Raw genomic sequence first — 49,505 nt, 5'->3', positions numbered from 1 at the left:
GAAGGCTTACATATTTTTTTCTTGGTTTGGTTGTGTTTGCGTCCACTGTATGGTTTTGAAATAACAAAACGCCGCTTATATGAATTTTCATATAGCTTAGGTTAGTTATTGAATATTTTGACTTACGTGAGTCTGTTTTAGGTTTACGGTGGTTATAGCAAGAGGGAAACGCCCGGTTCCATCCCGAACCCGGAAGCTAAGACTCTTTGCGCCGATGGTACTGCACTGGGGACGGTGTGGGAGAGTAGGTCGCCGCCGGTTTTTATTGGGATACTTGAATAGCCTTGGAGCATAGTTCCAAGGCTATTTTTGTTTTAAGTAGCTTACTACAGTCTAAGTAAGGCCTTTTCTGCAATCAATGGGGAATAGGATCTATCCTGATGTAAGGGAAAACGCACCTCAATTTCTATCAGGCTCTGCACAAGATAAACTATGACCTATAAAATAGGGAACGGTATTTTCAGTGGAACTTTCTCCACGCCAAATTCATAGAGGAGTATTCTTGTCAGAATCATCGCGCAGCGAATCCAACTATAACCGTGAATCAAACCACCGATCAGGTGGGTTCAATAAGCGTAATGACCGTAACTCCTCATATAGCCGTGACCGCGGTGGCAATAAATTTGGAGAAAAGTCATTCGGCGATTGTAACCGCAAGGAAGGTGAAGATTCCCGCGCTTCACGCAATTCAGGCGGCTACCGCCGTAACGATCGTAATGAGGGTGGTAAGTTCCGCGATGGTCGCCGCGATAACCGCGGAGGATTTGGAGGACGCCGTAACGATCGTAATGAGGGCGGTCGTGGTGGGTTCCGTCGGGATAGTGAGCATCGTGATGATCGTGGTGGTTTTGGTGGTCGCCGCGATAACCGTGAAGACCGGGGCGGCTACCGCAACGAACGTGGACAATCAGATCGATTCCGCTCTAATGATCGCGATAACCGAGGGCATCAGAATCGTGATCGCGATGGTTATCGTTCAGATTCCCGCAATGAGCGTCGCGGTTCAGAGAACAAGCGTTTTAACAACAACGAGAGTCGTTTCTCAGACGGACATCAGCGCGGAGGACAGCAGCGTCGCGATGCTCGCGACAGCGCAGCTCCCAAAGCCGGTTACCGCCCCTCGAAAGGTCAAGGACCTGAAATCGACACCGATGTAACCGGTCGCGAACTCGATGGCTCAGTATTGCGCCAGCTTCGCGCGTTGGAAAAGGATAACGCCGACGTCGTCGGTCAGCACCTCGTGATGGCAGGCCGCTACCTCGACATCGACCCCAAATTCGCTCTAGAGCATGCTCAAGCTGCAACTCGCCGCGCAGGCCGCATCGCAGCGGTACGCGAAGCCGCCGGCATCGCCGCCTATGTAGCAGAAGATTTTGAACTTGCTCTGCGTGAGCTCCGTACTCATCGTCGTATCTCCGGCTCAGATGAGCATCTAGCGGTGCTGATTGACACCGAACGCGCGCTGGGACATATCGAAAAAGCTCTTGAACTGGCAGAGGAATCGAAGCAGCTAGAACTTAAGCCCGCTGAGCGAGTAGAAACCGCCATTGTGGTCTCCGGTATCAAACACGACCAGGGCGATTTAGCAGGCGCTATTGAGGCGCTGGAGATTCCCGAGCTCAATAGCGAGCGTGGATTCGACTACAGCCCTCGCCTCTTTGAAGCTTACGGTGCGCTTCTTGAAGAAGACGGGCGAGAAAAAGAAGCCACTCGCTGGTACCGACTCGCAATCGTTACTGAAGCTGCGTTGGGACAGGGCGAATTCGCAGAACCCGAAATCTTCGATATCTTCGGCGAGCCCGAGCTCTTTGAAGACGAGGAAGAACCTTCGGTTTCTCTCACTGACATCGAAATTAAGACGGAAGAGTCTGAAATCGATGAAAAGGAAGACGACGACTTCGTTGATGAAGATGAGCAGGATGAAGACGCACTGAGCTCCGCTGAAACCACAGTGAGCGAAGAACAAGCTTCCGAAGAGAACCTGCAGTCTTTCGACGAGGAATCAAAAACCGAGACCGAACGAAAAGAAAACCACGAGGACTAATAATGCTGTTAGACCGGCACGATTGCATACTTTCTGACCTGGACGGCGTAGTCTACGCTGGCCCCTTCGCTCTTGAAGGGGCTCCGGAGGCTCTTAACCGAGCGCAGGATATGGGCGTGCCGGTCGCATTCGTTACCAATAATGCCTCCCGAAGTGTGAGCACCGTTGCCGAGCACCTGGTGAAGCTTGGTGTCAAAACGGATAGCGAGCACGTGGTCAGCTCTGCTCAAGCGGCAGCTGAAATGCTTAAAGACCAAGTGGCACCCGGTGCAAAAGTTCTTATCTGCGGTGCGCAAGCTCTCGCAGACTGTGTGAAAGATGCCGGGTTTGAACCGGTCTGGAAACAGAATGATTCACCGTCCGCCGTCGTGCAGGGGTTTAACCCTGAATTAAGGTGGGCCGACCTTGCCGAAGCAGCCTTTACTCTCTCTGACCCGGATATTGTGTGGGTAGCGAGTAACACTGACTTGACGATTCCTAAAGAACGAGGAATTGCACCGGGTAACGGGACGCTGGTGAATGCTGTAGCCACTGCAACGGGGAGAACTCCTCTGGTTGCTGGAAAACCTGAGTCAGCTATTTTCACCACCGGAGCGAAAAACCTCAAGAGCTCTCAGGCTCTGGTGGTAGGAGACCGTCTAGATACCGATATCCAAGGCGGAAACCGGGCCCAGATGGCGACGGCATGCGTACTTACCGGTGTTGATACCGTCGAGTCTGTTTTGGCTGCAATACCTCTGGAACGGCCAACCTACCTACTGAAGAATTTGGGTGAACTTTTCGAAGACTATCCCGATATCGAAGTTTCTATTGAGACCAATGGGGCACAGGCATCTTGTGCTACTCATCGCGCTTTAGTTACTGGAAATAAACTTGCTGTGTCCGGCGATTCAGACCACCTCAACTTTTGGCGAGTTAGCTGCGCAGCTTGGTGGGCAGCTCATCCTCACGTTGACGTTCCCACATCTCCGGAGGAAATCGTTCATGAACAGTAAACCCGAATCTGAAGAAACCTCCCACGATGAGTTGATTGAGTTCGAAAAAGAACTTGAGGCGGTGCTGGCGTTAGATCCTATCGAAAGAATTCAGCGGTATGAAAGTCTCAACGCTCATCTCATTCATGAGATGGAAACGGCGCAAGAACCTGCGGAGCCTGACGAGTGAGCTTACGTTTAGATAAAGCACTGGTTGAACGAGGTCTAGTTTCCTCACGTACCTTAGCTGCTAAGTTGATTGCTGAGCGAAATGTCAAAGTCAACGGCAAGGTTGCGCTCAAAAGTTCGCAACTCGTGGGGGAGAAGGATTTTTGCCAAGTTGCGTATTCAGACCTGACACGATATGTATCGAGAGCCGGTCATAAGCTCGCCGGAGCATTAGAAGCTTTCCCTCAGATTCGGCTTGAAGGTAAACGGTGTTTGGACGCCGGCGCTTCGACAGGCGGTTTTACCCAGGTGTTACTTGAGCGAGGGGCGGCTTCCGTGATGGCAGTTGACGTAGGTCATAATCAGTTGGCGCCCATGCTTCGTGACCATCCCTCGGTGGAAGTTTTTGAGGGACTCAATGTCCGCTACCTGAAGCCAGATATGATTGGCGGAGAAGTAGAGGTGACGGTCTCTGACCTATCGTTTATTTCTCTCACCCTGGTTATGGACGCCTTAGCGAGGTCAACTCAGCACGGGGGTGATTTGCTGCTGATGGTCAAACCTCAATTTGAAGTGGGAAAACACTTTATTGGAGCAGGTGGCGTGGTCAATAATCCCCAGGCACACCAGATGGCTTTAGATAAAGTGTATGCAGCCGCAGAGCAGACCGGTTTAGAGGTTTCGGGGCAACAACAAAGCCCGCTACCAGGGCAAGATGGAAACCTCGAATTCTTTTTGTGGTGTAAGAAAGCATAGATTAATCAACGCCTTAAATTCGAATACTTATTCGAATTTAAGGCGTTTTTAGTTCACAAGAGCTCATTAGTGGAATAGTCTAGATACGTGACTTTTTTCCAAACCGCTCATGACTCTTTCACTCGAAAAATTCTGGTGTTTGCGCATACCGGCCGTGATGACGCCCGCCGCGCCGCCCGTCTTGCCTGTACCCAACTTTACGGTGCAGGCCTGAGCCCGGTGATGGAACGTTCTGATCTCGAATCGCTTCTGGAGGGGTGGCAAGAACCGGTTCCGGTTGAAGTGATGCGTGAGTCGGTGGCTCTCAACGAAGTCGAGCTCGGCGTTGTGCTCGGCGGAGACGGCTCAATTTTGCGCGCTGCCGAGATGATTCGACACACCGAAATTCCGCTGGTCGGAGTCAATCTGGGACATGTGGGGTTCCTCGCTGAATCGGAAGAGTCAGATTTAGAGGAGACTGTCTCCCGTATCGTGCAAAGCGACTACGAAGTTGAAGAACGCATGGCGCTCGACGTGCAAGTTTGGCACGGGCGTAAGAAAATTGGGGCGACCTGGGCTCTGAACGAAGCCAGCGTGGAAAAAGGCAACCGCGCCAAAATGATTGAAGTTGCTATTGACGTCGATGCCCGCCCCATTAGTACCTTTGGGTGTGACGGGGTGGTCATGGCGACTCCCACCGGATCAACCGCCTACTCGTTCTCCGGCGGTGGTCCTATTGTTTGGCCAGAGGTTGAGGCCATGCTGATTGTTCCCCTCGCCGCTCATGCCCTGTTTTCGCGCCCCCTCGTTACTGCACCGTCGTCGACTATCGCAGTAGAAATCTCTGCAGAATACGGTCAAAACGCGGTGCTGTGGTGCGATGGCCGACGTAACCAAGAAATCCCCGCAGGTTCGCGTATCGAAGTTTCGAAATCGTCTAAACCGGTGAGACTTGCGCGCATTCACCCTGTACCTTTTGCAGAGAGATTAGTCGCAAAATTTGAACTTCCCACCGAAGGGTGGAGGGGGCCAATTCGCCGAACAGATACTACTGCACTTCCCCAGATAACGAAGGATATAAACGAGTGATTGAGGAAATTCACCTTCGCGACCTCGGTGTCATTACCGATGCTCGTTTGCCGTTAGAACCGGGGTTTTCTGTACTGACCGGTGAAACCGGTGCGGGCAAGACCATGGTAGTAACTGCATTGGGAATGTTACTGGGCAATCGTTCCGATGCTAATTCCGTACGGTCGGGAGCAAAAAATGCTCTGGCAGAAGCCGTTATTAAACTGCCACATGACCACCCATCTCTAGCCCTCGCCGAAGACGCAGGAGGCTCGATAGAAGAACTAGATGCAGAATCCAGCGAGCTCCTTCTTGCGCGGACTGTATCTGCAGCAGGGCGTTCCCGCGCGCACGTCGGCGGTTGCTCTGCACCCATCAGTACGCTATCCGATATCGGGCAGCATCTGATTGCTGTTCATGGACAGTCGGATCAGCTTCGCCTCAAATCTTCTGCTGAACAGCGCCATGCTTTGGACTCCTACGCGGGAGAAAAATTAGCGCGGTTAAAAAAGAAATACCGGGTGAACTACGAACGATTCCGTACTGCTGCCGCCGAACTGCGAGAAGTCCGCGAAAATACCCGCGCTCGCGCATTGGAAGCGCAAACATTAGAGGGTGCGTTAGCAGAAATCGATCGTGTGAATCCGCAGGAGGGCGAGGACGAAGCCCTGAAGAGCGAATCCGCCAAGCTCTCTAATGTGGAGGCACTGCGTATCGCCGCGACGACCGCTTCAACGGCTCTTGCGGGAAGCGAGTACGGGGAGGCTGATACCCCCAACGTACTGGCCCTTCTTGATTCCGCTCGTTCAGCGTTGGATCAAGAATCAGCTGCTGATGAAGATATTGAAGCTATTGCTCAGCGAGTGAATGAAGCGTTGATTCACGTGACTGACATCGTCGAAGACATTTCGTCGTACCTATCTAACCTTGATTCAGAAGGACCAGAGCGGCTTGCCGAAGTGGAGACGCGCAGAGCAAAACTGAAATCACTAACCCGTAAATACGGTGCGGATATAGCTGAGGTGTTGGAATGGGCACAAAGCTCGCGGGAACGACTAGAATCGCTTGCCGACGATCCAGCCCGTGCTGAAGCCCTTGAAAATGAGTTGCGGGAGCTTAAGGAGACCTTGACCGAGCAGTCTGACCAGCTCCGCACACTGCGAGAAAAAACGGCGGTGAAACTGGCTCGCGCTGTAACAGAGGAGTTAACAGCTCTGGCGATGCCAAATGCATCCTTGGTCGTGACGGTGGAAGAGACCGAAAAGTTCTCTTCGCACGGTAAAGACGCCGTAACTTTCATGCTCCAGCCTCATCAGCGGGCGGATCCGCGCCCGCTGGGTAAAGGTGCCTCCGGTGGCGAGCTCTCTCGCGTGATGCTGGCTTTAGAGGTGGTGCTCGCTGAAGTCGATCCGGTACCCACCTTCATCTTCGACGAAGTGGATTCAGGCGTCGGCGGTAAAGCAGCTATAGAAATTGGTCGACGTCTTGCCATGCTTGCCCAACATGTGCAGGTATTGGTGGTCACGCATTTGCCTCAGGTGGCAGCGTTTGCAGATCAGCATATTTTGGTGTTGAAAAATGATGATGCCTCACTGTCCCGCGTTGAAGTGCTCTCAGACGAACAGCGCGTGGTGGAACTGGCACGTATGCTGGCGGGGCACGATCAATCTGCATCGGCGCAGGAGCATGCCCGCGAACTACTCGAAATGGGCAAGAAAGCCAAGTAATTTTTAGCGTTCAAAGTAGAGGAAAAATGGAACAGAACCTCAACCCATCGGTGGGCGAAGCTGCACGACTTAACGCGCCGCAAATAGCCGAGAACCAGAAGACTATAGCCGATATTGCGAACCCCCGATACGTGACATCACGATCCACCAAATTTGAGGGGTATGTCTGGGACGTTATCCGAGAGGGGATATCCCTCGAAGAAGGCGCAGAACCCTTTGAACGTGACTTTCTGTTGCATCCCGGTGCCGTCGCAGTAGCTGCTCTCAACGAGAACAATCAAATATTGCTTATAAATCAATACCGGCATCCGGTGCGTGCGAACCTCTGGGAGATCCCTGCTGGTCTGCTAGATATCGACGGCGAAGACCCGCAGATAGCGGCAGCACGAGAACTCGCCGAAGAAACTTTTATCCAGGCAGAACAGTGGGATTCGCTCATGGAATTCTATAATTCACCCGGTGGTATGGGGGAGATGTGCCGGATTTATCTTGCCCGAGGAATTAGTCAAATCCCCCGCGATCAGCAACAAGAGCGCGAACACGAAGAATCAGAAATCGTAATGCGCTGGGTTGATTTGGATGAAGCTGTTTCAGCTGTGCTCTCTGGCCGAATACACAATGCCAGCTCAACGAACGCTATTTTGGCGGTTGCTGCGGCACAAGCACGAAACTTTGAAACGCTCTATTCTGCCCAGGCCCCTCTCGACGCTCACCCATATTTGAGAGATCCTGACTTTCGAGGGGAAATCCGCCCCGCTGAAGGTCGCTAATGCCCCGCGAGCACCAGCGCGTGACTGCTTTAGAATCCGCAATCGAAACCTATCTTCAGTACCTCACCATCGAGCGTGGTTTGGCAAAAAATACGGTGGAGTCCTATCGGAGGGATTTACTCAAATACCAGAGATTTTTAGAAGATTCTGGGATTATTGACCCCACGGTCATTACCAAAAAACACGTGAGAGATTTTGCTACTGAATTAGCTGAAAAACCTGCCAGGAGCACGGGGAAGTCTCTCAGCGCCCGCAGCGTAGCTCGTATCATTGTTGCTATTCGGGGGGCACACAAGTTTTGGCTACGAGAAAAAATAACAGCTCAGGACCCGGCTGCTTCCGTTCACCCGCCTACGCCCGGGGCGCGTTTGCCTAAAGCAATCGCCGTCGAACAGGTAACTCAGCTCTTGGAAGTACCTGATATCAGTACTCCCACGGGTTTACGCGATCGGGCGATTCTTGAATTTCTCTACTCTACAGGTGCTCGCATTTCCGAAGTCATTGGCGTGGATTTGGATGATCTTTCTATTCACACTGCGCTAGGAGACGACGAAGCGGCCGGGCACGACGTCGTGCGTCTTTTTGGCAAAGGTAATAAGGAACGTATGGTTCCCGTCGGTTCGTATGCAGCATGCGCTCTCAACGACTATCTGGTCCGAGCCAGGCCTGGTTTTGCCGCACGCGGCAAGGGGACGGCGGCAGTTTTTCTCAATGCCCGAGGCGGCCGGCTCACGCGGCAGGGCGCTTGGCTCATTCTCAAAAAAGCGGCTGAGAGAGCGAAACTGGAGGCAGAAATCTCTCCTCATACGCTGCGTCATTCGTACGCTACACATTTGCTAGAAGGTGGCGCAGATATCCGTGTAGTCCAAGAATTATTAGGGCATGCGTCGGTGACCACTACTCAGATTTATACCCGCGTTACACCAGAAACCCTACGTGAAGTATTTGCTTCTGCCCATCCCAGGGCTCTCTAAAGAATTTGAGGTGAGCTCGTCCCACAGCAAAAATCCCGATGCTAAACAGCATCGGGATTTTGGGAGACAATCACTAAATTTTTAGCCCTGCCACAATTTGGCGATTCCGCCCAGGGACATAATGCCCAGGTAGACCGTCAAAATCCAGCTCAACCAACCGGCGATAAGTAGCCAGAGAGGGTACTTGTAACCGCGGAGAAGCTTTTTACCCTTGAAGGTGGCAACAATGAGCAGAGCTGCCAGGCCAACGGGAAGAATAAGACCATTGACTGCACCGGCGACGATGAGCAATGTCGCAGGAGTCTTGCCCACCAGCACGAACACCAAGGTAGAGGCAACAATGAACGCGACGGTCAAAGCATTCTTGACGGTGATAGAGGTCTTCTCAGAGGTGATAAATGATACCGAAGTATAAGCTGCACCAATCACCGAAGAAATTGCTGCACCCCACAGAATCAGGCCGAACAGACGGGTTCCAATTTCGCCCGCCGCAATTCCAAACGCCTGAGCAGCGATAGACGATTCTTTAGCAAATTCAGCGCCGCTGGCTACAACGCCCAAGATAGCGAGGAAGAGCATGAAACGCATGAGACCGGTGACGATAACGCCGGTTACAGAGGAGGTTGCGATGTCCTTGACGTACTCGGGACCTTTGACCCCGGCGTCAATCATGCGGTGCGCACCAGCATAAGTGATATAACCACCTACGGTACCGCCCACCAGGGTGGTGATGACGGCGAAGTCAACGGTTTCGGGAAGAACGGTGTTCTTTAGAGCCTCGCCTACTGGAGGATTAGACACGATTGCTACATAAGCGGTAGCGAGAATCATGATGACGCCCAAGACGACCACAATTTTATCCAGCGCTGCCCCTGCTTTTTTGGAGAGGAAGACCAAGATAGCCAAAACAGCTGTGATGATGCCACCGACAGTGGGATCCATGCCCAGCATCGCGTTGAAACCCAGACCGCCACCGGCGACGTTACCAACGTTGAAAACAAAACCGCCGAGCGCCACAAGTATTGCGAGGAAAATACCAAGACCTGGCAGGACGTCATTGCTGAGATCCTGTGCCTTGCGACCGGTTACACCAATGATGCGCCAGACATTGAGCTGCACAGCGATGTCAATCAAAATCGAAATCAGAATCGCAAAAGCGAATGACGCGCCCATCTGATAGGTAAATTGGCCGGTTTGCGTAATGAATCCAGGACCAATTGCACTGGTCGCCATGAGAAAGAGAGCCCCAAGCAGAACCGAACGGCCGCCCTTTTTGATGTTCTCCCGGGAGTCAGCTACCGAAGTAGGTGTGGGTGATAAATCTGCCACAGATATTCCTTATTAAAATGCTCGCCCAGAAGGTCGAGGGAAACGCCAAGATGAAATGTTGTTAACTAAGCCATAGAATGGCTTCAGGTTATTATTGTTCAACAATAAAGCACACTTTCGTGTGTTGTCTATCTCTGTCTTACACGAAAGGAAGAGCGATGACTCGTACAGTTGATCTCAATTCGGATTCAGGTGAAGCGTTCGGTTCATGGTCAATGGGGGATGACGCCGCCATGATGAAGATTGTTTCCAGCGCTAACATTGCCTGCGGCTTTCATGCAGGAGATCCGCAGACGATGCGCTCCACCGTTGAAGCGGCAGCAAAGAATGACGTGTCCATTGGCGCGCACGTCTCCTACCCTGACCTGGTGGGATTCGGTCGCCGCTTTATGGACATGACCCCGGCTGAACTCAGCGCCGCTGTGCTCTATCAAATGGGTGCTCTGGAGGCTGTATGCCGTGCGTCCAATACCCGAATCTCATATGTGAAACCCCACGGCGGACTCTATAACGCAATTGTTCACCACGAAAAACAAGCGGAGGCGGTGGCGCACGCCGTCAAAGAATTCGGATCAGACCTTCCGATTCTGTGCTTGCCCAACAGTGAAATCGAGCGCAAAGCTCTTACTCTCAACGTTCCGGTGGTTCATGAAGTATTCGCTGATCGGGGTTATACCCCCGAGGGTACCCTGGTTTCGCGAACTCAGCCTGGGGCAGTCATCCATGATGTAGACAAAGTTGCGCAACGAGTGTTGCAGATGGCAACAGAAGGAACGGTCGTTGCTAATGACGGCTCAACGGTAACGCTCGATGCTCAAAGTATCTGTGTTCACGGGGATACTCCCGGGGCAGTTGCCATTGCTCAAAAAGTGCGGGAAACGTTGACTGCACATGACGTTGAGATACGTTCCTTTTGCGCTTAATCAACGCAAACACATACGATGAATATTGTTGAACAATCTTTGAGTTCAATATTGAGAACTATCTGTTAGGAGCAATAGGTGACTGCACCTCCAATGCTCAAGCGATTCGGTCTGACCTCCATTCTGGTGGAGTGTGCAGATCTCAGCGCGGCGCTCGCCGTGCATTCCCATCTTCAGCATCAACCGCCAGCTGGGCTGGTTGAGCTCATTCCCGCGGCACAAACCGTGCTGGTGCGTTTTGAGCAAGCGCAACAAGCTCTGACTTTTGCGCGCACTTTTACCGGAGCGGCTAGCACCGATATTCGCAGGGAAGCAAGCCGCGAACAGCTGATTGATGTGGTGTACGATGGCGAGGATTTAGCAGACGTCGCAGAGCACACCGGGCTTTCAATCGAGAAAGTCATTGAGGCTCATACGCAGCAACAATGGTCTGTGGCATTTGCCGGATTTGCTCCAGGCTTTTTTTACTTGCACGCTGAAGAAAACGTTCTAGAAGTTCCCCGACGCGCATCACCCCGTACCGCGGTACCCAGCGGTGCCGTCGGTCTGGCAGGACAGTTCTCCGGTATCTATCCCCGCACTTCTCCCGGTGGCTGGCAACTCATCGGTCATACCAATGCACCCTTGTGGGATCTCTCCCAGAATCCTCCTGCGCTTCTTGAACCGGGTAATACGGTGCGTTTTCGCGCAGTGCGTGAGCACATCGACGTCGCTACGCCCGAATCTACCGTGTCAGAACCCTCAACAGACTCGGTGCTGACCGTGAAAACTGCAGGCGCGCAACTGCTCTTCGAAGATGAAGGTCGTAGCGGACTCACCCACTGGGGTGTTTCACCGGCGGGGTTTGCTGACCCTGTAGCTGCTCACGCTGCCAACCTGTTAGTAGGGAATATGCCCTCGGCGACAGTCCTCGAATCGCTCATGGGCGGATTCGTTGTGGAGGCGCAGCAAGATACGGTAGTAGCCCTTACTGGAGCACGCACCTTTGCTATTGTCACCGAACCTGCCCAGCCCGATCGAGTGGTGCCGCAAGATGCACCCGTTGCGCTCATGGCAGGCCAGACCCTGCGTGTCGGTGTTGCCGAGCAAGGCTTACGCGTTTATCTCGGAATACGCGGCGGGTTCGCGGCGGAGGAAGCTGCAACGAGCTTTTCCACCGACACGATGTCATCCATCGGGCCCTCCCCACTGCAGCCCGGAGATTCCCTTCATGTTGCCGAAAAAACGGGGATTGCCGTCGCACACCCAGTGATTGCCCCGGCACTGCCTAACCCACAAGAAGCTAATCTCATTCGAGTAATTGTGGGGCCGCGTGATGACTGGTTTACCCCCGAATCAATACAGCGATTCTTCCGTACCGAATGGACGGTCAGCCCAGATTCCAATCGCATCGGAATCAGGCTTGCGCCGCAAGAAAGCGGATCTGACGGTACCGATACACAAATCCTAGAACGCGCCAACACCGAAGAACTACCCAGCGAGGGCATGGTTTCGGGGGCGATTCAGGTGCCGCCAAACGGTGAACCGGTCGTCTTCTTAGCCGACCACCCCGTCACCGGTGGTTACCCCGTGATTGCTTGCGTTCACCCCCACGATCTGAGGCTACTTGCTCAAAGCCAGCCCGGAACAACCATTAGATTTACACGCTTCGAGATAGACGGCGAAGCCAACGAACAGGAGAACACCCGTGCGTAAAGTATTGATTGCAAACCGCGGTGAAATTGCAGTACGCGTCATCGGCGCCTGCGCTCAAGAAGGCTACGAAAGCGTTGCCATCTACGCAGATTCGGACGCGCAAGCACTGCACACAGTACTTGCCGACGAAGCTTACGCTCTCGACGGTATTACCCCTGCAGAGACCTACCTCAATGTTGAAAAAATTCTCGATATTGCACAAAAATCTGGTGCTACCGCTGTGCACCCCGGCTATGGCTTTCTCGCAGAGAACGCCAAATTCGCGCAGGCAGTCATCGATGCTGGACTGATTTGGATTGGCCCTTCACCCGAAACAATTACTGCGCTCGGTGACAAAGTTAAAGCTCGCGATATTGCGCTCGCTGTCAACGCTCCCTTGGCTCCTGGAACCGACGGGCCGGTCGAAGGCCCCGCTGAAGCGCGCGAATTTGCTGAAAAGCACGGACTTCCCATCGTCATTAAGGCAGCCCACGGTGGTGGCGGACGCGGCATGCGCGTGGTGCGGGAAATGCACGAAATTGAGAACGCTTTCGAATCGGCTCAACGAGAAGCAGTAGGGGCATTCGGAAATGGCGAATGCTTCGTAGAACGTTTCCTCGACAAGCCCCGCCACGTAGAAACTCAGGTGGCAGCGGACCAGCACGGCGGCGTCGTCGTCCTGGGAACCCGCGACTGCTCCTTGCAGCGCCGCCACCAAAAGCTCATTGAAGAAGCACCGGCACCATTCCTAACGACCGAACAAATTAAGACGCTGGAGAAAGCCTCCAAGGATATCTTTGCTGAAGCCGGCTACACCGGTGTAGGCACCTGCGAATTCTTGATTGCAAACGATGGCACAATTTCCTTCCTCGAAGTAAATACCCGTATTCAGGTAGAGCATCCGGTGACCGAAGAATCGGCAGGTGTCGATCTTGTACGTATGCAGCTTGATATAGCGGCAGGGGAGCCCCTCGCCTATACCGAAATGCCAGAACCCATCATGCACGCCATCGAATTCCGTATTAATGCTGAAGATCCCGGTCGCGGATTCTTGCCCTCAGCGGGAACTATCGATTCGATTAACGTGCCTACCGGACACGGTATCCGCTGGGACTCAGGCGTGCGCGCAGGCACCGTTATCGACGGCAGCTTTGATTCGATGCTGGCTAAACTTATCGTCACCGGAACCACTCGCGAGAGAGCCCTCCGCCGCGCAGTTCATGCGCTCAAGCAGCTAGAAATCAACGGTGTTTCCACTGTCGTTCCATTTGACCGCATGATGGTTGAGCACGAAGCATTCAAATCAGAAGACGGCGAACTGGGAATCTACACCACCTGGATTGAAGACGTATTGGGCGACGATCTGGAGATTGATCCCCACTACGAACAGGGCCTGATTCCCGTGGGCGCTCAGGTTCTGCCCGGCACGGGCGTCACCCGCTTTGCCCTGGAAATAGACGGAACGCCTAAACGAATCGGCATTCCCGACGCTGTATTCGCCGCTATGGGAAATGGTGCTAGCGCCGGTGTTCCCGAACCCGCTGCTGCCACCGGCGTGGTATCGCCGATGGGTGGTGTTCTAATTCGCTTCACGGTAGAAGAAGGCGCTGAGGTATCGCAGGGTGAGCAGATTGCGTTACTGGAAGCTATGAAAACCGAGGTTCCTGTATTCGCCGATGCGAACGGTACAGTGGCGCACTTTGAGGTTGCAGCCGGCGAACGCGTTCAGGCAGGAGATACCCTCCTCAAATTCGCGTAACCTAGAAGAGTGAATCCAGAAACATCTACTCTCTCCACGGTTTCGAGCCTGGCAGAAATAGCTGCTCGCACGCCGTCGGCTCAGCACGCGCACGTTACGAGTTGGACGGTAAACGTTCTGCGGAGTGCAATGAACGACGGCGTGTTGGTGCCGGGAACTAAGCTTTTGGAGCAACACATTTCGGAGATCCTCAATATTTCCCGAAATACACTGCGCCAGGCGTTCATGATTCTGATCGCTCAGAATCTGGTGGAGCAAATTCCTAATCGGGGTGTGTTTGTGAGCGCGCCCGATAAGGAACAGATTAGTGAGATGTTTACTGTTCGGTTGGCTCTAGAGGGGGCTGCTATTGAGCTGGCTCCCTCTGGAGCGCAACCGCATATCAGAGAAATTTTGAAGAAAGCACAGCATAGCCGAGAGCGTGGTTCGGTATCAGGAATGGCCAGTGCCAACCAAGATTTCCATAAAGAGTTAGTGCAACTAGCTGCAAGCCCCCGCCTTGATTCGCTCATGAGCAGTGTGTTGGCGGAGATGCGTTTGCTGTTTTTCTTGATGGAAACGGTCCCCAGCTTTCACGCGCGGTTTGTGGATCTGAATCGGGAACTTTTAGAGCTGGTGGAGCAGGGCCATAAAAAAGAAGCCCAAGCAGCCTTGCGACAGTATCTCAAAATATCGCAGGAGCAATTTACCCAGAAACTACACCACTGATATTGGAACTTCTGGTTAACTGCTCACCGGAAAACCAATAAATCAACCTCATGACAGTAGTGCCCCCGGCGAAGAATTTGCCGGGGGCACTGCCCTTCTTTTGAGAGTTTTGGAACGAGCCTAACGGTCGTCCACCGCAATATGGCGGGTGGGTTCTTGAACGACAGGAATCTGTTTGGTCGGAGATTTCTGCGCTACGGCATTATCTACGTGCTGATCGCCTTCGAGATGGTCATTGCCCATTGTGGATTCATCGAAGGGGTCATTGCCTGCCAAAACGTTCTTGACCTTAGCCATATCCACTTCGTTCACAATCTTGCCCAGTAGAACGGTTGCCACTGCATTGCCGGTGAAGTTGGTTAAGGCGCGAGCCTCAGACATAAAGCGGTCGATACCGACAATCAGACCGACGCCGTCGATAAGGTCCGGACGATGCGACTGCAAGCCTGCTGCGAGGGTTGCAATACCTGCACCGGAAACACCAGCGGCACCCTTTGATGCAATAATCATGAAGAGCAACAGCGAAATCTGCTCGCCAATCTCCAACGGATTACCCATAGCTTCCGCAACGAAGATGGACGCCATCGTGAGATAGATTGCGGTTCCGTCGAGGTTGAACGAGTAACCGGTAGGAACTACCACGCCCACCACAGGCTTAGAAACACCCAGGTGTTCCATCTTTGCAATGAGTCGGGGGAGTGCGGCTTCAGAGGACGATGTGGAGAAAATCAGCAGGTATTCGCGAGCTAGGTACTTCATCAGTTTGAAGATATTGACGCCGGTTACCAGCTTGAGCAAACCACCGAGGATAATAGCGATGAAGAGAATACAGGTGATGTAGAAACCGACCATCAGAATCAGCATCGACCCGATAGCCTTGGCGCCGGTACTGCCCACTACACCTGCAATAGCGCCAAATGCGCCCAAAGGTGCAACCCACATAATCATCATCAGCAAGCGGAAAACAAGTGCTTGCATGTAGGTAATAAACTTGAGAACAGGTTTACCTACTTCACCCATACGCTGTAGCGCAAATCCGACCAACAATGCAACGAAGAGAGTCTGCAGGATGTTCCCTGAGGTCAGCGCCGAAAGCAACGACGTTGGAATGATACCCAGCAAGAAACCAATCGTGCCGTCCCCATGTTCAGACTCAGCAGACACCGGAGGAGTGTAACCGGTGGGTTGATAGTTCAAATCGTGCCCAGGATGAATAAAGTTACCTACTACCAACCCAATCGCCAAAGCAAAGGTAGACATGCAGATAAAGTAAAACAGCGCCATGCCGCCCACTTTGCCCACGGTAGCTGCTTTTGCAACGGAGCCAACTCCGATCACGATAGTGCAGAAAATAATGGGCGCAATCATCATTTTGATGAGAGCTACAAAAGCAGTGCCGATAGGAGCCAAACTCTTGGCGAAACCGGGGAACAATATACCCACGATGCAACCAAGAACTACCGCGACAATCACCGACACATACAGCATATGTGTAGGGTCTTGGTAAAACTTCTTCTTAGAAGCCTGAGGAGTAGCAGTCATATGCCAGAGCCTTTCTTTGACGCGCAATGCGCCGACGGTCCGAGAACGTCAAAGGGGAAGCGCTCGGAGAATGTGTGATGAGATGTGCCTAACAGGCGATAAGAAAAATACTAGGGCATTAACCTGCAGTTCATCGAAAGGTTGAGGGTCCAAATCCGAGTATGACCTGTTATTTCATCATGCGACCATGGAAGAATCACGATTTACTCAGGGTAAATGCATACTGCCCGAGGAAACACCAACTTTGAAATGAGTATCTCCCCGCTTCGTAAGAGGTGAGCATGTGATACTAAATACCGTGATAGATGCACTACTGAAGATTTTGATGGCTGCACCGGCGTTGTTGGGAATGGATCTGATGATGGGCTTTAGCCCCGCCCTCTATAGCATCACCTTTCTGGCTCTCATTAACGATTCCCCCAGGATTCATATTGTGCGATGGATTGTGTTGGGAATCTTTTTAGGTGCGAGTACGCTCATTCTTCTCTTTCGGTTTGTGGATCCCCAAAATCTCATCGGCACGGTACACACGGAGGGCGCTAAATTACTGCTAACCCACAGCATCGATATCTTCGCCGGCGTCGTCCTACTGCTTGCTGGAGTAGTGATGTGGAGTCGCCGCAAACTCCCTCAACGACCTCATCGGGTGAAGGGCTCCCATCTGTACCCTCGCAAAGCTGTGCTGGAAGGTTATTTGAATTCCTCCATTGGAGTGAGCTCTGTGGCAACCATGTATTTAGCAGGTCGTCTCGTATCAAGCGTGAGCCATAGCCCGGTGGAGTGGATATGCGCGTACGCAATCTTCGTTGTTAGTATGGTTGGCCCCTATCTTTTGATAGAAGCAAGCTGGAACAAATATCCCCGATTTGCGCATGTTATGACAGACGGGTTTCACCGCCTCAAGACCGCCAATCTGCGTGGTCTTTACGGGGTGCTATTGGGTGCGGCAGGTTGTGTATTCCTAGGTCTTTCCCTCAGGGGCTTTCTCGCCTGAAACACAATTTGTTCAGAATACGGGTGAAAGCGGTAATCTAGAAGGTAAAGACCAAAGTCAGAAATAGACTCAACTAACCCAAAGGTGAAAAACATTGACCGAAAATGGAGCCGAACAGCTCGGACCAACAGGGCGCCCCTTGCGTGTCTTTCCTGATCCTGCGCCGCTACCTGAACACGGTCCCGCCCGCATTATCTCCATGGTGAACCAGAAGGGCGGGGTGGGTAAAACCACCTCCACTATTAATCTTGGCGCAGCTTTAGCTGAAGTTGGGCGTAAAGTCTTGCTCGTTGATTTTGACCCGCAGGGTGCACTTTCTGCCGGTTTCGGTGCAAATCCACACGAGTTAGATTTGACTATCTATAACGTCATGATGGATCGCAAAGTCGATATTCACGACGTCATTCAGCCCACCGAAGTCGAAAACATCGACTTACTCCCCGCTAACATTGACCTCTCTGCAGCAGAAGTTCAGCTAGTGAACGAAGTAGCTCGCGAACAGGTCTTGGCTTCAGCCTTGCATAAAGTCGAGAACGACTACGATGTCATTCTGATTGACTGCCAGCCTTCGCTAGGTCTGCTTACCGTTAACGCATTGACCGCCAGCCACGGCGTCATCATTCCTCTCATCTGCGAATTCTTTGCCCTCCGTGCAGTGGCACTGTTGGTGGATTCGATTGAAAAGGTGCAGGACCGGCTCAATCCCAAACTTCAAATCGACGGTGTACTTGCGACCATGTTTGATACCCGCACTCTGCATTCCAAAGAGGTGCTGGCGCGAATTATCGACGCGTTTGGCGACAAAGTATTTGACACCGTTATTAAACGCACGGTGAAGTTCCCCGACGCTACCGTCTCGGCAGAACCGATTCTTTCCTACGCCTCAAACCATTCGGGTGCAGAGGCATATCGCCAGCTCGCCCGCGAACTCATTAGTCGAGGGGGAGCACCCTAAAGGCTCCCGCAACGAAAGAATTTCTTGCTCAACCCCGCAATGACCGACGCGCGGTCGCCCACCCGGCACCGCGCGTCGGGTTTGTGCGTGGGCTAAACAACGCCGGGAAGTCTTGAAACTACCCCCCAACACAGGGCAAAATATAAGTAGCTAGTTTACATCTCGACAATAGCTTGAGAAGAGGACGCTGCCGTGAGGGCACCGACAACAATCATCAACCAGCAGGGAAAATCCGCCGAAAATACACCCGGCTTCACCCTGACACTTCAGAACTTCGAAGGTCCCTTTGACCTTCTCCTTTCCCTTATTTCCCGCAGAAAACTCGATATTACCGACGTAGCGCTCGCCGAAGTTACCGATGAATTTTTGCACTATATCAACCAACTTTTTGAGAGCCAGATAGACACCGCTCTTGACCAAGCAAGCGATTTCTTGGTTACTGCCGCTACTCTGCTCGATTTGAAAGCAGCACGGTTACTTCCCCGCGGTCAAGTGGAATCAGAAGAAGACGTGGCTTTGCTGGAGGCTCGTGACCTACTCTTTGCACGGTTGCTTCAGTACCGCGCTTACCGCGATGTAGCCGGTATTCTCGCTGAACGCTATGATTCCGAGGCGCAGCGTTTTCCCCGAGATGTTGCTCTAGAACCCCAATTTGCCCAGGTTTTACCTGAATTGGTTTTTGAGACAAGCCCCGAAGAATTTGCTCAGATAGCGGCGAAAGCATTGAGTGCTTCGCATTTTGAAGATGAACCGCATGAGAATTTGGCGCAGGTTGAGCTAGGGCACCTTCACCAGCCCCTCACTACCATTGCGGACGAAGAAAATTTCATTGTGCAACGCTTGGCAGAAAATTCCCAGGAGTCCTTTTCGAATCTCATTCGCGGATGCGGAGAATTCGAAATAGCCGTTTATCGTTTTCTGGCGGTGTTGGAGCTGATACGCAATGGGGCAGTAGAGGTAACTCAAGCTAACCCCCTGGGCGAAATTTCTGTGAGCGCTGTCGGGGAAAAATCCCCGGTGCCTGAGTTACAGAAGGAGGCAAGTGTATGAGCGATATAACGGGAGTAAACCCCGATTTTACGGACGACGACCTTGCCATCCTCTCGTCGGGCGCATGGAACCCGGAGGGGGACGACGCCCCAGCAGAGACGCCTGAACAGCAGGTAGAGGATTCTCTTCCCGAGATTCCCGAAGCGCCAGATAATCCGTGGGAGCAACCCGAAACCGCCGAATCGTATGCGCAACAGCAGCAGGAAAAACCGCGCACGGAAGTTAAGCGTTCTGAAATTATCTCGCGGGTTGAGTTGATTCCCGGCGGCGTCAAAGCAGCTATTGAAGCAATTTTGGCAGTTGCAGATGCGCCCGTCAGCGTACGCGAGCTGTCCTCGGCTCTGATTGTTTCCGAATATGAAGTGGAAAAAAGCTTAGACGAGCTTTACCGCGAATATAACGGATACGAGGACGGGCAAACGGTTCACGAACCCCGAGGGTTTGAGCTACGCAGAATCTCTGGCGGATGGAAGCTCTACTCGCGACATGACTTCAGCCCATGGGTGCAGCGGTTTGTGGTGGGAGACTCCACGGCAAAACTCCCCAAAACGGCTATGGAAACTCTGACCGTTGTGGCTTATCAACAGCCGGTGACCAGAAGTTATGTGGCAAGTGTTCGCGGAGTAAACGCCGATGCGGCCTTTCGCACCTTGCTCAAACGTGGACTGATTGCAGAGACCGTTCCCGAACCAGAAACCGGTGCTCATCAATACATCACCACCGATGTATTTCTTCAAAAGCTGGGCTTAGGTTCTTTACAAGAACTGCCCGCCTTGGCGCCCTACTTACCTGATATTGACGACATCGAACTAGCAACCGAAACACCCTAAAAGATTCAGCGGAGATCATTTCTCTGCGATGCAGACAGATAGCGCACTCATTGCGCAGAGAACAAGAGAGAAAAAGGGAATACACATGGCAGGAAGAACTGGAAGCGGAGCAGGAAACCACGGACGCGGCGGAGCAGGTCGCGGGTTCGGCAAGAATAACGAATTCCGCGGTGGCAAGCCCGGAGGAAAATCAGGTGGATTCAAGGGTAAGGGTTCCAACAAGGGAGCTAAGCCTGGTGCACCCGGCGGCCCCCGTAAACCGGGTAAGGGTCAGGGGCCTAAGTTTAAATCAGGTAAGCCCTTTGCCGGTGAATTCGGCGAGTTCCGCCCTAACAACCGCAAGAATAGCAACTACGCTGGTCCCCACCGCCCGCGTCGTCCTAAAGCAGACCCCGTAGATCATTACGATTTCTATGACCACGAAGGCGTTCGCCTGCAGAAGCTGATGGCTCAAGCTGGTGTGGCGAGCCGCCGCGTGTGTGAAGAAATGATTGAAGAAGGTCGCGTGACAGTCAACGAGCAGCTAGTCACCGAATTGGGTGTTCGCGTCAACCCTGATGAGGTTTCAGTCCGAGTTGATGGAATCACTATTCAGACCAATGACAAGCTTGTTTACATGGCGTTTAACAAGCCTGCAGGCGTTGTCTCCACTATGGAAGATCCCGACGGTCGCCCCTGCATTAGCGACTTCTTGCGCAAATCTATGAATCAGCGCGTATTTCACGTGGGGCGTCTCGATGTTGAAACAGAAGGTTTGCTTCTTCTCACCAACGACGGCGAACTCGCTAACCGTTTGACCCACCCCTCTTATGAAATTCCTAAGACCTATCTGGTGCAGGTGCGCGGTCCTGTGGAATTGGGTGTGAGCAATCAGCTAAAGAAGGGCGTTCGTTTGGAAGACGGCGTCTCCCGAGTTGACGATTTCCGCCTGGTTGATTCAACTCCCGGTCACGTTTTGATTGAGGTTGTTATTCACTCCGGTAAGAACCGTATTGTTCGCCGCATGTTTGAAGAAGTCGGCTACCCCGTAGAGAAGCTGGTTCGCGTAGAGATGGGGCCGGTTCGTATTGGATCGCAGAAACAGGGCACTATTCGAAACCTTTCTAAGGTTGAGATTGGTGAACTGCTTGCTTCGGTAGATATGTAAGAATCGTTGCGCTTGACAGGGGAGAAACGAATGGAACCGGCAGAAGATCAAAACCTCTCTGCCCTTGCTGGCCCGGTGCTCATTATTGGTACCGGTCTGTTAGGGGCATCGGTAGGTTTGGCTTTGCGCGCCCAGAAGATACCGGTGTATCTCTCTGATGTTTCTCCGACCATAGAAGCAATTGCAGAGGATATTGGTGCGGGTCGCTCCCTCCGCGCGGTAGCTACCGAACGCGGGGTTGCGCCGTCGGATCTTCGGCAACTGCTGGGGAGCGAACCTCAGTTGGTGGTGGTTGCAGCGCCACCGGATGTTTGTGCGCAAATCGTGGTCGAGCAGCTCACCCTCTGGCAACATGCAGTTGTCATTGATATTGCTTCGGTGAAATTGTCGATTCTGCAACAGGTTCAACAATCGGGTGTAGATACTTCCCGTTATCTAGGTACACACCCGATGGCTGGTCGAGAAAAATCTGGCCCTGTTGCAGCGCGCGGGGAGCTCTTCACCTCCCGCCCTTTCGTCGTCTGCAAGCATCCAGACGTTTCGCCCACTGCTGTGCGACTAGCGCAAACAATGGGAATTGAGATGGGATCCACCCTGACCTACCTCGACGCCGCAGAGCACGATCGAGCGGTCGCCCTGATTTCTCATGTGCCCCAGGTGATGAGTTCTCTGATGGCATCGCGCTTGCAAGAAACACCCTTATATGCGCTGGGGCTAGCAGGGCAAGGCCTGCGGGATACCGTTCGAATCGCTGGATCTGACCCCGGATTGTGGATTCAGATTTTAGCGGCAAACTCAGAAAATATAGTGCCCACGTTGCTGGGGGTGCGGGATGATTTGGAGCGGCTCATAACAACTTTAGAAAATCCCACTGCTGCAGGAGCACGCCTAGATATCGCCCAGCTCATGAGCGAAGGCAACGCCGGGGTAGCTAGGATTCCAGGTAAGCACGGTGGGGCTCCCGAAGCTTTCTCGCAACTTACTGTTCTGGTGGACGATACACCGGGGCAGATTGCCCGGCTACTCATCGACATAGGGGAGCTCGGGGTCAACATTGAGGATCTCCGATTAGAACATTCTCCCGGACAACCTGTGGGTATGGCTGAAATTTCGGTCAATCCCAACGAACACGAAAAACTAGTAGAGGATCTCACCAGCGCGGGCTGGAAGGTCGTTCGCTAACAGAAAGGCAAAGATGAATAAGCTCGTTGTAGCAATAGACGGCCCTTCCGGCTCAGGCAAATCTTCGGTGTCTAAGGCGGTTGCACGCCACTTTAACCTGCAGTACCTCGACACCGGGGCAATGTACCGTGCTCTCACCTGGTACTGCCTGGAACAGCAAACTGATCTGACGAATCCCGAGGCAATCATTGCCGCCGCTGAAAAATTTCCCCTGCACCAGGGCACCAGCCCCGATGAGGAGTCAATCGTAGTGGGGGAGACCGACGTTGCAGAAGCAATCCGTGAACCCGGCATCTCGGGTTCGGTTTCTGCCGTAGCATCGGTGCCGCGCGTGCGGGAAATCCTGATTCAGATGCAGCGAGATGCAATCGCTGCCGCCCCCCGCGGAATGGTCGCTGAAGGACGCGACATCACCACCGTCGTCGCTCCCGATGCCGATGCGCGGGTTCTACTCACCGCCTCCGAAGAAGTTCGCATGGCTCGCCGGGGGCTTCAGCTCGGCGGTACCCAGAGCTCATCTGACCTACAAAAACAGGTTGTGCAGCGTGATGCTAAAGATTCCAAGGTCAACAACTTCACTGAGGCAGCCGAGGGCGTTGCTCTGGTTGATTCTTCTGATCTTGATTTTGACCAAACTATTGCAGCGGTGATTGCCGCTGTTGAAAAACAGATCAATAGCTAGTGCCTGCACTAGACTGTTCACAGATACTTAGACCATAGAAAAGAGGTTGCGACGTGGAAGAAAATATCACTCCAGAACGCGACGATTATGAGGATAAATTCCTCGGCGGTGGCTCAGATGACGTCTCCGAACGCCTCGCTGAAATTGATGATGAAACCGCAGAACAGCGCGCCGAAGCTCTCCTAGCAGGGCTCGAAGACTACGAACTCGATGAGGAAGACCAGGAACTTCTAGGTTCTTGGGGTTTTGAAATTAACGAGTCCGATCCCGAAGAAGCCGACCCAGTAGTTGCCATCGTGGGCCGCCCCAACGTTGGTAAATCAACCATCATTAACCGCATTATCGGCCGCCGTGAAGCCGTGGTTGAAGATAAGCCTGGCGTTACCCGTGATCGCGTATCGTATAAGGCTGAGTGGGCTGGCAAAGATTTCACCCTGGTCGACACGGGCGGTTGGGAAGCAGACGCCAAGGGTATCGACGCGCAGGTTGCAGCGCAGGCTGAAATCGCTGTGGCGCACGCCGACGTCGTTCTGCTGGTGGTTGACGCCATTGTAGGTATTTCTAATACCGACGAAGCGATTGTTCGTATGCTCCGCCGCGTCAAGAAGCCTATTCTGTTGGTTGCTAATAAGGTCGACGCCGAGCATCAAGAAGCTGAAGTTCACGCGCTGTGGTCGCTGGGCATGGGGGAGCCATTCCCTGTTTCCGGTGTCCACGGCCGTGGTTTGGCAGATATGCTCGACGCCCTCCTCAAGGTGATGCCCGAGCACTCGCAGTATGCTGAACCTGAAGCACTGGGCGGACCCCGCCGTATTGCACTGGTTGGTCGCCCCAACGTAGGTAAGTCCTCGTTGCTGAACAAACTCGCTGGTGAAGAACGTGCCGTGGTTAATGATCTAGCGGGCACTACCCGCGACCCCGTGGACGAAATCGTCGCATTGGGCGATCGCCCCTGGCGTTTTGTAGATACCGCAGGTATTCGCCGCCGAGTGCACATGGCAAAGGGCGCAGATTTCTACGCTTCACTCCGTACCCAGACCGCTATTGAGCGCTCTGAAGTTTGTGTTGTTTTGCTGGATGTTTCTGAGCCGATTTCTGAGCAGGATGTGCGAATCATTCAGCAGGTTGTTGATTCAGGCCGCGCCCTGGTTCTGGCGTTCAACAAGTGGGATACCCTCGATGAAGAACGCCGCGAACTGCTAGAGCGCGAGATTGACCGTGACCTCGCCCACGTAGCGTGGGCACCGCGCGTCAACATTTCTGCGCGCACTGGATGGCACAAGGACAAGCTGGTTCCCGCACTGGAAACTGCCCTTGAGGCATGGGATTCTCGTATCTCCACCGGTCGCTTTAATGCGTTCTTGGGCGAGATTGTGGCAGCGCATCCGCACCCCTTACGCGGTGGCAAGCAGCCCCGTATCTTGTTTGGCACGCAGGTTTCTTCGCGTCCGCCTAAGTTCGTTCTGTTCACCACCGGTTTCTTGGATCCTGGCTACCGCCGATTCATTGCCCGCCGCCTGCGTGAAACTTTCGACTTCACCGGTACGCCGATTGAAATCTCGATGCGCGTTCGCGAACGCCGGACCCTCGGTGAGCGCCAGGCAGCAAAACCTGGTAAAGCGTCCAAGGGTGGACGCCCGAAGAGTACCCGTCGTTAAATTAAAAACGGCAATTGAATTATTGATAAGGTGGCGGTTTCTCCCTGGGAAGGAACCGCCACCTTCTTAATGGAGCAGAGTTTTCTCGTTGCATATTTTCTATGGGCGGGTAGAAAAGGCTTGCATATTAATTGGTGGTTATGCATGCTTGAAGCAAGTGAAACCTTTCGGAGAAAGTAGCGTTATGATGAACTCTTTAGCTCTGGTTACTGGTGCATCATCCGGTATCGGTCTGAATATTACCAAGGAGTTAGCAGCACGTGGGCATGACATAATTGCTGTCGGTTCTTCGGAACGTGTGCATAAAGTGCAAGAGCATATTGAAGGGGTCAGGATTTACGCCGTTCAAGCCGACCTCACCACCGACGAAGGTCTGGATAAAATTTGGGCCAAGTTTGAGGGGCTAAATCGTCACTTGGATGTGGCAGTGCTCAATGCTGGCAAGAGCCTAGGCGGGGCATTTCACGATACTGACCTAGAAGATGAGCTCTATATGTTGCAGCTCAACGTGATTTCGCAGGTGAAGTTGGCGAAAAAGGTAGTGCACCGCATGGGCAGTCAACGAAGCGGGCGAATCCTGATAACGTCCTCGATGTCTGCGCTGACACCTACTCCGTTTGAATCTATTTACGGTCCCACACGCGCTTTTATGTACAGTTTTGCGCAGGGTCTTCGTGAGGAGATGAAAGATTACGGGGTGTCGGTCACTGCTTTACTACCAGGAGCAACAGCTACCAATTTTCATCACACGGCGCAGATGGATAACACCAAATTTGGTGATAACTCGTGGAAGAATGACCCGGCGGAAGTTGCTCGCCAGGGTGTCGAGGCACTTTTCGCTGGAAAAGATCATGTGATTGGTGGAAACAAAGAAACTCAAATGGACGCGCAGCGCAAAATGACGATGTCTGAAGCGGATAAGGCCAAGGAATTTGCCAAGGATAGCCGCCCTCAGGTATAGATTTTTGAGGTGTGATTGAGACCGCCCTAAAAAGTTTGAATTTTGGGGGTTCTCAATTTTGCGTTCAACCCAAAGCTGGGTATAGTTATACGAGTGCTTGAGGGAAACCTCGAGAACAATCGGGTTGTGGCGCAGCTTGGTAGCGCACTTGACTGGGGGTCAAGGGGTCGCAGGTTCAAATCCTGTCAACCCGACACAGAAAAGCCCCACTGACTAGGCATTACGCTTAGTTGGTGGGGCTTTTGTCGTAGGTTCAAATAACAGCATACCGCCGTTTTGCCGCCACATTCACCCCAAAAGCTCACCAAGGGCACCCGTAAAATCAACCACGCCCTCACGCTCCACATAGTACCGGCGCGTAATCTCAGGCGACGAATGGCCCAGCGCCTTACCCGCCGCCTCCATACCCTCGGCGCGCTCAATCAAAGTAGCCACAGCCTTGCGGTAATCAGAGAATTTCACGTGCGCGTACTCTGCAGGTTTCGCAGAGCGCCACATGCGCCGCATATTCGAATCACTAATATGCGTCCCATTTCTCGTACAAAAGACAGGCGCATTCAGATCTGCGCGTTCACGACGGGCACGCAGCACAGCCTCAACAAATGCGGGCATCTTCAAACCACGCTCAGAGTACAAACTCTTAGGAGTAGGCATGACCATGAGCCCCTGACCTTTGACAGCCGTTAGGGTGCTCGTAATGTAGAGCGTCCCTGTCGCAAAGCTGACATTCTGCCAGGAGAGCGCGAGCACCTCACCAGGACGACAACCGGTTCCAGCGAGTACGTCCACAAAATCTAGAAGTAGCCGGGCGTTGCGCGGTGGACCGGGCGCGCTCTCGGTTCCCCATGCAATGATTCCCTGGCGTATTGCCCGAATGTCCTCTACGGTCAGAGCCTTGACCGTCTTATGCGGTATTGGTGGCGTATCGGTGTATGCGGCGGGGTTATTTTGGAGTGCGCCGTCTTGTACGCACATTTTGAAGATAAGTCCGAGGCAGACTTTCGCGTGCCTTGCCGACGTCGCCCCGCCAATGGTCTCACCGTGTACGGTGCGCGGTTTCGCTACGTCCTGCAGGAACGTGTTCAGTCTGGATGCGGTGGCTTCACCGATGGTTAGCTGACCGATAAGGGGGACGATGTGCAGCCTGGTGGCTTGCTCGTAGGTGCGGTATGTGGAGGGCTTCAGACCTTTGCCGGGTAGGGTTTCAAGCCACATTGCGGCAACCTGGCTGATGGTTGATTGTGCGCTGATGCCGGTGCGGGTGGGGGTGACCCGTGTTTTTGCTTTGGCTTTTAGTTTGGTGATGGCGCGAGCTTTGGTTTTGTCGGTTGCGTAGATCCTTCGTGTTGCGCCGTCTGTGTCGCGTATGCGGGCGTTGGCTTGCCAGCTTCCGTTTGTTAGTTTGGTGGTGTTGATTTCTCCGAGTTGGCCGATGGGGAGGCGTTCGCGTGGCATTGGTTTTCTCCTGGTTTTGGGCGCGTTGTAGTGCGGGAAACTTTTGTGGAAACTTTTGTGCTGAAAAATCGGGTGGCTAGAGTTCGCCGCGTTCGATGAGGATGCGGTCTGTGAGTACGGCGGGGGTGACGTTGTGCTCGTCTGCTACGGTCTGCAGTGGCATGTCTTTGATGCCGTGGGGTATGCGGGGGAGTAGGGCTAGGGCGGTTGCTCTGCGGGCGCGCCGTTCCCTTTTACTGGTGGCGCAGGTGTCACCCCTAGCTATGTGCATGAGTTCGTGGGTGATGGCACAGCGGGCTTCTATGCGGGTGAGGGTGCGGTCTATCCAGATGCATTTGATGCCGTCTGTGTATGCTGCTGCGTGGGTGAGGTGGGTGGGGTGTATTTCGATGTGCGGGGGGATAGGAACCGGCAAGTCGAATGTGTGTTCGAAAAGCATGCGCCCATGTTACCCACCAGTAATCTTTTAATCCAAGTGCGCAGCAATCACCGTTTCAAGGTTAGAGAGCACCGCGCGCACATCCGTAGGCATCGCATCCACACGACGCACAAGCACCCCATCCACCTCTGGATTATAGATACCTGCCTCTTCATAAGCGGAAAGAAGCACAGAGATCTGCGAGCAACCCAAAAAATCAGCCAGCTTCTCCACGGTCGCATCCTTGGGAATACGTGACTCACCACTCACCAAACGGCGAAATGTTTTTTCCGCCACACCATACTCTTGCTCAAGCGACGTCCACGGCTTACCCACCTGCCCACGACGCAACAACATACGCTCAGACAACTTCATTACACTTCTCCTACTTCCTGCGATTCCTCACCAAGTGCATCAAAATATTCTCGACGTCGAACATGACCAACATTCTCCTCATCAGCAGCCAAAGCAACATCGGACCGCTCAGGATGAAAAGATTCAGACTCGACGGTCTTGTTTTCTGCCATGAGCCGCACAATTTCCACGACCGCCTTGCGCTCTGATTGATCTAACTTGTCTGCGTAAGCAGGAAGCTCGAATCTTTCATAGGTTGGCGCGACACCTGCAGCTTTTTCGAGTATGTCCACCGAAACACCAAGCACGGTAGAGAACGCTTTCAGCACCTCGACATCCGGCTTCTCAGGATGATTTCCAGATAGATACCTGGAGACAGTGGGCTGGGAAAGCTTGTAGCCCCGTGCGGTCGCAAGCTGGGCTATTCGGTTGGTTGAATACCCGTTGCGATTATTTTTTTTGAGCGTTTCGGAGAGTGTGGTCATAGCTCTATTCTCTGTGCTTATTCCCTTGAAATACAAGGTGAGTTTGCTTTTTCGTGTCCAATAAATACAAGCCTGTAACTCGCCAGTTTGCAGTGTTTTCAGAAAAAACTTCTAAACCTTACTAGACAAAGTTGTCCAATGCTGTTTATAGTTTAGTTATTCACTTATTCCGAATAAGCGAATAAGCCCACAAGATGGGCGGTGCTGATTGATAACTGAATTTTTATACATACAAAAATCACTACTGAACCCAGGAGGTTCACTATGGAAATTCAGAACCGCGCATTCACTGCGCGAGTAAAGCCGGGCGCCCTGAAGATGGCACTCGAATTTCACCGATTCACCTATCGGAAACTAGAACAGCTTTCGGGTGTATCGAAATCAACAATCGGGAACCTAGCCAACGGCAGGGCAACCACATGCAACCCTGAGACCGCCGCTAAGATCGCTGAAGCATTCGGGGTGAGCACTAATAATCTTTTTATGCTCGAACCTATTCACTATGCAGACGAAATGAATAAGGTGGCGGCGTGATTGTTGCCCTTGACCCACGAACACGGCTGAGTGAGCAGGAAGCCGCCGATTACTTGGGTGTAAGCATCCATCAGCTGCGCAAATGGCGTGTACAGGGCACTGGCCCCAAGTTCACGAAGCCGAATTACCGCACCATCCATTACCGAGTCTCATGGCTTGAGGACTACCTCGCTCAAGAAACACGAGAACCAATCATCTAAGGAGAAGAAAGAATGTCAGTCACATTACCTACTAAGACCGATTCGCTGCAGATCTTCAATTTCGCTGGCTTCCAGTTGCGCGCGCTACTCAAAGACGGCGCACCCTGGTTTGTTCGGAACGATGCCTGCGTAGCACTCGGTTTAGGAAATCCATCCCAGGCAGTTGTCAACTTCGATGAGGAAGATAAGGGGGTCACTACTACTGACACCCTTGGAGGTCGCCAACAGGTAGCCGTCATTTCTGAGGCTGGCCTGTATCAGCTCATTTTTCAGTCTCGCAAGGAAGAGGCTAAGGCTTTCAAGAAGTGGGTTACTTCTGAGGTGCTTCCGCAGATCCGTAAGACCGGTTCGTATGAGAAGCCTAAGACTTTGGAAGAGCGTTCGCTTGAGCTTATTCAAGACCTCACGGCTGAGCTTGAAGCGGCTCGCCCAAAGGTGGAGGTCTTCGACAAGGTTCTTACCCATGACCATACGTTTGGTTTCCGTGAGCTGTGCAAGAACTTGCGTGAGCATTTCCCTATCAATGAAACCGACGTTAAGCGAGTCATGCGAGATAAGGGTCTGCTGTATCAGCGTGGGCTGGTTGCTACGTCGAAAGCTGTAGACCAGGGCTGGGCGGTTCAACGCGCTTCAGGTATCTGGGGCGGTAAAGAAAGGTTTCAGCCACGGTTCACTACTAAGACGCTGGAATGGCTACTTGACGAACTGGCTCCGCTTGAGGATGTGGCGTAATGCGTGATTTGCGGGTGTCTACGAAATGGTCTGGCGCGGTTCGCGCTACAGATTTTCAGCGCAGGGTGCATGTCTCACGCACCGATAAGCGACCCACCACAGACGAGAACCGGCGGGCTTTGAAGTATTGGCTTGCCCACCACAACAAAGTTCTTGCTGCTCAGAAATAGGAATGGCCCTGCCTGAACCATTCAAGAAGTTACCACACAACTTGGAAACCCAGACAGGGCGCACATGGAAAGCATATCTCTGAAATGTCAGAAAGATAATGACTAACCCAAAGAAAGTATATCACATGAAGTACATACTGCAATTTTTCAACACCAAACAGCGTATCGCAATCGTCGCTATTGCGCTGGCAGCCCCCCAAGCTCTCACGGTCTCAGGAAACGGGGCAGCACTACTGCTCCTAGCCCTCGCCGGGTTCATCGCCTGGGAAGAATCAAAGAAAAACAAAGGATAAACATAAGTCATGACTAATCCCCATCCCCATTCCCCTCGCACGTTTGACCTTTTCGAAGAAGCCCGGCACGCCACCGAGCGCCGCACCTTCCAGCATGTCATCGAGACCCTGGAAGCTAAAGCGGAAGCCCTAGAAGAACAAGCGCACGCTATCCGGTCAGTCACCAAAAACCTGATTGACCCCGAATATGACGCCGTATGCCAGGCGGCACCGGACGCCCGAGAGATTGAAGAAATCGCCGCCGACCTACGCGGCACTCTCGCACCCGAAAAGGACGACGCACCCCAATCCCCAGACACCCCAAGGAGTACCAAATGAGATACCGCACCCTACTACGCAAAGGCATCAAAGGCATCACCCCCGGCGACGAAACACACAACCGCATGGTTACCGCCTCCAAAATCTCAGCAACCGCCATCCCCTCACGCTCACCCTACGAGTCCTACTTTTCACTCTGGCACAAGATGGCAGGAACCCTGCCCTGGGGGATTGACTCGGAAGCTGACCAACTCGTCATGGGCAACATGCAAGAACCCATCATCGCGGACTGGTTCGCATACAAACACCCTGAATTCAATGTGCGCGACCCTAAAAGCCGCGTATGGATAGCCCCAGAGCATTCACTCATTGGCGCTACCCCTGACCGAATTATCGAGCAAGGTGGCGACGTCGTGGCCCTACTCGAAATCAAGCATTCCCGCTCAGATGGGTGGGGCAAGCCTGGCACTGAAGAGATCCCTGACCATTACTACGACCAGGTTCAGCTTCAGATGCACTGCACCGGCGTTCATAAGACCTACGTTCAGGCTCTCGTGTACGGGACGCCGAAAGAGTACGTGGTGCAGTACGCGCCAGAGCATGCAGAATCACTTATCAACGGCGCCCTATCCTTCCTCGAAGCCCTGGCTGCAGGGGAGCAGCCAGATATTACCGACCCTGAGCACCTAGCGACCTATGACGCCGTGAGAGCACTCCACGACAACGTAGAGGATAAACAGGTGGAGCTCCCCGCGAATATCGCGGTTGCATACCTCGGGGCGTGTGAGCACCTAGAGACTGCGAAAAAAGAACAAGCAGCGGCTAAAACAATCCTGCTTGATGCCATGGGGGATTCAGCCCTAGCAACCTGTGCCGGTCACCTCATCGCCAAACGCTCTCAAAACAAGAACGGCGTTATCTCACTGAACAATCACAAGTCACGCCCCAAAGCGGCTGCACTTCGTGAAGAAACCAAACCTAAAAACAACCCGTTCCACGTCGTGGAACAGAAAGCAGCATAAACAATGAGCACCGCACTAGCACGCAACGAAAAAGTAAAATCCCTCGTATTCGCAAACCAAGCGCAGCACAAAGCAATGCTGCCACCTGACCAACAGGCACAAGTAACCGGCTGGCTATCCTCAGCCTACGCGGCTCTCTCCAAAGACCCGAACCTCGCACAAGCCGCAATGACCGCGCCTGAAACGTTCATCAATGCCATGAACGACGCCGCGCAACACGGTCTACGCCCCGGCACCACAGAGTATTACCTCACCCCGCGCAAGAACAAGGGACGCATGGAAGTGCTCGGCATCATCGGCTACCAGGGGCACATCGAACAGATGTACCGCTCAGGTAAGGTGCGCTCAGTCATCGTTGAAGCAGTCCACGAAAATGACTCATTCTCATGGAACCCTGGCGAGATGGAAAAGCCATCATTCCTTCCTGCAGGTGGCGGGGACGGCACCAGCTGGTTTTCTGGTAAGAAAGACCGCGGCGACCTGGTAGGCGCATTCGCTTACGCCATCATGGCAGACGGTGGAATCTCCAACGTCGTCATCGTGGACGCGGACCGAATCGCAGCCGCTAAGGACGCATCAGCCGGGTCACACTCCCAGTATTCACCCTGGCAGAAACACCCTAAGAGTATGTACCTGAAGACCGCAGCGCATGACCTCGCAAAGTGGGTGCCCACCTCAGCCGTTGACTTGCGAGAGAAAGCCCAGGCAACCGTAGGAAACCAGGCAGCTGTAGCGAACATGAACCATGCCGGGCAGGTACTCGCAAGCCATTCTGAGCCCGAGCCACAAGAAGTTCTGGAACCGGAATTTGTAGAAGAAATCAAAGCAGAAGAAGGCCCCGAGCAGGGAACCGGTGAACTTGCCGCTGAATCTCAGCTGAACGAGATTCGTAAACGCTACGCAAAGCAAGGGTATGAGAATGATGGGCAGATCGCCTCTGACCTTGAAGCAGCATTCAACCAGCAGGGCTTGAATATGCAGACTCTTACCCGTGAACAGGCTGACCAGGTACTCGCTAACCTAGCCGCCTAAACCCCTCTGCTAAAACCGTGTGCCCCTTCTTAGAACACTAGGGGAGGGGCACACCGTACCCACGGAGGAAGCTCAAATGTTCGCCCCAGAACCAAGCGGTCAAGAGACCCTGAACGCGCTTCAAGAGGGAACTCTGAAAGCTATCACCTACTACGGGCACATCATCAGATACAACCCGAAAAAGAAATACTTCGAATACCAATACCCCGGTGATAAGACCTGGGAATTTACTAACCCTACATGGCTCAGGGAAGCAGCCATAGCCTACGAAAAACGATAGAAAGGAGCGCCCGGTGAAAGACCAGAGGCACTGGATAAAAGTTACTCATGAGTTCCCTAGGCATCCTAAAACGCTGGCTCTTTCCGACGGCGCTTTCAGGTCACTAATCACCGCTTGGTGCTATGCCGCTGAGATGAAAACTGACGGTTTTTTGACAAAAAACTCGATAAAAACTCTCGCAAAACCCTCAAAAATTTCTGAACTTTTAGAAGCTGGTTTTCTCAAAAAAGACGAAAAAACAGGAGGGTACATACTCCACGATTTCACCAAGCACCAGACCGTCAAAGAAGAAACCAGCAAACAGGTGAGCCAGCAGAAAAACGCCGGTTCACAAGGGGGGAAAGCCTCAGCGCACAAACGATGGCACGCCGATAAAGGCATCAAAGACCCCGAATGTGAGCACTGCCAGGCGGCCTAAAACCGCTTACATTTTCGCTTACCAATCCGCTTACAAAAAAGTAAGCGAAAAAGTAACCAAGAAGAAGAAGAAGAAGAACTTAACTTAAGTACTCTGTCTGTCGTTAAGTACTTAAACGCGAACGCACGCGACGACAGGCAGAGGCAGAAAGAGAAAAATCCAATGACCATCAACAGGCCCCTCGCCAACCAGCTCGCTCAACCCATCACCGAATACCTCAAGCACTACCGCCCAGACCTCAAGCTCACCAACCAAATCGTCGCCAACCAAATCGCCAGCTCCGAACACGTCGGATCAACACCCGCCCAAATCATGCAAGCCGCCTGGAAACTCGCAGACCACCTAGCAAACCGAGGCACCAAATGGAAAACCTTCGGGATGCTCCCCTCCGTCATCGAAAGCCTCGCACCCTGGGGCTTCGAATGGGAGAACGACTGGGCAGAACCTTCGGACGTGGTCACCTCATGGGCTGGTGATCGGCGTCCTGCACCTCATGGCGGTAATGGGAATCATTCGCAGGAAGTGGAGGAGTGCCCAGCCCATACGGGTAAGCCGAAAAGTAACTGCCCTGGGTGTCTTGCGGATGTGAAAGCTGGTGATCGGGAGCCGTCGCAAATGAATGTGGTTTTGTGAGTCGAGGGCGTAACATGCCCGTAATAAGTCCAGGTTTGCCCCTGCCGGGCTTTTAGCCCCCTGTGCGGGTAATTGCTCACCTAACACATTTCTAGGCGCTTAGAACGCCACACAACAGTTTCAAAGAAACCGGCACGACACGCCCCCAAAAGCCCACCTAAAAGCCTTGCAAACGGACACACCACGCCCTAAACTAAAACCACCACACAACAAAAACCCGAAAGGAAAAAGCCATGCCCCTGCTCTACCGAGACCCAGGATTCCGGCACTTCGAACCACCAGACACCACCGAATGCGCCAACTGCGCAAACACCGTCCCAGACGACACCATCACCCCATCAACCACAGGTGAACCACTCTGCTACACCTGCGCCACCAACTGGAACAACTAAGGAAAACACCATGACCCGCGAACAAGAAAACTACATCGCAAACAACCGCGAAATCACCCCCGAACCCACCACAACCGGGCAACCCAAAATGAGCAAAAAAATAGCCGTAGCAACCACCCTCGCCCTCGTCGCCGGCCTCGGACTCCACGCCAACACCACAACCCACGACGACCGAACCATCGAAGCCCGCTCCGGCTTCAGCAAAGCTTTTGCCAAGATCCCCGGCCAGAAGCCATACCCCCGCCCCCGCGGCTAAAAAACACCATCACCCGAAAGAGAAGAAAACATCATGACTATCAACCGACGAAACCTCGTCAAGGCGCCGCATGGTCTGCGCCTGCAATCCTGGCCACCGCGACTGTACCGGCTTATGCGGCGTCGCAGACCTGCAACAGTAGCCTCGCCCTGGTGAAACAGGAGTCGGTGGCGGGGGAGTACATCCTCACCGGGTATGTGGAGGGCAACCTTGAGGGCTTGTCCTTGACCGGGCAGTTCCAGAACCTCCCCGACCCAACCAACTGGCAGATCAACGAGCGTGTGGCGGTTTATACCGGCACCCAGGACTACCTTTTCTTCACCGCAACCACCACCGCCACTTCGGTCACTGTGGGCGGGAAATGCGCGGCCACCGTTACAACCGCACGAGAACTCAAAACACGCGAATAACAGGAAGCGAAAAATGGAAGACCAATATCTAATTCTTACCGCAATCTTTACGTCATTCGCCGTCATCTGCGTACTCACATCAACCCGTTAGAGAAAGAGGAAAAGTAAATGAGCAACAACGAATACCCCGAAGAAATCTACATCTGCTGTGAAAACCATGGCTCGCTTGTAGATGAAATCGACTATGGCGGTCGCCAAGTAAAAGTGATGACAGAAAAAGCCTACGATTTTGGCAAGAAACACGCCCTGGCTGACACCGGCGACTGGCATAACCTCACGGGAGCTATCAAGGCTGGTGAGCCTATCGACTTCGAGAAGCTAGACGGTCAGAAAGTGCGAATCACTAATGGTCAATCTTCCGCGGAGTCAAAAATATACCGGAATGAATACTATCTGATAGATAGACCAACCGGGTGGTACTGCATGTTTGGTGATGCTTTCAGGGACGCCTGGAAAGGTTCGGATGGCTGGACTCTTTGGCTTGACGGTGAAATCCCCATGAAGAAACAAACCGCAGAACAGCTACCTTTTGGGACTAGTTTCAAAGATTCTCACGGGCATGAGTACGTTGTTGTGGCTCATGGGAGGGTACAAGCTCTTTACGGGAACTGCAACGTGACGCCGGCGAAAAACATTGTTGTCGCTGAGGTTGTTGGCATGTACGGGCAGAAAGAGAGCGAATAAATGAAACTCACAATTACTGTCAAACACACGGATGAGGGCTGAGATGTTCTAGTCGAAGAAGAGGAAGTGCTAAATGATACAACTTTCACAGAACGTATTGCGGCTCTTTCTTTCGCCCGTAGAGCCGTCGAAAGTGCAGAGAATAAATTAGTGGAGGAAGTAAAGAATGACTGAAAACATCGACGACCTCATTGACCGGCTTCGTGAGCTAGACCAGTCGGCAAGCCCCGCACCGTGGCACATAGAGCCTTATGAAAACATGGTAGTGACTGGGGACGATGAAACAGGGGAGGAAATCGGGGCTACTTATTACGGTCGGAAAAGAAGTAAGAAGCAAAGGGCAAACAGGGAAATGCTGACCGATGCCCGCAACGCTGTCCCTGCTCTGCTCGCTGAGATTGAGCGGCTATATGCTGAACTTGAAACTGCCAGAGAAGAGGCATGGGAGGCGTGCGCGGATAAAGCCTATGAGCTGTATCTATCAGAGGAACAGCGCGACGAGCTAATGCAAGCCAACCCTTACCGTGAGGAATCGGCGTGAGCGTCCGGTGTGAAGCTCACGTAGCTACCCCTAATGGCCACGTTTTCTATACCTCTGACCACCCGATAGCCGACGGCATGACACTCGAAGAGTACCTGCACTACATCAGGTATGAGCGGGCGATCTACACGCCGGGGGAGCACACCACATACACGGTGGAATGGCCCCAGGAAAACATCGTCGTGGAAACCTGCAAGCGTGACGGGATAGTAACGACCCGCCGGTTCTACGACCCCGACCAACCAGAACTCTTCTAAAGGAGAAAAAATAATGAAACTGTCTGATTATCAGGCGCGTGCCCTGGAAACCGCGCTACCCACCGCGCTCACACCCGAATACCTGGCACCCATGATTGTGGGTGAGGTAGGGGAGCTATTCGGCGCTCTAGCTAAGAGTATGCGTGACGGCTGGGATGAGGAACGCACCAAGCAGACTCTCACCAAAGAGCTGGGCGACGTGGCTTGGGGAGTAGCAGTCTGTATGCACGAACTCGGCATAACCGAAGAGCCCCCAGTCGATGAAGAAGCAGAAGGAATCGGCGACAGCGCCGCTTTGGGGATGCTTCTTTCCCTTGCTTCATACCTAGCAAAGTTCCACTACCACTCGGACAAAGCCCAAATGGGTGAGTCACTGATAGCTATGTGGATAGCTTTGCGGGCTTTTGCGTATTCAATCACCGGCTTGTCTTTTGATGAGGTGCTGGAAGCTAACCTTGCGAAACTCGCTGACCGTAAACAGCGCGGCGTAATCGGCGGGAGTGGAGATGAGCGATAGGCATCTCGGTTACGTCAAAGGTGAGTACATCATCAAGAACTCTAAGATGCCAATCAACCTGCTGGACGAAATCAATAAGAAAGAAGAAGAAAACTAATGGCTGAGGTTCATTTCAGGGGGACTATTACTAACGATCCTGCCCTAGCTTTCACGCCACAGGGGACACCCTCGCTGAAGCTGCGTGTGGCTGAGAATCATTCCTTCTACGACAAGGACCGGCAGGAATGGAAGCAGACCGGGACAACCTGGCGCGACCTCACTTTCTGGGGAAAAAAAGCTGAAGAACTGGACGGTGCTTTCCGTAAGAATGATTGGGTGGCTGTCTCGGGTAAAGAGGAATCACGCGAGTGGGAGACCAAGACCGGGGAGAAGCGCACCAGCCTTGGCATGCGCGACCCGCTAGTGGGTATCATCCCGAAACCGAACCGGGACGGACAAGGCAATCAGCAACAGGGCGGTTTCCAACAGAGCAACCAGCAGAACGGGAACTACAACGGGCAACAGCCCCCGGCACAACCTCCCGCGGCAGACCCTTGGGGTGCTCAATCCGGTGGGAACTACAACTGGGGAGCACCAGAAGACGAAGAACCACCCTTCTAAACCAACACCAAAAACCCGGCTTGCTACGCACCACAAAAAGGCGTAGCAAGCCCATCAAAAGGACACACCATTGAAACCTATCCTCGCTTATAAACGCTACGACGTCGCCGTCTACCAGTGCCCACGATGCTGGCGCATAGCCAAAGGCACACCACAAACAGCCGAACAGCTCATCAACGAGCACATGAAAGAACCATGCAACTAGCCCTCCATATCATCCTGTTCTTACTCATCATTGGTGTAATCGCCTGCCTTATCGGTATCGGCTACTTACTCGCCATAAGAGAAGAACCAATCACATGCACACCCCTAGACCTCCTCGAAAGGAAAGACTAATGCCAGGCTACTCATACGGCGCAGCAGGCTCCACACCTAGCGATGTAGCACGCCTACGCCTAGAACTCAGCAAAGCCCAAACTGCTTACGACGCACTAGGCGAAAAACTACGAGAAGCGGCAGAAGCCAACAAACGCATCAGCGCAGCCCTGCAGAAAAAGGTTGAAGAAAACACCGGTCTCAAAGAAGTAAATAAGAAGCTCATGGCTGAGAGTAAGCAGATCACTAAGAAGTCTGAATCTTCGCTGGCAGAAGCCGAGCAAAAGATAGGTGAGCGTGACAGGCTTATCGCTGACCTACAGGAACGTATCGAAGAGACACCTGCCCCGGTTGCTGAGATCGTGACCTTCGAGGGGTACCTGAAGCCAGGCGCGTTGGAAAAGATGCAGGAGCTCGTGGCATGAATAAGTACGCTATCCCGCAAGCTGATGAAGAGAACATTTACAGTTTCACGGATAAGTTCGGTGACACCTTGAATGTTGTACCGGATGGATCTGGTGGCATTCTTTTCGAGATTGAGCACGCCGGAGAAACCGTATCTGTAAACATGGGCGCTGATGTTGTTCCGGCGCAGATTATGGCTATGTTCCGGTATGCCGTGGACTCTACGGGGATGCGCCCGCATGAGCTGAAAGAGAAAGCTATCAAGGGCGGTCTGCTTCGTCCCACACGGGAACCGAACCGGCAGGAGCGCCGCCGGGCTAAAAAGCCGGTGTTCAATCCCGGCGCAAGTTTCGGGGTGAAAGCATGATATTCGGGTTTATCGCGGGTACTGCTTTCGCCGTATTCATTATCGTCTGTGTATGCAAAATCGCTGTGTTGTTTGTGGATAAAAGTTTAGATACCAGATCATGGTTTCTTTCCGCTATCTGCCTCACCGGCTACGGTCTTTCATGCCTATTAGTTTTTGTTATCGCTGTGGCTTGGCTACTTGGTGCTATTGGGACGGTGTTGTTTTATGCAGGAGGTTAGTTTTTTCGTCCCTGGTGTGCCAGTCCCGCAAGGCTCAAAAAACGCCGGGGTAAGGGGCGGGCGCGCCTACATGTGGGAAGCGAACAAAAAGCACAAGCCTTGGCGTGACAAAGTGACAGCCGAAGCAACCAAACACCTTGGGGTATTCGGTAAAGACACCCCCGTTGAGGTTCACGCGATATTCGTTTTTGACCGTCCTAAGAGCGTGGCTGTGAAGAAACGCCCACGCATGTCCGTCAAACCTGACTTGGATAAGCTCATGCGCTCTATCTGCGACTCAATCAGCAAAGCGGGCGTGTGGGGTGATGATGCGCGCATGGTGAAGCTTGTTGCGCAGAAACTTTATCCGAATGAGACAATTCTTGCGCTGGGGGCGCACATAACTATTAGAGAGGCTAAATAATGCAGATTCTTGTTGATACTCACGGTTATAAGGCTCGTTGCCGGGTATGTGGTTATGTGACCCCGTACTATACGCAAGCGGCTGGGGCGCGTGAGCACGTGGCAGAGCATGAGGTAATGGAACATGGCAATTAGGTTAGGTGGGAAAGTTTTTCACTCTGGGCACGGGTGGGTTCGTTCCTATGAGTCTTGCGACTGCGACGGCTGCCAGGAAAAGCAAAAGGAGGGCGAATGAGGGACTATTTCGCCGCCGTTGGAATCAGCATATTAATCATTTATTCAGTGCAGGTAGCCATCATCTTTGCGGTCAGGTTGACACCGTTTGACGCTCTCTGGTGGTACAGGGTTCTATTTACAGCCGCCGTACTGAGCTACGTTCAACTACGACTGAAACGAGGTGGCAAATGAATTGCCGCGCATGTGGAGCCGACAAGCAGACCACACCACTCTGCGGTAAGTGTCTGCTGAAGGTGAAGGATCTCTGCACCAGCGCTCACGACGTCATGCCTCTGATGGGTGATGAGATAGCTAAAGAAACCGCGAAAGCTAGGCTAGGCGGCGGGGGAGGGGACGGAGCACCGGACGTTATCAGCTTCCACGCGCTCGAAGCCCGCGACGACCTCAAAGCAACTATCAAGGCGCTGCAGAGCCGGGCAGGGATGGGGGCGAACGGTGAGCCAATGACGTTACAGGCTAACTTGTGGCGGCTCCAGCGGCGCACCTCGCTCACCTGGGAGAAAGACCCACTCGGGCACCTCCTAGACGAACTCACCGACCGCGTGCGGGATTGTTGGCGCATCGTGGACCAGCGGCAAGAAAAAACCACCGCCGGGCACTGCACACAATGCGGGCACCTCATCAGAGCAGCACAAGGCACAGAGATAGTACGATGCCCAGGATGCGGACACAGCGACCAAACCCAGTCAATCAAAGACCGCCTCCGAGAAGAAACCCTCGACCGGCTCAACGGCTCAATGCTCACCGCCACCGAAATGGTAGTAGCCGCCGCACAGCTCGGGGAAACCCTCAAAGAACAGACCATCAGAGGGTGGCACAAGAAAGGCTGGCTCAGCAGGGACGCCCAAAAAAGGTACCTGTTTGACGACGTCTGGGAACTCATGGAAACCCCTACCCAAAAAAGGCGAGACACGCCAACAAAAAGTACACGATAAGCCTTGCTCTGTGGGTTGTTGTGCGGTATGTTTTATGTAGAGTCGATACGACTGGGTGAATAAGCTTCCTCCTATTCACCACGATGTTTCTTCTCTTAGACGAAGGTGTGTGTGTTTACGAACGCCAGAGCAAAGCCCCTCACAACGACCAGGTGAGGGGCTTTACTCATACCAAAACCAGAAAGGTGGCACAGATGGATGCTGGACTAGCGCGTAACGTTGCCGCCAACCGGCTCAAATGGGCACTAAGGCATGAGGAAGCACGAACTAAAGCCATCGGGCTAAAACAGTTCAACCTCGACCACGAGAGACCCATCAAGCACACAAAGGCTGACCCAACAGCACGGAAAGCCATCGGGAGAATCAAATGACTGATGAAGAACGCGAACTGTTGGACTGGCAACAGGACAGGCACACGCCGGTACTTACTTCGGATGATTTTGTAGAGCCAGACCTCACGGACTGCGACTAAAGGTTCCTCAATGGTGGTGCCGAGGTTAATCACCCACTCGCGCTTAGGTTTTGAGCGACAAGGAAAACCACATAACTAAATAGCGCCGGTACTGAAACTGAGTTCCCGAACGGGAGTAAGGGCTGATTCGTCCGAGAATCTTTTGTCAATCAGTTACTGGGCGTAGCGCGTGGAAGAAGAAACCACCAGGTTCGTGACCTGGCACGCGCACAAGGTCTCATAGATAACAAAAGACATTGGGGACTATGAGACCCTAGCGCACCAACCTTGATGGGGGTCAAGGAAGATGCGCGCCCGCCACCGTAGCTCAATAGGCAGAGCACCTGAATCATAATCAGAAGGTCGCAGGTTCGAACCCTGCCAGTGGCACATTGACCGCCTGCAAAGGGTACACAGTATCAAGGCATGATCGTTCACAGGCGGTCACACAAACAAAACAAGAGAGGGGGCAGCATGCAATGCGACGCTAAAGCCAAATCAACCGGCAAACGATGCGCACAAAAAGCCGTCCCCGGACTCAAAAAATGCCGGTACCACGGCGCAGGCACCAAAGCCGCGAAAGCCAAAAGCCGCCGCATCCAGGCAGAACAAAAAATCATGACCGAACTAGAACGGTCAGCCCTCACCGGCAAAGCCCTAGTAGGCACCACAAACCCGCTAGACGAGCTGCAGAAACTCACCACTGAGCTAATCCACTTCAAAGACCAGCTCACCCAGCGCGTCAACCAGCTAGGGGATGAGCTCGCAAGCTACGACGAGAAAGACTCCGAAACCGTCAAAGCCGAGGTGGAGATATACCTCAAAGTCTTAGACAAACTCACGAAGACACTCGACATAGCTTTGAAGCACGACATTGAGGGCAAGAAACTCGCCATCGAGCAAGCTAAAGCTGAGATGGTAGCCGCCGCGCTCTTCCGAGTCCTCGCCGCCATCGGCATAACACCCGCACAGATGGACGCCGCGAAACTACTCATGCACGACGAGCTCACCAAACTAGCCACCGAATGAAACCAAGGATAGGGGAGGGCATGACACATTGGACGCTTTCCTCGACACCCTAGCCGGGTACTTCAAACCCCGCGAAAAACTATGGGACAAACCATTCGACGCCGCACGCCACTTCGACCCTAAGACGGTCAACACCCCGGCACTTGAAACCATTGACGATTTCCTTGTCCGAGCGTACGAGACCCCGAACTTTCGTGGCATCATCAGCATGCCACCACAGAACGGTAAGAGCATGCGGGCGTCAATCGCTTTCCCCGCATGGGTACTCCAGCAAGACCCAGACACACGCATTGTCATAGCCTCCTATGAGTCACAAATCGCTATCCGCTTCTCGGACGCGTTACGCCGTCAAATCAAAGACCGTGGCGCATCAGCCGGGCTAGAAATCGGTGGCAAAGACACCGAACGGAACTGGCAGATACGCGGGCACCGTGGCGGCGTCTACGCCGCATCAGTCGGCGGCGCACTCACCTCACGCTCAGCAGATCTACTCATCATTGACGACCCCGTTAAAGGTTTCGCTGAAGCATCATCACCTACCTACCAGGCGAAAACCTGGGACTGGTGGACAGGTACTGCGCTAACCCGTGTGCAGGGCGGCGGTAGCGTAATTGTTATCCTGACCCGCTGGCATGATGACGACCTCGCCGGTCAACTCATGCGAGCCAACCCCGGCGTCTGGGAGTTCCTACGCATACCCGCCCAAGCAGACCACCGCCCCGAGCTAGGCGAAACAGACCCGCTCGGACGTGAACCTGGCGAATACATGCAGTCAGTGCAGGGATTCACCACAGAGCAGTGGGACGAACGCAAATACCAGTCAGGCCCCAAAACGTGGGCGGCACTCTACCAGGGCGTACCCTCACCCGATGAGGGCGGCATATTCCCCGGTGAATGGGCAACCTATGAACAGCCCATGTGGACAGAGCAACCGAACGGTGCGCGCCTCGTGCCCGGTATCGAACGCCCCGACCACGAACTAGTGCAGTCCTGGGACTTCACCTTTGGCGACACCAAAGGCTCTGACTTCGTCGTTGGTCAGGTCTGGCTCAGAGTCGGCTCACAGGCGTACCTACTGGATATGGTGCGTGACCGCATGAATTTCCCGCAAATGCAGGACGCAGTCAGGAAGCTAACCGCCAAATGGCCGCAAGCCCAAACAACTTTTGTGGAGGCTAAGGCATCCGGTTCACAGATCATTGACTCGCTACGGCTAGAAATGCCGAACGCTTTTATCCCTGTGAACCCAACTGAGTCAAAGGTAGCGCGCGCTAACGCTGTCTCACCTTTCGCGTTCAGCGGCAACATCATTCTGCCTACCCCCGCGCTACTCCCCAACGTGGGGGAGATGCTGGAAGAACTAAAACTTTTCCCCGCATCATCCCACGACGACAGCGTGGACGCCCTCACCCAAGCAATCAGCCAACTACTGCTGTACCGCATCGACACCGGCGTAGGCGAGACCGTGGAACTCTACGAAGATTTCGAAATATCCGCATACTAAAACGAGAGGGGTCGCCGTGGGCTACCTTGCCAACCTAGCTGAGTCAGCACGTGAACGCCTCGGCATCTACCCGCGCTCAGAACGCACACAGCTCATGGACTCACTAGGGCTAGTACGAGAGAACCTAGCGCAAGCAGCTCTACGCCGTGAAAACAACGGATGGGCGAAAATCGGAGACGACAGCGTAGCCGCCGAATTCACCGCCCAGCAGCGCACAGATAACGCCACTCTCGCCCGCGAATACGCTGTAGCTAACCCACTCGCTAAGAACGGTCTCTCAGTACGCCAGGCATTTGTCTGGGGCACCGGCGTAGGAATCTCAGCGGCAGACGAAACCGTGAACGAAGTAATCCAGGAATTCTTGGACGATACCGGTAACCGCTCAACTTTTGCCGGGCACCAAGCACACCTAGACCTCGAACAGGGGCTAGGCACGGATGGAAACGTTTTCCTCGCGTGCTTCACGGATCCACGCACTGGGCGGGTGCAGGTGCGTACCCTCCCTTTCACTCAGGTTACTGACATCATCACTAACCCTGAAGACTCTACGGAGCCGTGGTTTTATCTGCGTGAGTGGACAGAACGGCGCGTGGTTACCGGTGAGACGGCAACAGTTCGGTTGAAGCAGTATTACCCTGCGCTGCAGTACCAGCCAGCTATGAAGCCTCGCCGCCTGAACAATGTGGAAGTACGTTGGGATGCGCCCGTCTACCATGTGAAAGACAACGGTAACCCCGGCTGGTTGTTCGGTGTGCCTGACCTTTTCCCGGTCGTGTCGTGGCTTCGTGGTTACACTGGCATGCTGAACGACTGGGCTAAGTTGAGTCGCGCCCTATCAACTATTGCGTACAAGATTAGCGGCAAAACCCGCAACGACACCATGGCAGCACGCGCCGCCATCCAATCCGCCTACGCCAATGGGCAACCAGGCGGAGCCATCGCAACCACCAACGCAGAAGTGGAAGCAATGCCAAAGACCGGCGCGAACATCGAAGCCGACGGTGGATTACCCCTGGCTCGCATGGTCGCCGCAGGTCTAGGTCTACCCATCACACTACTGATTGGCGACCCAGGCGTAACCGGCGCACGAGCCGTCGCTGAAACCCTCACTCAGCCCATGGTGCTGAACTTCAAGAACCGACGCGAACTATGGACAGAGTGCATTCGGGCAATCCTAAACCACGTCATTGATTCATCCATCAACGCCCCACTCGGAGCCCTCACTGGTAAACGAGTACGGGACGGTCACACGATGCGGTACGAACTGCCCGACGGTATGGAACGCACACTCATTATCGAATGGCCCGAAATTGAAGATACCACGCTCACTGAGACTGTGGACGCCGTCGTGAAAGGTCTTGACGCTGGAATCATCCCACCCGAGACCGGGGCGCGCCTGGTACTGCGCGGGCTACGCGTACGCGACGTTGACGAAGTTGTGGAATCCATGAAAGACGACGAAGGCAACTTCCTGACCGTGGACGATTCGCAGACAGAGGCAATGCTGCAGAAGTACAACGCTGGGGAGATCTAGTAATGCCTGTACCTACTGATGCCGCCGCCCTAGCCTTAGAGGTCAGGGCGGCTAATCAGCGCACCCTAGGAGGGCACGACGCAGAACTATTGCGCCGCTGGCTGGAACTGTGGGCGCGTCTTGAGCCTGAACTCGTAGACGCCGTCGCTGAAGTGCTGGCAACGTCTAAGACTGGTCGGGTGCGTCCCTCACGGCTCATTAAAGCTAAAAGGGTAGCGCAAGCACTAAAGCACGCACACTCCGAGGTAGCGGGCATAGTTGAGGAATACAGTGCCGTTGTTATCCCAGAGCTACCGGCGCAGATAAAAGCCATGCTCGAAGTGCACGAGCAAATCACCGCCATGCAACTACCTCCCGGCGGGGTAGGTTACAGCTTCGACCAGCTCAACGAGGGCGCGCTCAACCAGATAGTTGCGCGCTCTACTGAGCAGATCACGGCAACGCACATGGCTCTGCCGGCAATGGTTGATGAAGCTCTTAAAGCGTCCCTCACACGCGGTATCGCCGTAGGTGAGAACCCGGTAGAGACAGCCCGCCGTATCGTCAACCAAGCTAAAGGACGATTTACCGGAGGCATGGCAAGAGCGACCATGATAGCCAGAACAGAAATGCTCGACGCTCAACGTACCGCAGCCGCCCAATGGGAGAAAAACAACTCCCAAATCATAGACGGCTGGGTGTGGGTATGCGCCCTGGATAAACGCTCCTGCCCATCCTGTGTAGCAATGCACGGCAGTGTCCACCCCGTAGACGAGCAGGGACCGAACGACCACCAAAACGGGCGGTGCGCACGAGTCCCCAAAACCAAAACATGGCAAGAACTCGGATACAAGGCAGGTAAAGATACCCGCCCAGTTATTCCCACAGGTGAAGACCTCTTCAACAACATGAGTGAAACCGAACAGAACCAGCTCATCGGCGCAACCAGGGCGAACCTTGTACGCACCGGGCGCATCCAATTCGCAGACCTCACAGAGCTACGCGAAACACCAGGCTGGCGACCATCCCACCACATGCGCACCATCACAGACCTAGAAAGGATAGCCAATGCACGTTAGTGAATCAGGCTCCATCAAAGAGAACACCGGCTCCCGTATGCGCGTGCGCATGATTAGCCCCGGCAAAGGCTCATCAGGCTACTACTCGCCTGAAGTCATCGCAGAATCGGTTGACCTGTTCAAAGCAGGCACTCACATGAACCTTGACCATCCCTCGCAGACTGAGCGGTTCGAACGGCCAGAAGGCTCACTACGAAACCTTGTTGGCGTACTCGAATCTGATGGTCAGGTTATGCCTGATGGGTCTATCGAAGCTGATGTAAAAATCATGCCGACCTGGCGAGAATTCATCAAGGAAGCAGCGCCTTACATTGGCGTGTCCATCAACGGCGACGGATCTATCACCGAATCAGCCAATGGCGAGCGAATCATCGAATCACTAACCGCCATCAACTCAGTGGACTTCGTGACCAAACCAGGACGTGATGGGCGCGTCCTCTCCATCCTTGAGTCAGCACGCCCCGAAAAGAATTCTCAGTCTTCCGAGACTGAAGCAGAGCCAAAGAAACATGTAACCGAAAGTAAGGATTCCCTCATGGAAATCACCGAATCAGAGTACAAGCGACTCACCGAAGCCGCTAACCCTGCAAAGATTGCAAGCCTCGAAGAGAAGATTGCAGCCCTACAGGAAGAACTCGAAAAGGAAAAAGCTAAGGGCAAAGCCGCACAAGAATCAGCCGTGCGCATTCAGGCCCAGCAAATCATTGAAGAAGCATTCACCGGCATTGAAGCCCCTCGCGGTAAGAAGCGCTTGCTCGAATCAGCTGTGAACGCTGAAGAGTTCGACGCCGAGAAGTTCAAGACCGCCGTTCTTGAAGAAGCCTCTGAGTACAAGCCCGCTGGCGGCACCGTCTCAGGTCTCGGCGCGAACGCAACCGACTCCACCCTCACCGAATCAGCCAACGACGCTGATTACGACTCACAGATTCTAAACGAATTGAAGGGACTCTAAACCATGGCACTTAACCAGCGCTACCCCGAAGGCAAGCACATTGCCCTACCCGCTGACAAAGACTACAAGTCCGGTCAGCCCGTAAAGATCGGCTCAATCACCGGCGTTGCACTCATTGACGCTAAGGCGGGCGAAAAGGTCACCATCTGGCGTGATGGTTCCTTCGTTTTCCCCATCGATGCAGCAGTCACCGTTGGCGCTCCAGTCTACCTCGTATCTGGCGCTATCAAGGCGGCAGGCACCGACGTATTCGGTTACGCATTGAACGCAACCTCTGGTGCTGGAGAAGTCGAAGTACTTCTCAAGGGCAACCTCTAAACCCGAAAAGGAATACAGCTAAATGGCTAATCAGAAAATTCTTGAAGCCGTCCAGACCTTTAAGGCAGGACTGCACGGCACCCCTATGGCTCAGGCGCAGCTGCTTGAAGCTATGTCCACCTCCGATTTCGCGCCGCGTCTTGGTGCTGGCTTCGAAATTCAGATGCTCGATATCTGGAAGGAAACCGAAAAGGAATGGCAGGGCATCGCTAAGCGCGTTGTCGTCCCTGACTTCCGCCCCATCAAGCTCGGCACCTTCCTGAACGGCACTGACCTTCTCCCCGTCAACGAGGGTGAAGAGTACAAGGCGCAGGGACTGACTGAGTCCAACGTCGAGATCAAGGCTGAGAAGATGGGTCGCCGTCGCCAGTGGACTTATGAGCTGGAGAAGGCACGCGCTTTCTCGGTTCTGGCGAACATTCCCCGCGATTTCGCAGATGCCGCCGTCAAGGCTGAAAACACTGCTGCTTTCAAGTCCCTGGTGGACGCAAAGGGCGCGCTGAACACCTCGTTCTTCACTGGTGCAGCTAAGCCCACCAATCTGCCACTGAACGCGGAGAACCTTGAGGACGCTTACCGCTCCCTCGCGCTGCGTAAGGGTATCGACGGCGTGAAGACCGCCGACGTAAGCGACCTATACCTCGTCGTACACCCCGCACAGCTTTTCGCAGCTAACCGCATCGTGAACGCTGAAACCATCGAGGTAACCAACGGCACCGTTAAGACCACCGAGGCTAACCCTTTCCGTGGTCTGGTCAAGGTCATTGCGCCTCAGACCCTCGCTAACCTCGGCATGGACGTTAATGCCTGGTTCTTGCTACCTGGTAGCGCGTCTCAGAACCCTGCTCTTGGTATCGCTTTCATGCAGGGTGAAGAAACCCCTGACATTCGCGTAAAGAATGACCAGGGCTTCCGTGTAGGTGGCGGCAACATCGCCCCCGAGGAAGGCTCCTACATTGATGACACTATCGATTTCCGAGTGCGTCATATCGTCGGTGGCACCACCCTGTTCAATCACGCGGCTTACGCATCAGCTGGTAAGTAGAACCGCAGGGAAACACAGGCAGAGAACTAGTTTTCTCTGCCTGTGCTACTCCCCGCATGAAAGGGCAAGAGCATGACTGAGTACGAGCACTACGACCAAGTAGACGACTTCCGCCTACTGATTGCAGACCTCGACAAAGCTAACCAGCTCTTCACCGATGACCAGCTTATGAGCTTCATCCGACTATCTGGGGGCTCACTCAAACGCGGTGCAGCACGCGCACTGCGCACCATGGCCGCATCAGAGGTCATGCTCTCCAAGAAGATTTCTTCACAGGATCTCTCCACGGATGGGCCAGCGGTTGCCGCTGAGCTTCGAGCGCAGGCACAGGCACTTGAAGATGAAGCCGCTGCAGAGGAGAAAATCGATATTGAGCTAGGCACGTACGCCGATTATGTGCCGTTCACAGGCTCGGGCAGGTGCGAGGGGGAGGAATACAATGCCTCTTGCTGGTAGCCGGGTTATCCCCGCCGCCTGGTCTGACCACCATCGACCCACGGCGGAAAGCGCTATGACTGGTACTTGTGAAATCCTTTTGCCTGGTCCACGCGAAACCCTGGATGAGTCTGCTGGGGAAATGTTCTGGGGCGAGTTCCCGTGCCGTGTGCAACAGCATAATGGGCAGGGCGCTGACTCTATAGCCGCCGGTCAGGAAGTGCAACAGCGCGAATACCTGGTGGCTCTCCCCGTTGAGTGCGGTATCGATTTCATCACCGGCACCACAGGGCATGTTATTCATGTGCTCTCTGGTAATGACCCGTTCATTGTCGGGCGTCGCCTCAACGTTGTTCAGGTGCTTTACGGTAACGAGACGTGGCAGCGTGACCTTTTGTGTCGTGATGTGCTTACACAGAATCGGGTGCAGTGATGGCAGGCTTCGATATTGATACAACCGAGCTTATGAATGTCGCCGGCGTATTTGATACGGCCAGCCAGG

61 protein-coding genes, 2 tRNA genes and 1 rRNA gene are annotated in these 49,505 nt (G+C 53.5%); 58 read left to right on the top strand and 6 right to left on the bottom strand.

Features of this window, described 5'->3' with window-relative positions:
- The first annotated feature begins 144 nt into the window (after nucleotides 1-144).
- The 9 genes from rrf to xerD all read left to right on the top strand — a co-directional run bounded on the left by rrf (nucleotide 145) and on the right by xerD (nucleotide 8,460).
- A 5S ribosomal RNA gene (gene rrf, locus ACFR81_RS06385) occupies nucleotides 145-261 on the top strand.
- Between the two features lie 241 nt (nucleotides 262-502).
- Nucleotides 503-2,044 (top strand): hypothetical protein, encoded by a 1,542-nt coding sequence (locus tag ACFR81_RS06380; protein WP_151147478.1) that lies wholly within the window; start codon nucleotides 503-505, stop codon nucleotides 2,042-2,044.
- Nucleotides 2,045-2,046: 2 nt separating this feature from the next.
- The gene (locus ACFR81_RS06375; RefSeq protein WP_151147475.1) at nucleotides 2,047-3,039 is read left to right on the top strand and encodes an HAD-IIA family hydrolase; all 993 of its coding nucleotides are present in this window, start codon (nucleotides 2,047-2,049) and stop codon (nucleotides 3,037-3,039) included.
- The gene (locus ACFR81_RS06370; protein ID WP_068171672.1) at nucleotides 3,029-3,208 is read left to right on the top strand and encodes a hypothetical protein; all 180 of its coding nucleotides are present in this window, start codon (nucleotides 3,029-3,031) and stop codon (nucleotides 3,206-3,208) included. The genes ACFR81_RS06375 and ACFR81_RS06370 overlap by 11 nt, the downstream gene beginning before the upstream one ends.
- Entirely contained in the window at nucleotides 3,205-3,942 is a 738-nt protein-coding gene (locus tag ACFR81_RS06365; protein WP_151147473.1) for a TlyA family rRNA (cytidine-2'-O)-methyltransferase, read from the top strand. Before ACFR81_RS06370 ends, ACFR81_RS06365 begins: the two co-directional genes overlap by 4 nt.
- A gap of 87 nt (nucleotides 3,943-4,029) precedes the next feature.
- The gene (locus ACFR81_RS06360; protein ID WP_151147470.1) at nucleotides 4,030-5,010 is read left to right on the top strand and encodes an NAD kinase; all 981 of its coding nucleotides are present in this window, start codon (nucleotides 4,030-4,032) and stop codon (nucleotides 5,008-5,010) included.
- On the top strand, nucleotides 5,007-6,716 hold the full coding sequence (gene recN, locus ACFR81_RS06355; protein WP_151147468.1) for a DNA repair protein RecN: 1,710 nt from the start codon (nucleotides 5,007-5,009) through the stop codon (nucleotides 6,714-6,716). Before ACFR81_RS06360 ends, recN begins: the two co-directional genes overlap by 4 nt.
- A gap of 26 nt (nucleotides 6,717-6,742) precedes the next feature.
- The gene (locus ACFR81_RS06350) at nucleotides 6,743-7,486 is read left to right on the top strand and encodes an NUDIX domain-containing protein (protein WP_083147286.1); all 744 of its coding nucleotides are present in this window, start codon (nucleotides 6,743-6,745) and stop codon (nucleotides 7,484-7,486) included.
- On the top strand, nucleotides 7,486-8,460 hold the full coding sequence (xerD, locus tag ACFR81_RS06345) for a site-specific tyrosine recombinase XerD (RefSeq protein ID WP_151147466.1): 975 nt from the start codon (nucleotides 7,486-7,488) through the stop codon (nucleotides 8,458-8,460). The genes ACFR81_RS06350 and xerD overlap by 1 nt, the downstream gene beginning before the upstream one ends.
- Before the next feature lie 81 nt (nucleotides 8,461-8,541).
- Here the strand turns inward: xerD and ACFR81_RS06340 are convergent, their stop codons facing one another.
- Nucleotides 8,542-9,738 carry an NRAMP family divalent metal transporter gene (locus ACFR81_RS06340; protein WP_233126036.1) on the bottom strand — a complete coding sequence of 399 codons (1,197 nt, stop codon included), beginning with the start codon at nucleotides 9,736-9,738 and terminating at the stop codon, nucleotides 8,542-8,544.
- Between the two features lie 209 nt (nucleotides 9,739-9,947).
- Between ACFR81_RS06340 and ACFR81_RS06335 the strand changes: the two genes are divergently transcribed.
- The 4 genes from ACFR81_RS06335 to ACFR81_RS06320 all read left to right on the top strand — a co-directional run bounded on the left by ACFR81_RS06335 (nucleotide 9,948) and on the right by ACFR81_RS06320 (nucleotide 14,853).
- Nucleotides 9,948-10,712, top strand: coding sequence for a LamB/YcsF family protein (locus ACFR81_RS06335; RefSeq protein WP_343874296.1), 765 nt, complete (start codon nucleotides 9,948-9,950; stop codon nucleotides 10,710-10,712).
- Between the two features lie 78 nt (nucleotides 10,713-10,790).
- Nucleotides 10,791-12,407, top strand: a complete 1,617-nt coding sequence (locus tag ACFR81_RS06330; RefSeq protein WP_343874294.1) for a 5-oxoprolinase subunit B/C family protein — start codon at nucleotides 10,791-10,793, stop codon at nucleotides 12,405-12,407.
- Complete coding sequence (locus tag ACFR81_RS06325; RefSeq protein WP_343874291.1) at nucleotides 12,400-14,145, top strand: acetyl/propionyl/methylcrotonyl-CoA carboxylase subunit alpha; 1,746 nt, start codon at nucleotides 12,400-12,402, stop codon at nucleotides 14,143-14,145. The genes ACFR81_RS06330 and ACFR81_RS06325 overlap by 8 nt, the downstream gene beginning before the upstream one ends.
- Before the next feature lie 9 nt (nucleotides 14,146-14,154).
- Nucleotides 14,155-14,853: a GntR family transcriptional regulator gene (locus ACFR81_RS06320; RefSeq protein ID WP_083147287.1), complete on the top strand. Its 699-nt coding sequence runs from the start codon at nucleotides 14,155-14,157 to the stop codon at nucleotides 14,851-14,853.
- Nucleotides 14,854-14,973: 120 nt separating this feature from the next.
- Here the strand turns inward: ACFR81_RS06320 and ACFR81_RS06315 are convergent, their stop codons facing one another.
- Nucleotides 14,974-16,395 carry a cation:dicarboxylate symporter family transporter gene (locus tag ACFR81_RS06315; RefSeq protein ID WP_145177567.1) on the bottom strand — a complete coding sequence of 474 codons (1,422 nt, stop codon included), beginning with the start codon at nucleotides 16,393-16,395 and terminating at the stop codon, nucleotides 14,974-14,976.
- A 283-nt stretch (nucleotides 16,396-16,678) separates the two neighbouring features.
- On the opposite strand from ACFR81_RS06315, the gene ACFR81_RS06310 reads away from it, so the two are divergent.
- From ACFR81_RS06310 to ACFR81_RS06265, 10 genes are all read left to right on the top strand, one after another.
- Nucleotides 16,679-17,389 carry a GAP family protein gene (locus tag ACFR81_RS06310; protein ID WP_343874287.1) on the top strand — a complete coding sequence of 237 codons (711 nt, stop codon included), beginning with the start codon at nucleotides 16,679-16,681 and terminating at the stop codon, nucleotides 17,387-17,389.
- Nucleotides 17,390-17,483: 94 nt separating this feature from the next.
- Entirely contained in the window at nucleotides 17,484-18,344 is an 861-nt protein-coding gene (locus ACFR81_RS06305; protein ID WP_343874285.1) for a ParA family protein, read from the top strand.
- Between the two features lie 192 nt (nucleotides 18,345-18,536).
- On the top strand, nucleotides 18,537-19,394 hold the full coding sequence (locus ACFR81_RS06300) for a segregation/condensation protein A (protein WP_145177558.1): 858 nt from the start codon (nucleotides 18,537-18,539) through the stop codon (nucleotides 19,392-19,394).
- Nucleotides 19,391-20,224 carry an SMC-Scp complex subunit ScpB gene (gene scpB / locus ACFR81_RS06295; RefSeq protein ID WP_343874281.1) on the top strand — a complete coding sequence of 278 codons (834 nt, stop codon included), beginning with the start codon at nucleotides 19,391-19,393 and terminating at the stop codon, nucleotides 20,222-20,224. Before ACFR81_RS06300 ends, scpB begins: the two co-directional genes overlap by 4 nt.
- 85 nt (nucleotides 20,225-20,309) lie before the next feature.
- On the top strand, nucleotides 20,310-21,371 hold the full coding sequence (locus ACFR81_RS06290) for a pseudouridine synthase (protein ID WP_068171714.1): 1,062 nt from the start codon (nucleotides 20,310-20,312) through the stop codon (nucleotides 21,369-21,371).
- A gap of 30 nt (nucleotides 21,372-21,401) precedes the next feature.
- Entirely contained in the window at nucleotides 21,402-22,553 is a 1,152-nt protein-coding gene (locus ACFR81_RS06285) for a prephenate dehydrogenase (RefSeq protein ID WP_343874279.1), read from the top strand.
- Between the two features lie 13 nt (nucleotides 22,554-22,566).
- Complete coding sequence (cmk, locus tag ACFR81_RS06280) at nucleotides 22,567-23,235, top strand: (d)CMP kinase (protein ID WP_068171720.1); 669 nt, start codon at nucleotides 22,567-22,569, stop codon at nucleotides 23,233-23,235.
- 53 nt (nucleotides 23,236-23,288) lie between these two features.
- Entirely contained in the window at nucleotides 23,289-24,893 is a 1,605-nt protein-coding gene (gene der / locus ACFR81_RS06275) for a ribosome biogenesis GTPase Der (RefSeq protein WP_068171722.1), read from the top strand.
- Between the two features lie 184 nt (nucleotides 24,894-25,077).
- Nucleotides 25,078-25,854, top strand: a complete 777-nt coding sequence (locus tag ACFR81_RS06270) for an SDR family NAD(P)-dependent oxidoreductase (protein WP_343874273.1) — start codon at nucleotides 25,078-25,080, stop codon at nucleotides 25,852-25,854.
- A 120-nt stretch (nucleotides 25,855-25,974) separates the two neighbouring features.
- Nucleotides 25,975-26,048: transfer RNA gene (locus ACFR81_RS06265), tRNA-Pro, on the top strand.
- A 94-nt stretch (nucleotides 26,049-26,142) separates the two neighbouring features.
- On the opposite strand, the gene ACFR81_RS06260 is transcribed toward ACFR81_RS06265, so the two are convergent.
- From ACFR81_RS06260 to ACFR81_RS06245, 4 genes are all read right to left on the bottom strand, one after another.
- On the bottom strand, nucleotides 26,143-27,309 hold the full coding sequence (locus ACFR81_RS06260) for a tyrosine-type recombinase/integrase (RefSeq protein ID WP_343874271.1): 1,167 nt from the start codon (nucleotides 27,307-27,309) through the stop codon (nucleotides 26,143-26,145).
- A gap of 76 nt (nucleotides 27,310-27,385) precedes the next feature.
- Nucleotides 27,386-27,748 carry an ImmA/IrrE family metallo-endopeptidase gene (locus tag ACFR81_RS06255; RefSeq protein WP_343874269.1) on the bottom strand — a complete coding sequence of 121 codons (363 nt, stop codon included), beginning with the start codon at nucleotides 27,746-27,748 and terminating at the stop codon, nucleotides 27,386-27,388.
- A 27-nt stretch (nucleotides 27,749-27,775) separates the two neighbouring features.
- A complete protein-coding gene (locus ACFR81_RS06250; RefSeq protein WP_343874267.1) occupies nucleotides 27,776-28,102 on the bottom strand; it encodes a helix-turn-helix domain-containing protein in 327 nt (108 codons plus the stop codon).
- A complete protein-coding gene (locus tag ACFR81_RS06245; RefSeq protein WP_343874265.1) occupies nucleotides 28,102-28,566 on the bottom strand; it encodes a helix-turn-helix domain-containing protein in 465 nt (154 codons plus the stop codon). Before ACFR81_RS06245 ends, ACFR81_RS06250 begins: the two co-directional genes overlap by 1 nt.
- 264 nt (nucleotides 28,567-28,830) lie before the next feature.
- Here ACFR81_RS06245 and ACFR81_RS06240 point away from each other — a divergent pair, with 264 nt between their 5' ends.
- From ACFR81_RS06240 to ACFR81_RS06070, 35 genes are all read left to right on the top strand, one after another.
- Nucleotides 28,831-29,100, top strand: a complete 270-nt coding sequence (locus tag ACFR81_RS06240; protein ID WP_145177530.1) for a helix-turn-helix domain-containing protein — start codon at nucleotides 28,831-28,833, stop codon at nucleotides 29,098-29,100.
- Nucleotides 29,097-29,300: a helix-turn-helix transcriptional regulator gene (locus ACFR81_RS06235; protein WP_377148678.1), complete on the top strand. Its 204-nt coding sequence runs from the start codon at nucleotides 29,097-29,099 to the stop codon at nucleotides 29,298-29,300. The genes ACFR81_RS06240 and ACFR81_RS06235 overlap by 4 nt, the downstream gene beginning before the upstream one ends.
- Nucleotides 29,301-29,312: 12 nt before the next feature.
- Nucleotides 29,313-30,032 carry a BRO family protein gene (locus tag ACFR81_RS06230; protein WP_343874258.1) on the top strand — a complete coding sequence of 240 codons (720 nt, stop codon included), beginning with the start codon at nucleotides 29,313-29,315 and terminating at the stop codon, nucleotides 30,030-30,032.
- Nucleotides 30,032-30,202 (top strand): hypothetical protein, encoded by a 171-nt coding sequence (locus tag ACFR81_RS06225; protein WP_343874255.1) that lies wholly within the window; start codon nucleotides 30,032-30,034, stop codon nucleotides 30,200-30,202. Before ACFR81_RS06230 ends, ACFR81_RS06225 begins: the two co-directional genes overlap by 1 nt.
- 125 nt (nucleotides 30,203-30,327) lie before the next feature.
- Complete coding sequence (locus tag ACFR81_RS06220; protein WP_343874253.1) at nucleotides 30,328-30,495, top strand: hypothetical protein; 168 nt, start codon at nucleotides 30,328-30,330, stop codon at nucleotides 30,493-30,495.
- Between the two features lie 9 nt (nucleotides 30,496-30,504).
- Nucleotides 30,505-30,813: a hypothetical protein gene (locus tag ACFR81_RS06215; protein ID WP_343874251.1), complete on the top strand. Its 309-nt coding sequence runs from the start codon at nucleotides 30,505-30,507 to the stop codon at nucleotides 30,811-30,813.
- Nucleotides 30,810-31,775, top strand: a complete 966-nt coding sequence (locus tag ACFR81_RS06210) for a YqaJ viral recombinase family protein (RefSeq protein WP_343874248.1) — start codon at nucleotides 30,810-30,812, stop codon at nucleotides 31,773-31,775. The genes ACFR81_RS06215 and ACFR81_RS06210 overlap by 4 nt, the downstream gene beginning before the upstream one ends.
- Nucleotides 31,776-31,778: 3 nt before the next feature.
- Nucleotides 31,779-32,807, top strand: coding sequence for a RecT family recombinase (locus tag ACFR81_RS06205; RefSeq protein ID WP_343874246.1), 1,029 nt, complete (start codon nucleotides 31,779-31,781; stop codon nucleotides 32,805-32,807).
- Nucleotides 32,808-32,883: 76 nt separating this feature from the next.
- Entirely contained in the window at nucleotides 32,884-33,087 is a 204-nt protein-coding gene (locus tag ACFR81_RS06200; RefSeq protein ID WP_343874243.1) for a hypothetical protein, read from the top strand.
- Between the two features lie 13 nt (nucleotides 33,088-33,100).
- The gene (locus ACFR81_RS06195; RefSeq protein WP_343874241.1) at nucleotides 33,101-33,505 is read left to right on the top strand and encodes a hypothetical protein; all 405 of its coding nucleotides are present in this window, start codon (nucleotides 33,101-33,103) and stop codon (nucleotides 33,503-33,505) included.
- A 162-nt stretch (nucleotides 33,506-33,667) separates the two neighbouring features.
- Nucleotides 33,668-34,138, top strand: a complete 471-nt coding sequence (locus ACFR81_RS06190; RefSeq protein WP_343874239.1) for a hypothetical protein — start codon at nucleotides 33,668-33,670, stop codon at nucleotides 34,136-34,138.
- A 233-nt stretch (nucleotides 34,139-34,371) separates the two neighbouring features.
- Complete coding sequence (locus ACFR81_RS06185; protein WP_343874236.1) at nucleotides 34,372-34,530, top strand: hypothetical protein; 159 nt, start codon at nucleotides 34,372-34,374, stop codon at nucleotides 34,528-34,530.
- Nucleotides 34,531-34,540: 10 nt separating this feature from the next.
- The gene (locus ACFR81_RS06180) at nucleotides 34,541-34,786 is read left to right on the top strand and encodes a hypothetical protein (RefSeq protein WP_343874234.1); all 246 of its coding nucleotides are present in this window, start codon (nucleotides 34,541-34,543) and stop codon (nucleotides 34,784-34,786) included.
- A 152-nt stretch (nucleotides 34,787-34,938) separates the two neighbouring features.
- Nucleotides 34,939-35,196 carry a hypothetical protein gene (locus tag ACFR81_RS06175; protein WP_343874230.1) on the top strand — a complete coding sequence of 86 codons (258 nt, stop codon included), beginning with the start codon at nucleotides 34,939-34,941 and terminating at the stop codon, nucleotides 35,194-35,196.
- Between the two features lie 108 nt (nucleotides 35,197-35,304).
- A complete protein-coding gene (locus ACFR81_RS06170; protein ID WP_343874228.1) occupies nucleotides 35,305-35,880 on the top strand; it encodes a hypothetical protein in 576 nt (191 codons plus the stop codon).
- Nucleotides 35,881-36,046: 166 nt separating this feature from the next.
- Nucleotides 36,047-36,421: a hypothetical protein gene (locus ACFR81_RS06165; protein WP_343874225.1), complete on the top strand. Its 375-nt coding sequence runs from the start codon at nucleotides 36,047-36,049 to the stop codon at nucleotides 36,419-36,421.
- Nucleotides 36,418-36,678: a hypothetical protein gene (locus ACFR81_RS06160; RefSeq protein WP_343874223.1), complete on the top strand. Its 261-nt coding sequence runs from the start codon at nucleotides 36,418-36,420 to the stop codon at nucleotides 36,676-36,678. The genes ACFR81_RS06165 and ACFR81_RS06160 overlap by 4 nt, the downstream gene beginning before the upstream one ends.
- Nucleotides 36,679-36,691: 13 nt before the next feature.
- Nucleotides 36,692-37,195, top strand: a complete 504-nt coding sequence (locus ACFR81_RS06155; RefSeq protein WP_343874221.1) for a MazG nucleotide pyrophosphohydrolase domain-containing protein — start codon at nucleotides 36,692-36,694, stop codon at nucleotides 37,193-37,195.
- Between the two features lie 96 nt (nucleotides 37,196-37,291).
- Nucleotides 37,292-37,795, top strand: coding sequence for a single-stranded DNA-binding protein (locus ACFR81_RS06150; protein ID WP_343874217.1), 504 nt, complete (start codon nucleotides 37,292-37,294; stop codon nucleotides 37,793-37,795).
- A 70-nt stretch (nucleotides 37,796-37,865) separates the two neighbouring features.
- The gene (locus tag ACFR81_RS06145) at nucleotides 37,866-38,000 is read left to right on the top strand and encodes a hypothetical protein (RefSeq protein ID WP_343874215.1); all 135 of its coding nucleotides are present in this window, start codon (nucleotides 37,866-37,868) and stop codon (nucleotides 37,998-38,000) included.
- Between the two features lie 130 nt (nucleotides 38,001-38,130).
- Nucleotides 38,131-38,535 carry a hypothetical protein gene (locus ACFR81_RS06140; protein ID WP_145176307.1) on the top strand — a complete coding sequence of 135 codons (405 nt, stop codon included), beginning with the start codon at nucleotides 38,131-38,133 and terminating at the stop codon, nucleotides 38,533-38,535.
- On the top strand, nucleotides 38,532-38,882 hold the full coding sequence (locus ACFR81_RS06135) for a hypothetical protein (RefSeq protein WP_343874211.1): 351 nt from the start codon (nucleotides 38,532-38,534) through the stop codon (nucleotides 38,880-38,882). The genes ACFR81_RS06140 and ACFR81_RS06135 overlap by 4 nt, the downstream gene beginning before the upstream one ends.
- Before the next feature lie 207 nt (nucleotides 38,883-39,089).
- Nucleotides 39,090-39,506, top strand: coding sequence for a RusA family crossover junction endodeoxyribonuclease (locus ACFR81_RS06130; protein ID WP_343874208.1), 417 nt, complete (start codon nucleotides 39,090-39,092; stop codon nucleotides 39,504-39,506).
- Nucleotides 39,506-39,640: a hypothetical protein gene (locus ACFR81_RS06125; protein ID WP_343874206.1), complete on the top strand. Its 135-nt coding sequence runs from the start codon at nucleotides 39,506-39,508 to the stop codon at nucleotides 39,638-39,640. Before ACFR81_RS06130 ends, ACFR81_RS06125 begins: the two co-directional genes overlap by 1 nt.
- 269 nt (nucleotides 39,641-39,909) lie before the next feature.
- Nucleotides 39,910-40,677, top strand: a complete 768-nt coding sequence (locus ACFR81_RS06120; RefSeq protein WP_343874204.1) for a zinc ribbon-containing protein — start codon at nucleotides 39,910-39,912, stop codon at nucleotides 40,675-40,677.
- A 768-nt stretch (nucleotides 40,678-41,445) separates the two neighbouring features.
- Nucleotides 41,446-41,518: transfer RNA gene (locus tag ACFR81_RS06115), tRNA-Met, on the top strand.
- An 84-nt stretch (nucleotides 41,519-41,602) separates the two neighbouring features.
- Entirely contained in the window at nucleotides 41,603-42,157 is a 555-nt protein-coding gene (locus ACFR81_RS06110; RefSeq protein WP_343874198.1) for a hypothetical protein, read from the top strand.
- A gap of 28 nt (nucleotides 42,158-42,185) precedes the next feature.
- Nucleotides 42,186-43,661: a phage terminase large subunit gene (gene terL / locus ACFR81_RS06105; RefSeq protein ID WP_343874196.1), complete on the top strand. Its 1,476-nt coding sequence runs from the start codon at nucleotides 42,186-42,188 to the stop codon at nucleotides 43,659-43,661.
- Between the two features lie 16 nt (nucleotides 43,662-43,677).
- Nucleotides 43,678-45,195, top strand: a complete 1,518-nt coding sequence (locus ACFR81_RS06100) for a hypothetical protein (RefSeq protein WP_343874194.1) — start codon at nucleotides 43,678-43,680, stop codon at nucleotides 45,193-45,195.
- Nucleotides 45,196-45,197: 2 nt separating this feature from the next.
- The gene (locus ACFR81_RS06095) at nucleotides 45,198-46,253 is read left to right on the top strand and encodes a phage minor head protein (protein ID WP_343874192.1); all 1,056 of its coding nucleotides are present in this window, start codon (nucleotides 45,198-45,200) and stop codon (nucleotides 46,251-46,253) included.
- Nucleotides 46,243-47,205, top strand: a complete 963-nt coding sequence (locus ACFR81_RS06090; RefSeq protein ID WP_343874190.1) for a hypothetical protein — start codon at nucleotides 46,243-46,245, stop codon at nucleotides 47,203-47,205. The genes ACFR81_RS06095 and ACFR81_RS06090 overlap by 11 nt, the downstream gene beginning before the upstream one ends.
- A 3-nt stretch (nucleotides 47,206-47,208) precedes the next feature.
- On the top strand, nucleotides 47,209-47,523 hold the full coding sequence (locus ACFR81_RS06085) for a capsid cement protein (RefSeq protein ID WP_145176904.1): 315 nt from the start codon (nucleotides 47,209-47,211) through the stop codon (nucleotides 47,521-47,523).
- A 22-nt stretch (nucleotides 47,524-47,545) separates the two neighbouring features.
- A complete protein-coding gene (locus ACFR81_RS06080; protein WP_343874186.1) occupies nucleotides 47,546-48,568 on the top strand; it encodes a phage major capsid protein in 1,023 nt (340 codons plus the stop codon).
- A 72-nt stretch (nucleotides 48,569-48,640) separates the two neighbouring features.
- The gene (locus tag ACFR81_RS06075) at nucleotides 48,641-49,024 is read left to right on the top strand and encodes a hypothetical protein (protein ID WP_145176910.1); all 384 of its coding nucleotides are present in this window, start codon (nucleotides 48,641-48,643) and stop codon (nucleotides 49,022-49,024) included.
- A complete protein-coding gene (locus tag ACFR81_RS06070; protein WP_343874183.1) occupies nucleotides 49,008-49,436 on the top strand; it encodes a DUF6093 family protein in 429 nt (142 codons plus the stop codon). The genes ACFR81_RS06075 and ACFR81_RS06070 overlap by 17 nt, the downstream gene beginning before the upstream one ends.
- The last annotated feature ends 69 nt before the right edge of the window (nucleotides 49,437-49,505 follow it).

Origin of the sequence: Rothia amarae, assembly GCF_042677725.1 — a bacterium.
GTDB lineage: Bacteria > Actinomycetota > Actinomycetes > Actinomycetales > Micrococcaceae > Rothia > Rothia amarae.
The sequence above is the reverse complement of the archived record's forward strand: the minus strand, read 5'-3'. Positions and strand labels throughout refer to the sequence as shown.

What these genes read in the sequence shown, in the direction of transcription:
- ACFR81_RS06375 (WP_151147475.1), top strand. Translation starts at nt 2,047, where the DNA reads ATGCTGTTAGACCGGCACGATTGCATACTTTCTGACCTGGACGGCGTA.
- ACFR81_RS06370 (WP_068171672.1), top strand. Translation starts at nt 3,029, where the DNA reads ATGAACAGTAAACCCGAATCTGAAGAAACCTCCCACGATGAGTTGATT.
- ACFR81_RS06350 (WP_083147286.1), top strand. Translation starts at nt 6,743, where the DNA reads ATGGAACAGAACCTCAACCCATCGGTGGGCGAAGCTGCACGACTTAAC.
- xerD (WP_151147466.1), top strand. Translation starts at nt 7,486, where the DNA reads ATGCCCCGCGAGCACCAGCGCGTGACTGCTTTAGAATCCGCAATCGAA.
- ACFR81_RS06335 (WP_343874296.1), top strand. Translation starts at nt 9,948, where the DNA reads ATGACTCGTACAGTTGATCTCAATTCGGATTCAGGTGAAGCGTTCGGT.
- ACFR81_RS06315 (WP_145177567.1), bottom strand. Translation starts at nt 16,395, where the DNA reads ATGACTGCTACTCCTCAGGCTTCTAAGAAGAAGTTTTACCAAGACCCT.
- scpB (WP_343874281.1), top strand. Translation starts at nt 19,391, where the DNA reads ATGAGCGATATAACGGGAGTAAACCCCGATTTTACGGACGACGACCTT.
- ACFR81_RS06290 (WP_068171714.1), top strand. Translation starts at nt 20,310, where the DNA reads ATGGCAGGAAGAACTGGAAGCGGAGCAGGAAACCACGGACGCGGCGGA.
- ACFR81_RS06285 (WP_343874279.1), top strand. Translation starts at nt 21,402, where the DNA reads ATGGAACCGGCAGAAGATCAAAACCTCTCTGCCCTTGCTGGCCCGGTG.
- cmk (WP_068171720.1), top strand. Translation starts at nt 22,567, where the DNA reads ATGAATAAGCTCGTTGTAGCAATAGACGGCCCTTCCGGCTCAGGCAAA.
- ACFR81_RS06270 (WP_343874273.1), top strand. Translation starts at nt 25,078, where the DNA reads ATGATGAACTCTTTAGCTCTGGTTACTGGTGCATCATCCGGTATCGGT.
- ACFR81_RS06260 (WP_343874271.1), bottom strand. Translation starts at nt 27,309, where the DNA reads ATGCCACGCGAACGCCTCCCCATCGGCCAACTCGGAGAAATCAACACC.
- ACFR81_RS06255 (WP_343874269.1), bottom strand. Translation starts at nt 27,748, where the DNA reads ATGCTTTTCGAACACACATTCGACTTGCCGGTTCCTATCCCCCCGCAC.
- ACFR81_RS06250 (WP_343874267.1), bottom strand. Translation starts at nt 28,102, where the DNA reads ATGAAGTTGTCTGAGCGTATGTTGTTGCGTCGTGGGCAGGTGGGTAAG.
- ACFR81_RS06245 (WP_343874265.1), bottom strand. Translation starts at nt 28,566, where the DNA reads ATGACCACACTCTCCGAAACGCTCAAAAAAAATAATCGCAACGGGTAT.
- ACFR81_RS06240 (WP_145177530.1), top strand. Translation starts at nt 28,831, where the DNA reads ATGGAAATTCAGAACCGCGCATTCACTGCGCGAGTAAAGCCGGGCGCC.
- ACFR81_RS06230 (WP_343874258.1), top strand. Translation starts at nt 29,313, where the DNA reads ATGTCAGTCACATTACCTACTAAGACCGATTCGCTGCAGATCTTCAAT.
- ACFR81_RS06225 (WP_343874255.1), top strand. Translation starts at nt 30,032, where the DNA reads ATGCGTGATTTGCGGGTGTCTACGAAATGGTCTGGCGCGGTTCGCGCT.
- ACFR81_RS06220 (WP_343874253.1), top strand. Translation starts at nt 30,328, where the DNA reads ATGAAGTACATACTGCAATTTTTCAACACCAAACAGCGTATCGCAATC.
- ACFR81_RS06215 (WP_343874251.1), top strand. Translation starts at nt 30,505, where the DNA reads ATGACTAATCCCCATCCCCATTCCCCTCGCACGTTTGACCTTTTCGAA.
- ACFR81_RS06210 (WP_343874248.1), top strand. Translation starts at nt 30,810, where the DNA reads ATGAGATACCGCACCCTACTACGCAAAGGCATCAAAGGCATCACCCCC.
- ACFR81_RS06205 (WP_343874246.1), top strand. Translation starts at nt 31,779, where the DNA reads ATGAGCACCGCACTAGCACGCAACGAAAAAGTAAAATCCCTCGTATTC.
- ACFR81_RS06200 (WP_343874243.1), top strand. Translation starts at nt 32,884, where the DNA reads ATGTTCGCCCCAGAACCAAGCGGTCAAGAGACCCTGAACGCGCTTCAA.
- ACFR81_RS06190 (WP_343874239.1), top strand. Translation starts at nt 33,668, where the DNA reads ATGACCATCAACAGGCCCCTCGCCAACCAGCTCGCTCAACCCATCACC.
- ACFR81_RS06185 (WP_343874236.1), top strand. Translation starts at nt 34,372, where the DNA reads ATGCCCCTGCTCTACCGAGACCCAGGATTCCGGCACTTCGAACCACCA.
- ACFR81_RS06180 (WP_343874234.1), top strand. Translation starts at nt 34,541, where the DNA reads ATGACCCGCGAACAAGAAAACTACATCGCAAACAACCGCGAAATCACC.
- ACFR81_RS06170 (WP_343874228.1), top strand. Translation starts at nt 35,305, where the DNA reads ATGAGCAACAACGAATACCCCGAAGAAATCTACATCTGCTGTGAAAAC.
- ACFR81_RS06165 (WP_343874225.1), top strand. Translation starts at nt 36,047, where the DNA reads ATGACTGAAAACATCGACGACCTCATTGACCGGCTTCGTGAGCTAGAC.
- ACFR81_RS06155 (WP_343874221.1), top strand. Translation starts at nt 36,692, where the DNA reads ATGAAACTGTCTGATTATCAGGCGCGTGCCCTGGAAACCGCGCTACCC.
- ACFR81_RS06150 (WP_343874217.1), top strand. Translation starts at nt 37,292, where the DNA reads ATGGCTGAGGTTCATTTCAGGGGGACTATTACTAACGATCCTGCCCTA.
- ACFR81_RS06140 (WP_145176307.1), top strand. Translation starts at nt 38,131, where the DNA reads ATGCCAGGCTACTCATACGGCGCAGCAGGCTCCACACCTAGCGATGTA.
- ACFR81_RS06135 (WP_343874211.1), top strand. Translation starts at nt 38,532, where the DNA reads ATGAATAAGTACGCTATCCCGCAAGCTGATGAAGAGAACATTTACAGT.
- ACFR81_RS06130 (WP_343874208.1), top strand. Translation starts at nt 39,090, where the DNA reads ATGCAGGAGGTTAGTTTTTTCGTCCCTGGTGTGCCAGTCCCGCAAGGC.
- ACFR81_RS06125 (WP_343874206.1), top strand. Translation starts at nt 39,506, where the DNA reads ATGCAGATTCTTGTTGATACTCACGGTTATAAGGCTCGTTGCCGGGTA.
- ACFR81_RS06120 (WP_343874204.1), top strand. Translation starts at nt 39,910, where the DNA reads ATGAATTGCCGCGCATGTGGAGCCGACAAGCAGACCACACCACTCTGC.
- ACFR81_RS06110 (WP_343874198.1), top strand. Translation starts at nt 41,603, where the DNA reads ATGCAATGCGACGCTAAAGCCAAATCAACCGGCAAACGATGCGCACAA.
- ACFR81_RS06095 (WP_343874192.1), top strand. Translation starts at nt 45,198, where the DNA reads ATGCCTGTACCTACTGATGCCGCCGCCCTAGCCTTAGAGGTCAGGGCG.
- ACFR81_RS06090 (WP_343874190.1), top strand. Translation starts at nt 46,243, where the DNA reads ATGCACGTTAGTGAATCAGGCTCCATCAAAGAGAACACCGGCTCCCGT.
- ACFR81_RS06085 (WP_145176904.1), top strand. Translation starts at nt 47,209, where the DNA reads ATGGCACTTAACCAGCGCTACCCCGAAGGCAAGCACATTGCCCTACCC.
- ACFR81_RS06080 (WP_343874186.1), top strand. Translation starts at nt 47,546, where the DNA reads ATGGCTAATCAGAAAATTCTTGAAGCCGTCCAGACCTTTAAGGCAGGA.
- ACFR81_RS06075 (WP_145176910.1), top strand. Translation starts at nt 48,641, where the DNA reads ATGACTGAGTACGAGCACTACGACCAAGTAGACGACTTCCGCCTACTG.
- ACFR81_RS06070 (WP_343874183.1), top strand. Translation starts at nt 49,008, where the DNA reads ATGCCTCTTGCTGGTAGCCGGGTTATCCCCGCCGCCTGGTCTGACCAC.